We start from the raw sequence: 56,215 nt of genomic DNA, 5'->3' as shown, positions 1-56,215 counted from the left end.
GTCACCTGCCGGGGATCGTCGGGTTCGGCTGCGGGGACGTACGGGAGGAGGGTGGGGGACCGGGGGCCTCGGGCGCGGCGGGCGGTCCGGAGTACCCCTGCGTCCGCGCGGTGACGGCTGCGTCCGGCCCGAGGGAGGCGGACGGCGAGGCGGAGGCGTCCGGCGGGGCGGAGGCGTCCGGCGGGGCGGAGGCGTCCGGCGAGGTGGAGGGCTCGGTGGTCGCCGTCTGCGACGGCTCCGGCGCGGGCGGAAGGGGCTCCGCGGTCGCCTTCTGCGGTACACCGAGCACCTTGCCGTCCGGGCCGAGGAAGGCGGGGCCGCCGCCGGGCACCATGCCGAGTTCGCGGGCGCGCCGTTCCAGGGCGTCGGGGGCCGAGTGACGGTCCACGTCCCGCTGCAGCGCCTGCTGCTCGTCGGTGAGCTCGGTGGTCTTCCTCTTGAGCTCGCTGAGCTCGAATGAGCCCTGGCTGAGCGAGGAGTTCAGCAGCAGAAGCGTGATCAGCCCGCCGGACAGGATGAGCACGACCAGCAGGACGAAGGGTGCGCGGGCCGCGGTGCTCGGGCCCGACGGCATCAGCCGCGCGAGTTGCGCGGCCCTTCCCTTCAGCTGCTTGGCCGGTGTGCTCAAGGTGTCCTTCCCTTCACTGCTCCGTCGGCCGTGCGCCTCTCCTGGCCCGCTGCGGTCACGCCACGTCCTCCCGGATGCGCTGAGCCCCCCTCAGACGCGCCGGAGCCGCGCGGCGGTTCTGCGCGACCTCTTCCTCGGTGGGCAGCTCCGCTCCACGGGTCAGCAGTTTCAGCCTGGGCTGGTACTGCTCGGGGACGACGGGCAGTCCGGGCGGGGCGGTGTTCGCGGCACCGGCCGCGAACACGTGCTTGACCAGCCGGTCCTCGAGGGAGTGGTAGGACAGGACGGCGATCCGCCCGCCGACGGCGAGCGCCGAGACCGCGGCGGGAACGGCCCGCTCGAGCACGGACAGCTCGCCGTTCACCTCGATGCGCAGGGCCTGGAAGGTGCGCTTGGCCGGGTTCCCGCCGGTCCGTTTGGCGGCCTGGGGCAGTGCGTCACGGATGACCTCGACGAGCCGGGCACTGTTGGTGAAGGGCTCCTTGTCGCGCTCCCGCACGATGGCGGACACGATCCGCTTGGCCTGCTTCTCCTCGCCGTACGCGCGCAGGATCCGCACGAGTTCGCCGGCGGGGTAGGTGTTGAGGACCTCGGCGGCGCTGACGCCGGTGGTCTGGTCCATGCGCATGTCGAGCGGGGCGTCCTGGGCATAGGCGAAACCCCGGTCGGCCTCGTCGAGCTGCATGGAGGAGACGCCGAGGTCGAACAGCACCCCCTGGACGCGGGGGATGCCGAGGCGGGCGAGGACCTCGGGGAGCTCGTCGTACACGGCGTGCACCAGGGTCGCCCGCTCGGCGAACGGGGCGAGCCGCTCACGGGAGAGGCGCAGCGCCTCCTTGTCCCGGTCGAGCCCGACGAGCCGTGTCCCGGGGAAGCGTTCGAGCAGGGCCTCGCTGTGCCCGCCGAGGCCGAGGGTGCAGTCGACGACGACCCCACCCGGCTCCTGCAGCGCGGGGGCCAGCATGTCCAGGCACCGCTGGAGCATCACCGGGACGTGTCGGGTCTGGCTCATGCGCCCTCTCAGATCCGGCGCGGGCGGGTCATGGCCGGGCCGTGCGTACGCCGCACACGCGGGGAATTGTGCGGGAAACCACCGGTTGTGTGGGTGGTGTCCGTGAACTTCGCGTCACTTTAGTGCACTGGTCCGGCCGGTCAATCAACCGGCTGGCGCGTCGCACGGACCACCGTGTCAGGCTTGTGGGTTACCTCACAGCACGGGTCGTTGACGTTCTTTTGTCCCCCCTCACACCGGGCCGGGTCGATCGGTGACCGTTACCTTCGTTGCATGTCGACTTCTGCGCACCAGCCCGCCACAGCGACCGTACACACCGGTGGCACCGTCACTGATCGTCTCGTCGAAGCGAACCGGCAGTACGCCGCAGAATTCCAGGACCCTGGGATGGACGCCCGCCCGGTACTCAAGGTCGCCGTGGTGGCCTGCATGGACGCCCGGCTCGACCTGCACGCGGCGCTGGGGCTCGAGCTGGGTGACTGCCACACGATCCGCAACGCCGGCGGCGTGGTGACCGACGACGTGATCCGCTCCCTCACCATCAGCCAGCGGGCACTGGGCACCCGCAGCGTGATCCTCGTGCACCACACCGGCTGCGGCCTCGAGAGCCTCACCGAGGATTTCCGTATCGAACTGGAGGAGGAGGTCGGACAGCGGCCCGCGTGGGCGGTCGAGGCGTTCCGCGACGTCGACCAGGACGTGCGGCAGTCGATGCAGCGGGTGCGCACCTCGCCGTTCCTGCTGCACGCCGACGACGTCCGCGGCTTCGTCTTCGACGTCACCACGGGGCTGCTGAGGGAGATCGACCCCGCTCGGTGAGCTGGGCACCTGATGAAACGGCTCAACCCCGACATATCCCGCTCGGTTGTCCACAGGCAAGTGACACAACGCGGGAACGCGAACAAGAATGCGTGTGGGACGTGCTTCCGGACCTTCCGGAAGCACGTGTCCCGTGTTCCGGGGTGGGCCGTGCCTCTGTTGTGCACCGGCCCTATGAAAGGGCCGAGGAGGGCCGGGTGACGACCTATGACGATCGAGCGAGCCTCACGGATCTGACCACCACAGCGGATCGTGTCCGCAGGTCGGTCGAGAGCGTGATCGAGGGCAAGCCAGAGGTCGTACGGCTTTCGCTGACCGTGCTGCTCGCCGAGGGACATCTTCTCCTCGAGGATGTTCCCGGCGTGGGCAAGACGATGCTGGCCAAGGCGCTGGCGCGGTCCATCGACTGTTCCGTGCGGCGTATCCAGTTCACGCCGGACCTGCTGCCGTCCGATGTCACCGGTGTGTCGATCTTCGACCAGCAGCAGCGTGAGTTCGAGTTCAAACCGGGCGCGATCTTCGCCCAGATCGTGATCGGCGACGAGATCAACCGGGCGTCGCCCAAGACGCAGTCGGCGCTCCTGGAGTCGATGGAGGAGCGCCAGGTCACCATCGACGGGCACAGCTACGAACTGCCCAACCCCTTCATGGTGGTGGCCACCCAGAATCCGGTGGAGATGGAGGGCACCTACCCGCTGCCCGAGGCGCAGCGCGACCGTTTCATGGCGCGCGTCTCGATCGGCTACCCCAGCGCCGCCGCCGAGTTGCAGATGCTCGACGTCCACGGCGGCGTCTCCCCGCTGGACGATCTTCAACCCGTGGCGCACGCCCACGACATCGTGAAGCTGATCGAGGCCGTGCGCGCGGTGCACGTCGCGGAGTCCGTCCGCCGTTACGCGGTGGATCTCGTCTCCGCGACCCGCAGCCACCCGGACCTGAGACTCGGTGCCTCCCCGCGCGCCACGCTGCATCTGCTGCGTGCCGCGAAGGCGTCCGCCGCCCTCAGCGGCCGCGACTACGCCCTGCCGGACGACCTGCAGGCGCTCGCCGTGCAGGTGCTCGCGCACCGGCTGCTGCCCACGGCGCAGGCCCAGCTGAACCGCCGCACCGCCGAGCAGGTCGTGCTCGACATCGTCCAGCGCACGGCGGTGCCCACCACCGGCACCGCAGACGGCTCGTACGTCGGCGGCGGCCAGGACCGTCCGCCGCTCTACGGCCAGCAGCCCGGCGTCCGGCGGCTGTGATGACGTCTGAAGGGCCCGCCGCCTCGCCGGGTCCGGAAGGCAGGAACGGCGGCGGGCTGCGCTCGGCGCTCGGCGGGCTCACCACCCGCGGCCGCTCGTTCCTCGCCGCCGGTGTTGCGGCCGCGGTCTGCGCCTATGTCCTCGGCCAGAGCGACCTGCTGCGGGTCGGGCTGCTGCTCGCCGGGCTGCCGCTGATCTGCGTGGTCGTGCTGTACCGGACGCGCTACCGGGTCGCGGCCAGCCGGCGGCTCTCGCCCGGCCGGGTGCCCTCCGGCTCGGAGGCACGGGTCCATCTGCGCATGGACAACGTCTCGCGGATGCCGACGGGGCTGCTGATGCTCCAGGACCACGTGCCGTACGTGCTGGGCCCGCGGCCCCGGTTCGTGCTCGACCGGGTCGAGGCGGGCGGGCGGCGCGAGGTCTCCTACCGGGTCCGCTCGGATCTGCGGGGCCGTTATCCGCTGGGGCCGCTCCAGCTGCGGCTCACCGACCCGTTCGGCATGTGCGAACTCACCCGCTCCTTCAGCGCGTTCGACACCCTCACCGTCGTGCCGCGCACCGAGTCCCTGCCCGCGGTGCGGCTGGCCGGTGAGGCCTCCGGCTACGGCGACGGCCGCCGGCGCTCACTCGCCCTGGCCGGCGACGACGACATCATCCCGCGCGCCTACCGCTACGGCGACGACCTGCGCCGGGTGCACTGGCGCTCCACCGCGCGGTACGGGGAGCTGATGGTGCGGCGCGAGGAGCAGCCGCAGCGTCCCCGGTGCACCGTGCTGCTGGACACCCGGCGGGTGGCCTATCAAGGGGCGGGGCCCGACTCGGCGTTCGAGTGGGCGGTGTCCGGCGCGGCCTCCGCCCTGATGCACCTGATGGAGCAGGGCTTCACCGTGCGGCTACTGACGGACACCGGAAGTTCCGTGCCCGACCAGGGCACCGAGGGATTCGCCGGTTCCTCGCAGGAGTCCGCGGAGTCCGCCGGGCTGATGATGGACACGCTCTCCGTCGTGGACCACTCCGACGGAGCGGGTCTGTCCCGCTCGCACGACGTGCTGCGCGGCGGGAACGAAGGGCTGCTGATCGCCTTCCTCGGCGATCTCGACGACGAACAGACGGCTCTGGCGGCCCGGATGCGCCGGAGCACCGGTTCCGCGGTCGCCTTCGTACTCGACAGCGGTACGTGGCTGAGCGGCGGCTCGGTGCCCGCCCCGGTCGAAGAGCGGTTGCGGCAGCTGCGCGAGGCCGGCTGGACCGCGCTCGCCGTGGCGCCCGGCACGCGGCTCGCGGATCTGTGGGAGCAGGCGGCGCGGCAAGGCACCGAGTCACCCGGCGCCGGTGCGTACGGTTTCTCGGGAGGTTGGTCATGAGCGGTCGCGGAAGGCTTGCGGTGTGCGCCTTCGCTGCCACGCTGATGGCAGCGGGAGCCCTGCTGCCGCTGGTCGATCCTCCCAACTGGATGTTCCAGGCGGCGTTCCTCCTGGCGATCCAGACCGGTGTCGGCGCACTCGCCAGGCGGGTGCCGCTGGCCAGGCCGCTGACCGTGGCGGTGCAGGCGCTGGTCACCCTGCTGGCGCTCACCCTCGTCTTCGCCCGCGGTCAGGCGTTCCTCGGTGTGCTGCCGGGACCGGACTCGGTCGCCCGGTTGGGCGAGCTGCTACGGGCCGGCGCCGACGACGTGGGCAGATACGCGATCCCGGCCCCGGGGACCGACGGCATCAGACTGATGGTGGTCGGCGGCGTGCTGGTGATCGGTCTCGCGGTCGACGCGCTCGCGGTGACCTTCCGCAGCGCGGCCCCGGCCGGTCTGCCGCTGCTGGCGCTCTACTCGGTGGCCGCCGGGCTGTCCGGCGGTGGCGCCAGCCGGCTGTGGTTCCTGCTGGCGGCCTCCGGCTACCTGGTGCTGCTGCTCGCGGAGGGCCGTGACCGGCTGTCCCAGTGGGGCCGGGTGTTCGGCGGGGCCACGACGGCCCGCAAGCGTTCGGCGGGCGGCTTCGACCGTTCGGAAGGCCGGCCGCAGGCGCCGGTGCGCGCCGGCCGCAGGATCGGTGTGCTCGCGCTCGGCGTCGCCCTCGTGGTGCCGGCGGCGCTGCCCGCCCTGGACGGCGGACTGATCGGCGGCGTGGGCAACGGCCCAGGTGGCGGGATCGGCGGCGGTGGCGGCACGATCTCGGCCGTCAACCCCCTGGTATCGCTGCAGGACAATCTGAACCAGCCACAGAACCGTGAGGTGCTGCGGTACCGCAGCAACGCGCCCGGCAACCAGGACATGTATCTGCGGATTCTGGCTCTCGACCGGTTCGACGGCACCTCGTGGCGGTCCTCGGAGCGCAAGGTCACCAATGTGCCGGAGCGGCTGCCGGAGCCGACCGGGCTGAGCCCGGCGGTCCAGGTCACCGAGGTCAAGACCAATTTGTCCGCGGCCGGTTCGTACAAACAGAACTGGCTGCCGATGCCCTATCCGGCGACGACGGTGGCCATCGACGGCCGCTGGCGCTACGAGCCCGCGGGGCGGACGCTGGTCGGCGACCGCGACCAGACCACGGCCGGCGTGCAGTACTCGGTCAACAGCCTGATCGTGAAACCGACCCAGGAGCAGCTGGCCGCGGCGTCCCCGGCGCCCGCGGCGCTGCTGCACGAGTACACCAGGGTCCCCGAGGCGCTGCCGGACGACGTCAGGCAGACAGCGCTCACGGTGACCAAGGGCGCCGCCAACGACTACGAGCGGGCGAAGAAGCTCGAGGACTGGTTCTCGGTCGACGGCGGCTTCACGTACAACACCGACGTCCGGTCGGGCACGGGTGTGACCGCGATCAGCCGGTTCCTGAAGCAGAAGGAGGGCTTCTGCGTCCACTTCTCCTTCTCGATGGCCGCGATGGCCCGCACGCTGGGCATCCCGGCCCGGGTTGCGGTGGGCTTCCAGCCGGGTGCCACTCAGTCGGACGGCGCGGTGTCGGTCGGTCTGCGCGATGCCCATGCCTGGCCCGAGCTGTACTTCGAGGGCGTGGGGTGGACCCGTTTCGAACCGACACCGAGCCGTGGGTTCAGGCCCGAGTACACCCAGGAGCAGACGCCCGTCGGCGGTCCCTCGGATCCGGCGCAGCCGGAGGCGGGTGCTTCCGTCGCACCCGAGCAGTCGGAGCGGCCGCAGGACGCCTGTCCCCGGCAGGAAAGGCAACTGGGCCAGTGCGGCGCGGCCGAGCCGCGTGATGTGCAGCCGCCGCAGGCCGACGACTCCTCGGTGGGGACGGTACTTCTGACCGCCTTCGGCGTCGCGGCGGGACTGCTGCTGCTGTCGGTGCCGCTGCTGTGGCGGGTCGTGACCCGGACCCGGCGCCTGGCCGGGTCCGTGCGCGGGCCGGCGAAGGAGGAGCCGGGTCAGCCCCCTTCGGGCGCGGACTCCCCCGGCAGCGCTGCCGTGAACCTCGACGGGGCGGGCGCCGGGCGAACCACCGCGGCCGAGGCGGGTCGGACGCTGGCGGCGTGGCAGGAGGTCACCGACTCCGCGTGGGACGTCGGCATCCTGCCCGACGATTCGCTGACGCCGCGCAAGGCGGCTGCGCGCATCGTGCGGCTCGGCAAACTGCAGGACGAGCCGGCGGCGGCCGTGCACCGGATGGCCCGCTCCGTGGAGCAGGTCCTTTACGCACCCGTACCGCGTTCCGGCACAGGTCTCCGGGAGGACGCCCGGCGGATTCAGGCGGGGCTGATCGACGGTGTGGGCTTCTGGACCCGGATGCGGGCCCTTCTGCTGCCCCGCTCCTCGGTCCGGTTCGTGTGGGCCCTGACGGAGCGCTGGTCGGCCGTCACGGACCGGTGGAACGTGCGGCGGCTCCGGCTGGACCGCTGGGCGCAGACTCTGCGCCGTCCGTCGCGGCAGCGGGGCTGACACGCTCGGGAAGGCTCCTGGGCCGGGCGCGCCCCGGCCGGGGAGCCGTCGCTGCGGTCCAGGGCCCCGGAGCACCTCCGGAAGTACGCGTCAGAGCCGCCCGGGACCACTGGTGAACGCGACTATGCGTGAGGGGCGACGCTCGAAAGCGTCGCCCCTCACGCATAGTCGGGTTCTTGCCGGGTCGTGGCTTCGAACGGCTCAGTGGCCGCCCTGACCGCCCTGTTCGTCGCGGCGTCGCTGCCACCGCTCCTCGATCCGGTTCATCATCGATCTGTGCTGGTGCGACCTTCGACGTCCCTGCCCACCGGAGGCCTGTTGTTCGCCTGGCTTGGGCGCTTTGCGCCAGCCCGTGACCGCGAGAACCGCACAGCCGAGCATCACGAGGAAGCCCACCACACTGATCCAGATCTGCTGGGCGACCATTCCGGCCATGAGGAGCGCGATACCCACCAGGAAGCCTGCGACTGCCTGGTAGACCCGTCGCCGGGTGTACGTACGCAGCCCGCTTCCCTCAAGCGCTGTCGCGAACTTGGGATCTTCGGCGTACAGCGCTCGCTCCATCTGCTCGAGCATTCGCTGCTCGTGCTCCGAGAGCGGCACGGAGTCCTCCTCGTCGTCGGTCGCGGGGACGACCGGTTGCGGCCCTTTCAGGATAGGCAGGGATCCGCCCCCGTGAAACCCGCCCTCTCGCAAACGCCAGTCCGGGCCGCCATGCCCGATCGGGGTGCTGAGGCGTAGATTCCCCAACCTCCGATCCGTCATGCCGGATGGTGTCCCCCGATCATACGGTGCGAATGCCGCCGACGGAGGCTCTGTGGCCTACTCCATCTGCGGCTGCGCCGCTGATCAGCCGCGCTTCTCGCCCAGGACGTGCAGCTGGGTCGCGACGGAGCGGAAGGCCGGCAGTTCGGCGGCGGCCGCCTCCAGCCTCAGCAGCGCGTCCAGGGCACCGGGTTCGGTGTCCACCAGCACGCCCGGTACGAGGTCGGCGAAGACCCGCACGCCGTGCACCGCGCCGACCTCCACGCCGGCCGCGGTGACGGCCTCGGTGAGCTGCTCGGCCGTGAAGCGGCGGGGCACCGGGTCGCCCGTGCCCCAGCGGCCGGCGGGGTCGGTCAGCGCCTGCCTGGCCTCGTTGAAGTGGCCTGCCAGGGCGCGGGCCAGGACGGCGCCGCCGAGCCCGGCGGCGAGCAGGCTGAGCGCTCCGCCGGGGCGCAGCGCCGCCACCGCGTTGCGCACGCCCTCGGCGGGGTCGTCGACGTACTCCAGCACCCCGTGGCACAGGACTGCGTCATAGCCGCCGCGTTCGACGACGTCGAAGAGGCCGTGGATGTCGCCCTGGACGCCGCGCACACGGTCGGCGACCCCGGCCTCCGCGGCCCGGCGCTCGAGCGCGAACAGGGCGTTCGGGCTGGGGTCGACGACGGTGACCCGATGGCCGAGCCGGGCGGCGGGCACCGCGAAGTTGCCGGTGCCGCCGCCGGTGTCGAGGATGTCCAGGCATTCCGTCCCGGTCGCCTTGACCCGGCGGTCGAGGGCGTCCTGGAGGACCTCCCAGACCACGGCGGTGCGAAGGGAGGCGCGAGAGGGGCGCGGTGGGGTCTCCCCACCGGCGGAGGACGGTTCCGACACGGCAGTTGGCTCCTCGGGCGATGTTGCTGGGTTGGCCTGCGTCCACCCTATTGCCTCCGCCGTCCCGTCCGGCGCTCCGTCTCGTCCAGCTGCTCTCCGCGGCTCCCGCACCGCACGTCCCGCGCCCGTGCCGGTGTCCGTCCCCCGCTCACACCGCGGCATCCCCCCGTCCGTCCGGCGACGGTGTCTGCTCCCGGTGCCGGCTCCCGGGCTGGGGCAGCACCGGCTGCAGTACCAGCAGCCGCTCCACGAGCCGCAGGAACATGGCCGCGTCCCTGAGCAGGTCGTCGGCGTCGCGCTGACTGGCCGCGCCCCGTATGCCCGCCTCGGCACGGGCCCGGCGGTCGGCCCCGGAGGCGAACAGCAGGCTCCATTCGGACAGCTCCGGCGCTATCTCCGGCAGGACCTCCCAGGCGCTGCGGATGCGCTGTCTGCGGCGCGGGCCGGTCTCGGGACGGCCACGGGCGGCCAGCACCGCGGCGGCGGTGCGCAGGGCGGCCAGATGTGCCGTGGCATACCGCTCGTTCGGCTGATCGAGGGCTGCCGCCTCGTCGAGTCCCGAGCGGGCCTGGGCGAGCAGGTCGAGGGCGGCGGGCGGCGCGGTGGCCCGGCGCAGGACGGGGTGGACGTCGTGCGCCGGGCCGGTCGATGAGGGGGCGGGGCCGGTGGCGCGACGCCGGTGTGCGGCGGCTGCTGGGTAGCTGGCCATGACGAGCCTCCTGTCGTCGTGTGACGGCACTGTGGCCGCATGTGTCCATCGTGGGGCGACCCACTGACAATCCACGGTGACCTGCGCCTTTGCGTGGGCCCGTAGTTCGGAGGTAGTTTTTGAACTGACTGGTCAGTTCAAAAATGGAATCGGGGACGGGATGGAGATCGGGGTGGGGCATGTGGACGGCCCGCACGGCGCGGCCGTGAGCGCCGAGGGCTTCGGGCTGAAGGGCCCCCGCGGATGGGCGTTCCGCTCGGTGGACGTCGCGGCCGAACCCGGCGCGCTCGTCGCCATCGAGGGCCCCTCCGGCTCGGGGCGTACCTGCCTGCTGCTCGCGCTCTCCGGACGGATGAGGGCCACCGAGGGCAGCGCCGAGGTCGCGGGGCTGCCGCTGCCGCGCAAAATCGCCGCGGTGCGCCGGATCAGCGCGCTCGGTCCGGTACCGGGGGTCAGCGATCTCGATCCGGCGCTCACCGTGGCGGAGCATCTACGCGAACGGGCGCTGCTGCAGCGCCGTTTCGACGGCTCGCTGCGCGCCCTGCTGAGGCCGCGCGCTCAGAGGGCGGCCACGGCACGCGAGCGCGTCGAGGAGGCTCTCGCGGCCGCCGGGCTCGATCTCTCGACGCTGCCCAAGCAGGAACGCACGGCCGTGCGCGACCTCGAGCGGCTGGAGGAGCTGCGGCTCTCCGTGGCCCTCGCGCTGATCGGCCGCCCAAGGCTGCTCGCGGTCGACGACGCGGACCTGAAACTCTCCGACACCGAACGCGCCGAGGCCTGGGCCCTGCTGCGCTCGATCGCCGACGGCGGCACGACCGTACTCGCCGTGTGCAGCCAGGCCCCCGACGAGGCCGTCCTCGTGTCGACCCGGGCCGCCACGGCACCCGACACCGGAACCGACGCCGACGCCGACGACCCGGGCACCACGGACCCCGACCCGGACACCGACCTGGACGCCGGCACCGACCCCAACGCCGTCACCGACACCGACACCGAGACCGACACCGACGAGGAGGGCCCGGCCGATGCGATCACCGAAACTGGCCGCGCTTGAGCTGAGGCGCTTCGGCCGGGGCAAGCTGCCGGCCGCCGCGATCGTCGCCGTGCTGCTGCTGCCGCTGCTCTACGGCGCCCTGTACCTGTGGTCGTTCTGGGATCCGTACGGCCAGCTCGACAGGATTCCCGTCGCCCTCGTCAATGACGACAAGGGCGCCACCGCATCCGGAAAGAAGATCGCCGCGGGTGACGAGATCACCGAACGCCTGCGGGACAGCAATGTCTTCGAGTGGCACGAGGTCAGCGACGCCGCGGCCCGCAAAGGCGTCGAGGACGGCACCTACTACCTCTCGCTGACCGTGCCGGTGGACTTCAGCAGGCGCATCGCCTCAAGTTCCGGCGACTCCCCCGAGACCGGCGCCCTCCAGGTCCGCACGAACGACGCGAACAACTACATCGTCGGGCAGATCTCACGGACCGTCTTCTCCGAGGTGCGCACCGCCGCGTCGACCAACACCTCCCGGTCGTTCCTCGACCGCATCTTCATCTCGTTCTCCGACATCCACGAGGCGACCGAGAAGGCGGCGAAGGGGGCCGACAAGCTCAAGAGCGGTGCGGGTGAGGCCAAGAAGGGCTCGGAGAACCTCGCGAACGGCCTGAAGGACGCCAAGGAGGGCAGCGGCAAGCTCGCCGGAGGCATCAAGACGCTGCACAAGGGCGCCGGTGAGCTGGAGACCGGCTCGCGCCAAGTCGCAGAGGGCACCCAGGTGCTGGCGGACAAGGTCAACGGATACGCCGGACGGCTGCGCCCGTACCTCAAGGACAACGGGAAGTCGATCGGGGACTCGGCCCGGCTGGTGGCCGACTCCTCCCGTGCCGTCCAGGACAATCTGGACCGCCTGGTCGAACGGGCCCCTGCCGCCGCCCTCGTGGCCCACACGTCGGCCGACGCGCTGAGCGAGATCCACCGCACCCAGTGCGAGGAGGCAGTGCTCCCGGACCCCAAGGCGTGCCCCGAGCTGAAGCGCGCCAAGGTGGCCGCGGCCGATGTCGCCAGGATCGCGGACGACCTGAGCGCACTGGTCGGCAACAGCAACGGCGACCTGAAGACGCTGCGGAAGCACCTCGCCGACCTCGAGAAGAAGGCTGACGCCCTCGCCGGGCGCGCCCCGAAGCTGGACGAGGACCTCCAGTACGCGGTCGGCAAGATCAACGAGCTCAATACCGGTGCCCACAAGGTCGCCAAGGGCGCGGACCGGCTGCACACCGGCCTCACCACCGCCAAGGCTGGCTCCACCGACCTCGATGCGGGGGTGGGAAAGCTCAAGAAGGGCGCCGGCGAGCTGGACGGCGGGCTGTTCAAGCTCGCCGATGGCTCCTCCGAGCTGGCGGCCGGGCTGGGCGACGGCGTCCACAAGATCCCCGACTACGACAAGAAGCAGCGCGACCGCCGTACCGAGGTGATGGCCGACCCGGTCCAGTTGGCCGGCCGGTCCCTGCACTCGGCGCCCAACTACGGCACGGGTTTCGCCCCGTACTTCATCCCGCTGTCCCTCTGGGTGGGCTCGATGGTGGCGTACATGATCATCCAGCCGCTCAACCGCCGGGCCCTGGCCACCGGGGCGTCCGCATGGCGGATCGCACTGGCCGGCCTGCTCCCGGTGGCATCGATCGGTCTGGTCCAGGTCGCGGCCCTGATGTCCGTCCTGCACTGGGGCCTCGGGCTCGAGATGGCGAACGCGGCCGGCACCGTCGGATTCCTCGCTCTCGTCACCTGCTGCTTCGCGGCGATCATCCAGTGGCTCAACGCCCGCTTCGGCGCCGCCGGCCGGATCCTGGTCCTCGCCGTCCTGATGCTCCAGCTGACGTCGGCGGGCGGCACGTATCCGGTCCAGACGAGCCCCGGCTTCTTCAACGCCGTCCACCCGTTCCTGCCGATGACCTACGTCGTCGAGGCGCTGCGCAGGCTCATCACGGGCGGCGGCCCGGGCCCCGTGTGGCAGGCGTGCGCGGTGCTGCTCGCCTTCACCGCGGCTGCGCTGGCACTGACGGCCCTGTCCGCACGGCGCAAACAGGTATGGACACTCGACCGGCTCCACCCGGAGCTGAGTCTGTGACGGCGCCGGGACCTGTGAGAATCGACGTCATGGACAGCAGCAGCACCAGACGCCGGGCGACGCGCGCCAAGTTGTACGAGGCGGCCGTCACGCTCATCGCGGAGCAGGGCTTCTCGGCCACGACGGTCGACGAGATCGCCGAGCGCGCCGGCGTCGCCAAGGGCACGGTGTACTACAACTTCAAGAGCAAGACCGAGCTCTTCGAGGAGCTGCTGCGCTTCGGCGTCGGTCTCCTCACGGCCTCGCTGCAGGAGGCCGCCGACCATGCGGCGGAGCGCGGCGGCACCAAGGTCGAGGCGCTGGACGAGATGATCAGGGCAGGTCTGGTCTTCATCAACCGCTATCCGGCCTTCACCCAGCTGTACGTCGCGGAGCTGTGGCGTACCAACCGCGCCTGGCAGTCGACGCTCATGGTGGTGCGCCAACAGGTGGTGGCCGTGGTGGAGACGGTACTGCGGGACGGTGTGGAGGCGGGCGAACTGAGCGAGGAGATCGACATCCCGCTCACGGCCGCCGCGCTGGTCGGGATGGTGCTGGTGGCCGCACTGGACTGGCAGGCGTTCCAGCGGGAGCGGTCGCTGGACGATGTGCACGGGGCGCTGTCGCTTCTGCTGCACGGCCGGGTGAGCGGCCGCCGGGACTGAACACCGGAACACGGTCGGACACCACGGAACGCCGGTCGGGCTGGATCCCAGCCCGACCGGCGTTTCCCGGTCCCCGTTCCCCCCGCTTCCCCCGTGGTCCGAAGAGCCCGGTCCCCCGTTGTCCCCCGTGGTCATGGGCTCTTCGTCAACCCCCGTTCCGTCAGGGGTGCCGCGCCGTTCCGCCGCCCCGTGCCGGCGGTGCGGAGCCGCGCCCCTTCCGTGGTCCCCACTCTTCCGTCCGAGCAGGGCCGGCTCCATCCGCGCCGGTACTCATCTCGGCGCCTGGGTACGGATACTCAGCCGTCCGTGCTCGTCCCCATCCGCGGGCAGGCCGCCCTGGTTACGATCGCGTCCGTGTCCGTACTCCCCCTCGTCTTCACCAGCGGCTGGGCCAGCGGCATCAACGCCTATGCGGTCGTCCTGCTGTTCGGCGTCTTCGGCGCGACCGGCATCTCCGACGAGGTGCCGGAGTCGCTGCAGCGCACCGATGTCCTGATCGCCGCCGGTGTGCTCTTCCTCTGCGAGGCGGTGGCGGACAAGATCCCGTACGTCGACTCGATATGGGACTCGGTCCACACGGTGATCCGGCCCGTGGCCGGCGCGGTGGTCGCCGCGTTGCTGGCGGGCGAGAGCGGTTCGCTGCCCGAACTCGCGGCGGGTGCCGTGGGCGGGTCCACCGCGCTGATCAGCCATCTGGTCAAGGCGGGCACCCGCATGGCCGTCAACACCTCGCCCGAGCCGTTCAGCAACATCGGCGTGAGCCTGGCGGAGGACCTGGGGGTGGCCGGGATCGTCTCCTTCGCGGTCTTCAACCCCGTCGCCGCCGCGGCGATCGCGGGCACACTCCTCGTGCTCGGCATCGTCACGGTGCTGCTCCTCGCCACGAGGGTCCGCCGTTTCCTGCGGCGCAGAGCCCAGCGCGCGAGGAGAAACGCCTGGCGGGCACGGAGTGGTGACACCGCCCGGGTCCGGCGCTGTGGGCACGGGGTAATAAAGTCACGGACATGGCACGGATTGCGGTGATCGGCGCCGGGATGGGCGCCATGGCGGCTGCTGCCCGGCTGGCCACGGCAGGCCACCGGGTGACGGTGTACGAGCGCCTCTCGACACACGGTGGCTCGGTGGGCCGCTTCGAACGGGACGGGTTCGCCTTCGACTCCGGCCCCGGTCTGCTGCATCTCCCGGCGGTCTGGCGGGACCTGTTCGTCAAGACCGGCAAGGAGCCGCTGGAGCAGTGCGTCGAGCTGACACAGGTGGATCCGGCGAGCCGGCACGTCTTCGCCGACGGCACGGACCTCCTCCTGCCCAACGCGTCGCGGGCGGGGACCGTTTCGGCACTGGAGGCGGCGCTCGGGCCCGGCTCGGGCGAGCGCTGGGGTGAGTTCCTCGGCCGCGCCCGGGACACCTGGGAGCGTGCGCGCCGTCCGCTGTTGGAGGAGCCGCTGCCAGCCGACACGTCCCCTTTCGCGAGGGACCCTTATCCGGCGCTGCGCCAGGGGCTGTTGCGGCGGTCCGCCCGCACGCTCGGGGAGATCGGCACCCGCGAGCTGCGCGACCCGCGCCTCGCCGCGCTGCTCGGCAGCCATGCCATGGCGTACGGGCTGGACCCGCGCACCGCGCCCGCCGCGGCCGCGGTGCTGCCGTACATGGAGCAGACCTTCGGCTCCTGGTACGTGAAGGGCGGTCTGCGTGCCCTCGCCGACGCGGTGTACGAGCGGTGCCTGGCCAGGAAGGTGGAGTTCGTCCTCGGAACCACCGTGACGGGTGTGCTGGAGAAGGACGGCCGCGCAGTGGGTCTGGAGCTCGAGCACGGCGGGCCGGTCGAGGCGGACATGGTGGTGTCCGGAGCCCCGGTGCCCTCCCTGTTCGAGGACAACATCGTGGCCCGGGACCACCGGGAGGAGCGGCCGCACCGGCAGCCCGGGGCGACGACCGGGCGGGTGACGGTCCATCTGGCGCTGCGCGGCGGCCGGCGGGACGACGCCGTGCACCACACCGTGGTGCACGCCCCCGACCCGGCGGCCGAGTGGGACGCGATCGACGCCGGAAGGACCGGTCCGCGTCCGACGGTGGTCGTCATGCGCCCCGGCGACCCGCTGCTGCGGCCCGACGACGACCACGAGACAGTCACGCTCAGGGCGACCGTGTCGGCCGCGCTGCACGGCGGGCAGGCATGGGCCGATGCCGCCGGGCCGGTGGCGGACCGGATGGTGGAGGCGGCAGAGGCCGCGGTGCCTGGCCTGCGGGAGCGGATCCTGTGGCGCGAGGTGCGCACTCCGGACGACACCCGCCGCGACACTGCCTGGGCCGCCGTCCCTGCCCCGGCGCTCGCCGGCGGGGCAGGCGCGTTCCTGCCGGCGCCGAACGCCGGGCCGCTGTCTGATCTGTACTTCGCGGGCGGCTGGGCGCATCCCGGCGGCGGGCTGGCGCACGCGGGCATGTCGGGCGCGCTGGTGGCCGGACTCATCGTGGAGGGTGCCGGCTTCCGCGGCTCCCGGTGAACGGGCGCGGTCGCCGTCGGCGGCCGGGTCTCAGTAGCGGTACTGCTGCTCGTTGTAGCCGGCGTCGTAGTCGGCGGGAGGCTGCTCCTGGTCGCCCTCGCGCTGCTGCGGCACCCAGACCCCGCCGGGCGGGGTCTCGCTGTACCCCTCCTGCTGCCCGTAGCCGGCGTACTGCTGCTGATCGCCGTAGCCGCCGTACGCGTCGTAGGCGCTGTACTGCTGGCCCCCGCCGTAAGGGTCGGAGTAGGTGGCGTACTGCTGACCGCCGCCGTAGTCGTACTGGGCGGCGTAGCTCGGCTGCTCCGCGGGCTGCTGCGGGTAGTCGCCGTAGGCGTCGTAGGCGCCGTAACCCAAGCCGTACGAGATGTGGGAGGGGTCCTGCGCCTCGTGGGCACCTTGGTGTCCGGGCTGTTGCGCACCCTGCCGGGAGGCGAACGCGTCCTCGGTGTAGACGCCGTACTGCCCCGTGTCGTCGGGCATCGGCTGCGGCTCGTAGACCGCGGGGCCCTCTGAGGCCGCCCCCGGGCCCGGTTCCGCCGTGTCGTAGGAGAGGTCGGTGACCTCGAGCGTGGGCTCGCGTATCGCTTCCGGGTCCGCGCCGGACCTGCGCCGCCGGCTCGCACCGGGCTTGCCGCCCAGTGCCCAGCCGGTGGAGAAGCCGCGCCGGAAGGAGAGCGTCACATACGTCTGGCCGACCGCGAACGCCATGGCGCCCAGCGCGATCACCACCACGGAGGGCAGCAGCACACCTATGACGACGCCGAGGAAGCCGCAGAACGCGAGCACCCTCCAGCGCAGCCGCGCCTTGTACTGCAGCAGCACCTCACCGAGCAGCCACAGCGCCACGATGCCGAACGCGACGTAGAGGACCGTCCAGCCCATGTCCGCCCCTCTCCTGCGGCCGCCGCCCCGGGGCGGGGCGGGTACGGCCGGTCACGACTGCTCGTGCAGTCCGAGATTCTCGTAGATTTCGAGCGTCGCGGTGGAGTTGTTGAGCGTGATGAAGTGCAGCCCCGGGACACCCTCGGCGAGCAACCTCGCGCAGAACTCCGTCGCGAACTCGATGCCAATGGAGCGTACAGCCGCCGGATCGTCCTTGACGGCGAGGATCCGCATCTGCAGCTCCGCCGGGAAGTGCGCGTTGCTGAGGGTGGCGAACCGCTCGATCTGTTTGACGCTGGTGACGGGCATGATCTCGGGGATGATCGGGGTTTCGCAACCCGCTGCACCGACCCGGTCGCGAAGCCGCAGATAGTCCTCGGGCCGGAAGAACATCTGCGTGATCGCGTAGTCGGCACCGGCGCGGCACTTGTCCACGAAGTGCCGGATGTCCTCGTCCCAGCCACTGGAGCGCGGGTGCATCTCCGGGAAGGCGGCCACGCCGACGCAGAAGTCACCGGACTCCTTGATGAGCCGGACCAGGTCGGCCGCGTACTGCACCCCTTCGGGGTGCTTGACCCACTCGCCCATCGGGTCGCCGGGCGGGTCGCCCCGGACGGCGAGGATGTTGCGGATGCCCGCGTCCGCGTACTGGCCGATCATGTTGCGCAGCTCGGCGACGGAGTGGTTCACCGCGGTGAGGTGGGCGACGGGGGTGAGGGTGGTGTCGGCGGCGATCTGCTGGGTGGCCTTGACCGTGCCGGCCCGGGTGGAGCCGCCCGCGCCGTAGGTCACGGAGACGAAGTTGGGAGCGACCGCTTCGACCCTGCGCAGTGCGTTCCACAGGTTCCGCTCGCCCTTTTCGGTCTTGGGCGCCCAGAACTCGAACGAGTACGACGTCTTGCCCGTCGCAAGCAGGTCGCGCACCGTTCGTGCGCGATCCGTTCTGGTGGAAGCAGTACCGAGGGCCATACGGGCAGGTTAGCCAGACGTCAGCGGCCACCCAACCGAATCAGGGAAATTTGTCTTCTTTGTCCATCTCCTGTCCACCCCTTGGACAGAAAACGGACGATCAACCGCCGGATGACCACCGCAGCCGCCGGCAGCCGGAGGTCAGGACGAGCGGGCCCTGATCCGCTGCGCCAGACCGGCCGCGGCCGCGCCCGGGTCGTCGGCCTCGGTGACCGCCCGTACGACGACGATCCTGCGTGCCCCGGCGTCCAGCACCTCGTCCAGATTGCTCGCGTCGATGCCCCCGATGGCGAACCACGGCCTGTCGCCGCCAAGTCCCGCCGCGTACCGCACCAGGTCCAGGCCGGGGGCGTGCCGGCCGGGCTTGGTGGGGGTGGGCCAGCACGGGCCGGTGCAGAAGTAGTCCACGCCCGGCTCGGCCCTGGCGGCCGCGGCCTCGGACTCGGAGTGCGTCGAGCGGCCGATCAGCACGCCGTCGCCGAGGATCGCGCGTGCGGCGGGCACCGGCAGGTCGCCCTGGCCCAGGTGCAGCACGTCGGCGCCGATGGCGTGCGCCACGTCGGCGCGGTCGTTCACCGCGAGGAGCTTGCGGTGCCTGCGGCAGGCGTCGGCGAACACCTGGAGGTGCTCCAGCTCCTCACCGGCCTCCATGCCCTTGTCGCGCAGCTGCACGATGTCCACGCCGGACGCCAGCACGGCGTCGAGGAACTCGGGCAGGTCACCCTGCCGCTTGCGGGCGTCCGTGCACAGATAGAGCCGGGCGTCGGACAGCAGCGCGCGAGCCGTGGGCATGAGGCGATCCCCCCGTCGGGCGGCCGGATGTACGGGCCGGGCGGCCCGGCCCGTACATCCGGCCGTGATGATGTTTTCCGATGCGTCAGACGGCGAGCGCCTGAGCCCGGCGCTTCACCTCCGTACCGCGATTCTCGCTGAGCGCCTGCGCGGGCGTGCCCGGCAGGCTCGGGTCGGGAGTGAAGAGCCACTCCAGCATCTCTTCGTCGGTGAAGCCGTCGTCCTTCAGGAGCGTCAGGGTGCCGGAGAGGCCCTTGACCACCTTGTTGCCGTCGATGAAGGCGGCAGGCACCTGGAGCGTCCGGTTCTCACCACGGCGCACGGCGATCAGCTGGCCCTCCTTGACCAGCTGCCGCACGCGCGTCACCTCGACGTCGAGCATTTCCGCGATGTCCGGCAGGTGGAGCCAGGCGGGGACGAGAGCATCGATATTTGCGTCAATCTCGGTCACGGGACAAGCCTGCCATCCAGGACCGACAGTCGGTAGCCGGGACCTACTGTGCCGCCGCCTTCAGAGGGACGGACGGGTCGGCGGCCCGATCCGGGTCCAGCACCGCCCCGGACATGATCAGCTTGCGCCCCTGCGCCAGGTCCCGCGGTATGCCGACGGCCAGCAGGGCCACCAGGGCGCCGTCGCGCAGCCACAGCACCGACCAGGAGTCCTCCGCAGGGTCGCCGCGCCGCAGCAGGGTGTCCGCGGCGCCGTGATGGCCCGCGTACTGGACGAAACGGCCGAACTGCTCTGACCAGAAGTACGGCACCGGGTCGTACGGCTCGAGGTCCTCGTCGCCGCCGACGATGTTCGCCGCCACCGTGCGCGGCCCTTGGAGCGCGTTGTCCCAGTGGTGGACGAGCAGCCGCTCCCCGTAGCGGTCGGACGGGTACGAGGCGCAGTCCCCGACGGCGTACACATCGGGGGCGGAGGCGCGCAGATACCGGTCGGCGACGACCTCTCCCTCGGGACCCAGCTCGATGCCGGAGCCCGCGAGCAGGCCGGTGGCGGGCCGGGCGCCGATGCCGACGACGACGGCGCCGGCGGGGACTTTGCGGCCGCCTGCCAGGACGACGGCGCCCGGCTCGATGCCGGCGACCCGGGCGCCGGTGAGCAGTTCGGCCCCGTACTGCGCGTACCAGGCGGCCATCGGGGCGGCGACCTCCGCGGGCATGGTGCCGGCGAGCGGGCGGTCGGCGGCCTCGACGACGGTGACGGCACAGCCGGCCTGGCGTGCCGCGGTCGCGAATTCCGCGCCGATCCACCCTGCGCCGACCACGACGATGTCGTGTTTCTCGGCGAGGAGGGGCCGCAGTCGCGCGGCGTCGTCCAGCGTGCGCAGCAGATGGACGCCCGGGACACCGACGGAGCCCGGCAGGGTGACCGGCTCCGCGCCGGTGGCCAGCACCAGCGCGTCGTACGGTACGGGGCCGGCCGCGGTGTCCACCTCATGGGCGTCCGTACGCACCCGGGTCACCTCGACGCCGAGACGCAGTTCGATGTCGAGGGCCTCGAAGTCGATGTCGAAGGCGGATCCCTCCGCCGTCCCGAGCAGGACGGCCTTCGACAGCGGGGGCCGGTCGTACGGCTGGTGCGGTTCCGCGCCGATCACGGTGACCGGGCCGTCGAATCCCCGGTCACGAAGTGCGACCGCGGTCCGGACACCGGCCATTCCCGCGCCGACGATCACCACGCGCCGCCGCCCTGCTGTCTGCTGCTGCCGTTCGTCCACCTGGACACCTTACGTATGTGACGGCAGGTCAGGAAGGCAGTTCCTCCACCACGCTCGTCCCGCTTCCCTCCTGGGACTCCCACTCCCAGGTCTCATCCAGCCGCACCCGCCCGTCCGGCAGCTCCACGACCGTGGACACACAGTGGCCGCCGGAGGTGCCGCCGTCGGTCTTCAGCTGGACATAACGGAAGTCCAGCCGGTCGCCTTCCCGCGTCCCCACGAGGTGGCCCCGTACCACGTCGCCGCCCTCGTACTCGGCCCAGATCCGGCCCTGCTCCTCGTGGTACGTGAACCGGGTCCTGGTGCCGACCTGGCCCGGAGCCTGGTCCGCGACCGGTGAGAGAACGAGTCCGTCGAGGGTCTTCGCCACTGCTGCGGCTCCCTTACTGCGCGTCGGGGCGGGAGGCTAGGGTGGCCACCGTAAGGCACTCGCGGGAGCCCGGACGCACCGGGCTGAGAGGGAGGCTGGCCGGCCTCCGACCGTACGAACCTGATCCGGGTCATGCCGGCGAAGGGAGGGGCTGGACGCCCATGTCGTCCCATTCACCACACATCCCCGACGTCCTTGTCGTGGGAGGCGGAATCATCGGCCTGGTCACGGCCTGGCGCGCCGCGCAGCAGGGACTGCGGGTCGCCGTCACCGACCCGGCGCCGGGCGGTGGCGCCGCACAGGTCGCGGCCGGCATGCTGGCCGCCGTCACCGAACTCCACTACGGCGAGCACACGCTGCTCGGCCTCAACCTCGAATCCGCGCGCCGCTATCCGGCCTTCGTCGCCGAACTGGAGGAGGCGAGCGGACAGCAGGTGGGCTACCGCTCCTGCGGCACGCTCGCCGTCGCACTCGACGCCGACGACCGCGCGCATCTGCGTGAACTGCACGCGCTGCAGCGCCGGTCGGGGCTCGAGTCCGAGTGGCTCTCCGGCCGCGAGTGCCGCCGCCTCGAACCGATGCTCGCGCCCGGCGTACGCGGCGGGCTGCGGGTGGACGGCGACCATCAGGTCGACCCGCGGCGGCTCGCGGCGGCACTGGTCGTGGCCTGTGAGCGGGCCGGGGTCGACCTCCGCCGCACCTGGGCGGAGCGGCTGGTCGTCGAAGGCGACCGGGCGACCGGGGCGGTGCTCGCCGACGGCGGTGAACTGTCCGCCGGTCAGGTCGTGTTGGCGGGCGGCAGCCTGAGCGGAAGGCTGGAAGGCGTACCGGCGGACGTGCTCGTGCCCGTACGGCCGGTGAAGGGCCAGGTCCTGCGGCTGACCGTGCCGCGCCCCTACGCACCGTTCCTCTCCCGCACGGTGCGTGCGGTGGTGCGCGGCAGCCATGTCTACCTCGTGCCGCGCGAGGACGGCGAGCTGGTCGTCGGCGCGACCAGCGAGGAGCTGGGCTGGGACACGACCGTAACCGCCGGCGGGGTGTACGAGCTGCTGCGCGACGCGCACGAACTCGTTCCCGGCATCACCGAGCTGCCCCTGGTGGAGACCCGGGCCGGACTGCGGCCGGGCTCGCCGGACAACGCGCCGCTGCTGGGCTTCACCGAGCTGCCGGGGCTGCTGCTGGCCACGGGCCACTACCGCAACGGGGTGCTGCTGACGCCCGTGACCGGCGATGTGCTGGCGGAGGCACTGGTCAGCGGTGAACTGCCCGAGATCGCACGGGCCTTCTCGCCGGGCCGGTTCTCGTCCCCCATGGTCCAGCGGGTCGCTTCTTACGAGCCCGTCCTTCGGGAGACCCGCCTTCAGGAGCAGTCCGTATGAACATCTCCGTCAACGGCGAGGCTCGTGTGCTCGCCGCAGGGACCACGCTGGACGTGGTCGTCACGGAGCTCACCGCGGCGCCGTCGGGAGTGGCCGCGGCCGTCAACGAGACCGTCGTCCCGCGCAGCCAGTGGCCCGGCACCCGGCTCGGCGACGGCGACCGCGTCGAGATCCTCACCGCAGTGCAGGGAGGCTGAGCCGGCATGGCAGACGACCGTTTCACCATCGGCGGGACGACGTTCGACTCCCGCCTGATCATGGGTACGGGCGGGGCGCCCAGCCTCGACGTGCTCGAACGCTCCCTGGTCGCGAGCGGGACGGAACTCACCACCGTCGCGATGCGCCGCCTCGATCCGACCGTCCAGGGGTCCGTGCTGTCCGTACTGAACCGGCTCGGCATCCGGGTCCTGCCGAACACGGCGGGCTGCTTCACCGCGGGCGAGGCCGTCCTCACCGCGCGTCTGGCACGGGAGGCCCTGGGCACCGACTGGATCAAGCTCGAGGTCGTCGCGGACGAGCGGACGCTGCTGCCGGACGCGGTGGAACTGCTGGACGCGGCGGAGGCGCTGGTCGACGACGGCTTCACCGTCCTTCCGTACACGAACGACGACCCGGTGCTCGCACGGAAACTGGAGGACGTGGGCTGCGCCGCGATCATGCCGCTCGGTTCGCCCATCGGTTCCGGCCTCGGCATCCGCAACCCCCACAACTTCCAGCTGATCGTCGAGCAGGCGGGCGTGCCGGTGGTCCTGGACGCCGGCGCCGGCACGGCCTCGGACGCGGCACTGGCGATGGAGCTGGGCTGCGCGGCGGTGATGCTGGCGTCGGCGGTGACGCGGGCGCAGGAGCCGGTGCTGATGGCGGAGGCGATGCGGCACGCGGTGGAGGCGGGACGGCTGGCGTACCGGGCGGGCCGGATCCCACGACGGCACTTCGCGGAGGCGTCGTCGCCGGTGACGGGGCGGGCGCTCCTGGACCCGGAGCGGCCGGCCTTCTGACCGGGCGCGGCCGCTGGTGGGCTATGGCCGCGGGTGCGGGCGCGCCGCGGGTGCGGTACCACCCCCACCCCGCCGGCGGCGTGGGGGTGGTACCGCCATCCCGGAACCGGGGCTCCGCCGCGGACACCGGTACCGCGCTTCGCACGGTGTCCGAGGTCACCGGACGGACCCGCTTTCGCTCCACCAAATCAGCCGGCCCACGGGGAGAAGCCCCGTAGAACGGATCGTGGGGTCCCTTGCGCCGCCAGGCGTGGGGGAGGACGGCGGGGCCCGTGGCAGGCGGAGGCATGCGTCACAGGTCGGCTGCAGTCGCGCCCCGCCCCCGCACGACCGTCCGCCCCGTCCGACCCTGCTCGTAGAATCGGCGCGTGGATACGACCCTCCAGGACCCCCTCGTCGGGCAGGTGCTCGACGGCCGCTACCGAGTCGATGAGCGCATCGCCGTCGGCGGCATGGCCACGGTCTACCGGGCCGTCGACACCCGGCTCGACCGGGTGCTCGCCCTCAAGGTGATGCACCCCGACCTCGCCAGGGACGCCACGTTCGTGGAGCGCTTCATCCGCGAGGCCAAGTCCGTCGCCCGGCTCGCCCATCCCAACGTGGTGGGCGTCTTCGACCAGGGCGCTCAGGGCGCGTACGTCTACCTGGCGATGGAGTACGTCGAGGGATGCACGCTCCGTGACGTGCTGCGCGAGCGCGGCGCGCTGCAGCCGCGGGCCGCGCTCGACATCCTGGAGCCCGTATTGGCGGCGCTCGGCGCCGCGCACAGGGCCGGGTTCGTGCACCGGGACATGAAGCCGGAGAACGTGCTGATAGGGGACGACGGCCGGGTCAAGGTCGCCGACTTCGGTCTCGTACGGGCGGTCGGTTCCGTCACCAACACGTCCGGCACCGTCCTCGGCACCGTTTCCTACCTGGCGCCGGAGCAGATCGAGTACGGCACCGCCGACACCCGCGCCGATGTGTACGCGTGCGGGGTGGTCCTCTACGAGATGCTGACCGGTGGGAAGCCGCACGGGGGCGACACCCCGGCGCAGGTGCTCTTCCGGCATCTGAACGCCGATGTGCCGGCGCCGTCCGCTCTCTTCCCGGGGCTCGCCGTCGAGCTCGACGAGCTGGTCGCGAGCGCGACCGCCCGCAATCCCGACGTCCGCCCCCACGACGCGGTGGAACTTCTGGCTCGGACGCGCGAGGTCCGGGCGGCTCTGTGCGCCGAGCAGCTGGACGCGGCGCCGCCGCAGGCCCGTACGGAGCACCGGGCGGCCGACGCCTCGTCCGAGGAGGACCGCACGGATGTGATCCCAAGGGCCCTTCCCCGCGAGGAGCCCGGCGTGCACCACACGGCCCGGCTGATCCTGCCGCCTGAGGAGCGGCCGGAGCAGGAGCCGGTCCGCTCGGCCGGCCGGGGCGTCCCGCTGTCCCGCCGTGGTCTGCTCGCACTGCTGCTCGCGGTGGTCGCCGTTCTCGGGGTCGGTGCCGGAGTCTGGTACATCAACTCGGGCCAGTTCACCCGAGTCCCGGCTCTGATCGGCAAGAGCGAGACGGAGGCCCGGCAGGCGCTCGACAAGGCCGGACTCGAGGTGAAGTCGGTCCGCCACGACTTCAGCGACACCGTCGCACGCGGCACCGTCATCAAGACCGACCCGGGGACGAACGAACGGATACGGGGCAACGGCTCCGTGACGATCACCCTCTCGCGCGGTCCGGAGATCGTGGAGGTCCCGGACGTGGTGAACAAGCCGTTGGCACGGGCCCAGCGCGAGCTCCGCAAGGCGGGACTCGCACCGGGCGTGGTGACCAGGGAATTCGACGAGAGCGTCGCGCAGGGCTCGGTGATCCGCACCGACCCGGCCGCGGGCAGCAGCCGCAGCCCTGACACCGCGGTGTCGCTCGTGGTCAGCAAGGGCGCCCCGATCGACGTCCCCGATGTGACGGGCGATGCCGTCGAGGACGCGACCGCCGAGCTCGAGGAGGCGGGCCTGAAGGTCGAGGTCGCGGACGAGCGGATCCACTCGGCCGAGGAGGCCGGTTCGGTCGCCCGGCAGTCGGCGGCAGAGGGCACCAGGCTGGCCCGCGGCGACACGGTCACACTCACGGTCTCCAAGGGGCCGCGGATGGTCGACGTCCCCGACGTCGTCGGCGACAACGTCGACGACGCCACGGCCGAGCTGGAGGCGGCCGGCTTCGTGGTACAGGTCGAGAAGAACTTCCCCTTCCTCGGCGACGAGGTCGAGAGCCAGTCCGTCGAGGGCGGCGGCCAGGCACCCGAGGGCAGCACGATCACCATCAAGACCAAGGGGCTCTAGTTCTGATGCGCAATCCTGTCGGCGGCCACGTCCCCGTGGCCGGCGGCCTCGCCACGACCGGGCTCGGCTATGCGAGGGAGCTGGGTGCGGAGACCGTCCAGGTCTTCGTGGCCAATCCACGAGGCTGGGCCACGCCCAAGGGCAACCCGGCCCAGGACGAGAAGTTCCGGGCCGAGTGCGCCGCCGAGTCCATCTCGGCCTGGGTGCATGCCCCGTATCTGATCAACTTCGGCTCCCACACCGAGGCGACGGTCGAGCAGTCCGTCCTCTCCCTGCGTCACTCGCTGCGCAGGGCGCGGGAGATCGGCGCGCTCGGCGTGGTGGTGCACACCGGTTCCGCGACGGGAGGCCGGGCCCGTGAGGTGGCGCTGGCGCAGGTGCGGGAGCGGATGCTGCCGCTGCTGGACGAGCTGACGCACGACGACGACCCGTTCCTGCTCCTCGAGTCGACGGCCGGGCAGGGCTCCTCGCTCTGTTCCCGGACCTGGGACTTCGGTCCGTATTTCGAGGCGCTCGACGCGCATCCCAAGCTGGGCGTCTGCCTGGACACCTGCCACATCTTCGCCGCCGGGCACGATCTGGCGGCCCCGGGTGGGGTGCGGCAGACACTGGACCTGCTGGTGGGGACGGTGGGTGAGGGCCGGCTGAAGCTGATCCACGCGAATGACTCGAAAGATGTGGCCGGGGCACACAAGGACCGTCACGAGAACATTGGCTCGGGACACATCGGCGAAGAGCCGTTCCGTGAGCTCATGGCGCATCCCGCCACGCAAGGTGTGCCGTTGATCATCGAGACCCCGGGTGGCAAGGAGGGGCACGCCGCCGACGTGGCGCGGCTGAAGAGACTCCGCCGAGCATGACAGTAATACCCCTGGGGGGTAAATAACCGGCGCACACGCATCACGGCCACGGCCCTCGCCATAGTGCCGGCCTGTACCACCACTGGGACCAAGGGGCGGGCCCGCCGGCCCGGGGCTCAGAGCTCCGGGCCGTCCCCCGGCTCCTCCTGGTAGGAGTAGCGCTGCTCCCGCCAGGGGTCACCGACATTGTGATAGCCCCGCTCCTCCCAGAAGCCGCGGCGGTCGGCCGTCATGTACTCGACGCCGCGGACCCATTTGGGCCCCTTCCAGGCGTACAGATGCGGCACCACCAGACGCAGTGGAAAGCCGTGCTCGGCGGTGAGCAGCTCACCGTCCTTGTGGGTGGCGAAGATCGTACGGTCCGCCAAGAAGTCCGAGAGACGCAGATTGGCGCTGAACCCGTACTCCGCCCAGACCATCACATGACTGACGGCGGACGAGGGCGGCGCGAGCTCCACGACCGTACGGGCGGACACCCCACCCCATTCGGCCCCCAGCATGCTGAACTTCGTCACGCAGTGCAGATCGGCCACGACGGTCGAGAAGGGCAGCGCGGAGAACTCCTCGTGGTTCCAGCAGTGCTTCTCGCCGTCGGCGGTGGCGCCGAAGACCCTGAACTCCCAGCGGTCCGGCTTGAACTTGGGCACGGGCCCGTAGTGGGTGACAGGCCAGCCTCGCTGCAGTCGCTGCCCCGGCGGAAGCTCGGACTCCTCTTGTGCGCGGTAATCCCGGCTCTCCGGCTGACCCATGCCTTCAATGGTGACAGACCGGGAGGGGTGGTCATGACCAGGTCTGGCCCGATTCGGGCAACTCCTACTAAGCGTGCACTTACTGGACGCCCCGTTGTCACGGTGCAAGGATGCGCGAACCTGCCCAGTCACACGCGCGGAAGGAGCCTCTGCGATGCAGGGCGACCCCGAGGTCATCGAGTTCCTCAATGAGCAGCTGACTGCCGAGTTGACCGCGATCAACCAGTACTTCCTGCACGCGAAGATGCAGGAGAACTTCGGCTGGACGAAGCTCGCCAAGTACACCCGTGCCGAGTCCTTCGACGAGATGAAGCACGCGGAGGTGCTCACCGACCGGATCCTCTTCCTGGACGGCCTGCCCAATTACCAGCGGCTGTTCCATGTGCGGGTCGGCCAGACGGTCACCGAGATGTTCCAGGCCGACCGGCAGGTCGAGGTCGAGGCGATCGACCGCCTCAGGCGAGGCATCGAGGTCATGCGGGCGAAGGGGGACATCACCTCGGCGAACATCTTCGAGTCGATCCTCGCCGACGAGGAACACCACATCGACTACCTCGACACCCAGCTGGACCTGGTCGACAAGCTCGGTGAGGCGCTGTACATCGCCCAGCTGATCGAGCAGCCGGAGAGCTAGCGAACGCCGGAGGGCAGGCGGCCGGAAGGCTGCTACGCGGCTTCGTCCAGCACCGGACGGGTGCCCTCGGGGTCCGCGGCCAGCACGGACGCGCCCCTGCCCTGCTCGAGCAGTTCACGGCGGGGGCAGGCACCGCGGCCGAGAATTCCCTGGATGCGCCGCACACACGAACCGCAGTCCGTGCCGGCCTTGGAGACGGACGCAATCTGGCGGGGAGTGCAGGCACCGGCCGCCGCGTGTTCCTCGACCTGCTTCTCCGTGATGCCGAAGCATGAGCAGACGTACACGCGGTTCACCTCCCGACGGGATCGATTGATGTCGCCGTCCCGACTGATCGGTGAGGCTAACCTAACCTTACCCGCCGTACGGGGAGGACAAAAGTCCCGCATATGACGGTGGGGCGTGGATCACATCGATCCACGCCCCACCGTCATCGGTCCCTCACTACTGGTCGCGGTACATCTCCGCCACCAGGAACGCCAGGTCCAGGGACTGGCTGCGGTTCAGCCGCGGGTCGCAGGCCGTCTCGTAGCGCTGGTGCAGATCGTCGACGAAGATCTCGTCGCCACCGCCCACGCACTCGGTCACGTCGTCACCGGTGAGCTCGACATGGATGCCGCCCGGGTGGGTGCCGAGCGCCTTGTGGACCTCGAAGAAGCCCTTGACCTCGTCGAGCACGTCGTCGAAGCGGCGGGTCTTGTGTCCGGACGCCGCCTCGAAGGTGTTGCCGTGCATCGGGTCGGTCACCCAGGCGACCGTCGCACCCGAGGCCGTGACCTTCTCGACGAGCTCGGGGAGCTTGTCGCGGACCTTGTCGGCCCCCATGCGGACGATGAAGGTCAGCCGGCCGGGCTCGCGATCGGGGTCGAGGCGGTCGATGTAGGTCAGCGCCTCGTCCACCGTCGTCGTCGGCCCCAGCTTGATGCCGATCGGGTTGCGGATCTCGGATGCGAACTCGATGTGCGCGCCGTCGAGCTGGCGGGTGCGCTCACCGATCCAGACCATGTGGCCCGAGGTGTTGTACAGCCGGCCGGTGCGGGAGTCGGTACGGGTCAGGGCCGACTCGTAGTCCAGCAGCAGGGCCTCGTGCGAGGCGTAGAACTCGACCGTGCGGAACTCCGCCGGGTCGGTGCCGCACGCCTTCATGAAGTTGAGCGCGTTGTCGATTTCGCGCGCGAGCTGCTCGTAGCGCTGACCGGACGGCGACGACTTCACGAAGTCCTGGTTCCAGGCGTGCACCTGACGCAGGTCGGCGTAGCCGCCGGTGGTGAAGGCGCGCACCAGGTTGAGCGTCGACGCGGAGGCGTGGTACATCCGCTTGAGGCGCTCGGGGTCCGGGACGCGGGCCGCCTCGGTGAAGTCGAAGCCGTTGACGGAGTCGCCGCGGTAGGTCGGCAGAGTCACGCCGTCGCGGGTCTCGGTCGGCTTGGAGCGCGGCTTCGAGTACTGGCCGGCGATCCGGCCGACCTTCACCACGGGCACGGACGCGGCGTAGGTGAGGACCGCGCCCATCTGGAGCAGCGTCTTCAGCTTGTTGCGGATGTGGTCGGCGGAGACGGCGTCGAAGGCCTCGGCACAGTCGCCGCCCTGGAGCAGGAACGCCTCGCCCTTGGCGACTGCTCCCATCCGGGCGCGCAGCTGGTCGCACTCGCCCGCGAAGACGAGCGGCGGATACGACTCGAGGTCCGCGACTACTTCGCGCAGAGCCTCGGCATCGGGGTACTCAGGCTGCTGCGCCGCGGGCAGGTTTCGCCAGGTGTTGCCACCAGCGGAGGTGGTCTTAGCGTTCACGGTCACGCTGTCAACATTACGGGGTCCCTGAGGACGTCCACGCCCCCGCTCACCAAGTGAGACGTCCCGCACACGTCCGCCCGCCCCGAGACGTCGCTGCGGCGCCGTGGGCGCGGATGCGTTATGGTCGGCGGCATGTTGGCGCAGCAGGCACAGAGCTGGTGGTGGACCGCACATTCGGCGGCCCACTGAATCATCGCGCGCAACATCCGATCGCGAAGGCCGCCCGAGGGGCGGCCTTCAGTCTTTCCCGCGGTCCGCGGGGGCCGGCCGTTCCTCCCACCCGGAAGGAACCGACCGCATGATCATCAGCAGACTGCTCGAGGACGACTGCCCTCCCTTCGCCCTGCTGCGCCGGCGCACGCCCGGCCATGACCACGACACCGTCGAGGTGCTGATCGGGGAGGTGTGTGAGGTGGAGCGGCTGGCCGGCATCCCGGTGGGCGAGGGGCCCTCGCTCGCCCTCGTCCCGTTCCGGCAGATCGCGGAGCGCGGCTTCGACGTCACCGACGACGGGACGCCGCTGTCGGTGCTGGTCGCCGACGAGTTCCACCGCCTTCCGCTCGCCGAGGTGCTGTCCGCGCTCCCTCGCCGTCCCGTGCGGGTCGAGGACGGGCGGTTCGACGTCGGCGACGAGGACTACGCGGACATCGTCCGGCGCGTGGTGGAGGACGAGATCGGCCGCGGGGAGGGCGCGAACTTCGTCGTCCGCCGCACCTTCACCGGGAAGATCCCCGGCTTCGGCCGCGCCGACGCGCTCGCACTGTTCCGGCGGCTGCTGACCGGCGAGCGGGGCGCGTACTGGACCTTCGTCGTGCACACCGGCGAGCGCACGCTGGTCGGCGCGAGCCCGGAGGTGCATGTGCGTATGAGGGGCGGCACCGTCGTGATGAATCCGATCAGCGGGACCTTCCGCTATCCGCCGGAGGGGCCGACGGCGGAGGCGCTGCTCGGTTTCCTGGACGACCGCAAGGAGCGCGAGGAGCTCTCCATGGTGGTCGACGAGGAGCTGAAGATGATGTGCACCGTCGGCGACATGGGCGGTGTCGTCGTCGGCCCCCGGCTCAAGGAGATGTCCCATCTGGCGCACACGGAGTACGAGTTGCGGGGGCGTTCCTCCCTCGATGTGCGCGAGGTGCTGAAGGAGACCATGTTCGCGGCCACCGTCACCGGGTCGCCGGTGCAGAACGCCTGCCGGGTCATCCGGCGCCACGAGGTGGGCGGGCGCGGCTACTACGCCGGGGCCCTGGCGCTGATCGGGCAGGACGCGGGCGGCGCACAGACGCTGGACTCGCCGATCCTGATCCGCACCGCCGACATCGACGCCACCGGAACGCTACGGGTGCCGGTCGGGGCGACGCTGGTGCGGCACTCGGACCCGGCCGGCGAGGTCGCGGAGACACACGCCAAGGCGGCCGGTGTGCTGGCCGCGCTGGGAGTGATCGCGGGCCGGCCGCATGCCGAGGAGCCGGCCCCGCGGCTGGCGGAGGACCCGAGGGTGCGGGCCGCGCTGGATGCCCGGCGGGCCGACCTGGCACCGTTCTGGCTGCGGATGCAGGAGCGCACGGCCGAGTTGTCGGGGCACGCCCTGGTCGTCGACGGCGAGGACACGTTCACCGCGATGCTGGCGCATCTGCTGCGCTCGACCGGTCTGGAGGTGACGGTCCTGCGGTACGACGAGCCGGGGCTGCGCGAGCGGGTGCTCACCCATCAAGGACCTGTGGTGCTCGGGCCGGGCCCCGGTGACCCGGTCGACACCGCGGATCCGAAGATGCGCCTCCTGCGGGCCCTCGCGTCCGATCTGCTGAAGGAACACCGCCACGGTTTGCTGGGCGTGTGCCTGGGACACGAGCTGCTGGCGGCGGAGCTGGGCCTGGAGATCGTCCGCAAGGACGAGCCGTACCAGGGTGCGCAGGAGCGGATCGACTTCTTCGGCCGCCCCGAGAGGGTCGGCTTCTACAACAGCTTCACGGCCCGCTGCGACGAGGCCACCGCCGCGGAGCTCGCCATGCACCGGATCGAGCTGAGCCGGGACGAGGCCACCGGGGACGTGCACGCGCTGCGCGGCAGCGGCTTCGCGGGCGTGCAGTTCCACCCCGAGTCGGTACTCACCACGGGCGGCGCGGCGCTGACGGCGTCGCTGCTGGCGGGGGTGGTGGTCGGCCGGTAGGGCTTGACCAGGTGCCCGGCCGCGTGGCGAAGCCCTACCGGGTGGGGGGTGCGGCGGGGACGAGCACGTTCTCGCTGCGCCGGCCCGCCAGGTAGTCGTCGATGTTGCGGGCAGTGGTCTCCACGATCTGGGTGACCGCGTCCACGGTGTAGTACGCCTGGTGGGAGGTGACGAGCACGTTGGGGAAGGTCACCAGCCGGGCGAGGGTGTCGTCGTCGACCGCTTCCATGGATCTGTCGAGGTAGAACAGGCCCGCCTCGGCCTCGTACACGTCGAGCCCGACCCCGGCGAAGCGGCCCTTGCGCAGCTCGTCGACGAGGGCGTCGCTGTCGATCAGGCCGCCTCTGCTGGAGTTCACCAGGATCGCGTCGTCCTTCATGGCCCGCAGTTCGGCCGCGCCGATCAGGTGCTCGGTGGCGGGCAGCAGCGGTACGTGCAGGCTGACCAGATCGGCGGCGGCGAGCAGTTCGTCCTTGTCGACGTACTTCATGCCCAGTTCGACGCAGGCCGGGTTGGCGGTGAGGTCCCAGCCGAGCAGCTGCGTGCCGTAGCCGTGGGCGATCCTGGCGAACGCCTCACCGATCTTGCCGGTGCCGATCACTCCGACGGTGCGGCCTCGTATGTCGCGGCCCATCAGCCCGTCGAGCCGGAAGTCGAAGTCGCGGGTGCGCATCGAGGCACGCACGATACGGCGGTTGACGGCCATGGCCAGTGTCCAGGCGAACTCGGCGACGGAGTACGGCGAGTAGTACGACACCCGCGCGACGGTCAGTCCGAGCCGCCCGGCCACCTCGAGGTCGATGTTGTTGAAGCCGGTGGAGCGCTGGGCGATCATCGCCGTGCCGCCGGCGGCGAGGGTCTCCAGCACCTGGGCGTCCAGTTGGGCGTTGACGCTGGTGGAGATCACCTCGTGGCCCGCGGCGATGGCGGCGGTGTCCGCGTTGAGGAACACGTCCAGACAGCGGACCTCGTGGTTCCCCGCGAAGGCCTTCTCGATCAGCGGCTTCTCGTCGGCCTGGACACCGAAGGCGAGGATTTCCACGAATTCTCCCGGTTTACAAGCAGTGGGCCGGATATCGCGAATATACGGCCCACAGCCCGTCGCGTCAGTGGAAGAACGTCGAACCGGCCGCGTCCGGCCGTCGCCTCAGCCGAAGAAGACGCCGACCTCCTTGTAAAGCTTGGGGTCGACGGTCTTGAGCTTGGCGGTCGCCTCGGCGATCGGAACCCGCACGATGCCGGTGCCCTGCAGCGCGACCATCTTGCCGAAGTCCCCGTCCCGCACCGCGTCGATGGCGTGCAGCCCGAAGCGGGTCGCCAGCCAGCGGTCGAAGGCACTCGGGGTGCCACCGCGCTGGACATGGCCCAGAACGGTGGTGCGGGCCTCCTTGCCCGTACGGCTCTCGATCTCCTTGGCCAGCCACTCGCCCACACCCGAGAGCCGGACATGGCCGAACGAGTCGAGCGAGCCGTCCTTGAGGACCGCCTCGCCGTCCTTGGGCATCGCACCCTCCGCGATGACCACGATCGGGGCGTAGCTCGCCTTGAAACGGGAGGTGACCCAGGCACAGACCTGGTCGACGTCGAAGCGCTGCTCGGGGATGAGGATGACGTTGGCGCCGCCCGCGAGGCCCGAGTGCAGGGCGATCCAGCCGGCGTGACGCCCCATCACCTCGACGACCAAGACGCGCATATGGGACTCGGCGGTGGTGTGCAGCCGGTCGATCGCCTCGGTGGCGATGCCGACCGCCGTGTCGAAACCGAAGGTGTAGTCGGTGGCGGACAGGTCGTTGTCGATGGTCTTGGGCACGCCGACGCAGGGGACGCCGTACTCGTCGTACAGCCGCGCCGCGACGCCGAGGGTGTCCTCGCCGCCGATCGCGACCAGTGCGTCGACCTCGTGCTTGGCGAGGTTCTCCTTGATCCGGCGGATGCCGTCCGCTTCGTTCAGCGGATTGGTGCGGGAGGAGCCGAGGATCGTGCCGCCGCGGGGCAGGATGCCGCGGACGGCCGGGATGTCGAGCGGGACGGTGTCGCCTTCGAGCGGTCCGCGCCAGCCGTCGCGGTAGCCGGTGAACTCGTAGCCGTACTCCTGCACACCCTTGCGGACGAGGCCGCGGATGACCGCATTGAGGCCGGGGCAGTCGCCGCCCCCGGTCAGTACTCCGACGCGCATGGAAAACTTCCCTTCGCCTGGTGAGCCCTATGACGGTCACGCTAATGGTGACGCAGGTCACTCAGGGATGGGCCGAACGGTCAATTCCCTTGGAATGCAGGGTCATTGACCGAACGCCGTTCACTCGTACGGGTAGACCTCGAAGGCGGACGTCCCCGATCAGGCGTCGTCGAGACCGCGCTCGATCGCGTACCGCACCAGCTCGACGCGGTTGTGCAGTTGGAGCTTGCCCAGGGTGTTCTGCACATGGTTCTGGACGGTGCGGTGCGAGATGACCAGCCGCTCGGCGATCTGCTTGTACGACAGGCCCTTGGCGACCAGCCGCAGCACCTCGGTCTCCCGCTCGGTCAGCTGCGGCGCCTTCGGCTCGTCCGTACCGGCGGCCGGCGCGGGCTCGGAGGCGAGGCGCCGGTACTCGCCGAGGACCAGACCAGCGAGGCCCGGAGTGAAGACGGGGTCGCCGACGGCCGTGCGGCGCACGGCGTCCGTCAGCTCCTCTGTGCTGGCCGACTTCAGCAGATAGCCGGTGGCGCCCGACTTCACCGCCTCCAGGACGTCGGCGTGCTCACCGCTGGCGGACAGCACCAGCACCCGCAGCCCGGTCAGCGTCCCCACGAGCTCCTTGCACACCTGCACACCGGGCAGCTCGGGCAGATTGAGGTCCAGGACGAGCACATCGGGCGCGGCGGCCTTCGCCCGGCGGACCGCCTGTGCGCCGTCGCCGGCGGTGGCGACGACCTCGAACCCCGCGGCGGTCAGGTCGCGGGCGACCGCGTCCCGCCACATCGGGTGGTCGTCGACCACCATCACCTTGATCGTCTGCTGCTCGGTCATCGTCCTGCCTTCCCCCGTGGGATCTTCAGCTCTACTTCCGTGCCCTGGCCCGGGACCGAGGTCAGCTCGGCCGTCCCGCCGAGATCCCGCAGCCGCCCGCGGATGGACTGGGCTACTCCGAGCCGCCCCTCCCCCTCCGCCTGCGCGAGCCTGCCCTCGGCGATGCCCGGCCCGTCGTCCCTGACCGTCACGATCACCGCGTCCGGCCAGTCCTCGACCAGGATCCAGGCCTGGGCATCCTCCCCCGCGTGCCTGCGCACGTTGTCCAGGGCGGCGCCGACGGCGGCCGCGAGCTCATGCGCCGCTACCCCGTCCACCAGCACGGGGGCACCCGGCTCCGACAGCGTCACCCGCGACCCGGCGTGCGGGGTGAGCAGCGTCCGCAGATCGCAGGGCCGGCCCGGTCCGTCGTCGTCCGGTACGTCCACGATCCGCACGACCGCACCCTGCGACTCGTCCTCGGACACCCGGGAGGCGGGAACCAGGCCACCGGCGACCAGACTGCGCAGCGCGACCTCCTGATCGCCGGCCATCCGGCCGAGTTCCGCGGCCTCGCCGCCGAGCGCAGTACCGCGCCGCTGCACCATCGCCAGTACCTGAAGCACGCTGTCGTGGATGTCGCGCGCCAGGCGCTCGCGCTCGCGAGTCGCCGCCTCGATCTCCAGGGCGCGGGCGAGGGTGCGTTCGGAGGCGCGGGCCACCTCGACGACGTAACCGATCGCTATGGAGGCGACCCACACCAGCAGGACGTTGTGGAAGGTGTCCCGGCTGGGCTCGCCCCGTTCGACGATGTTGGCGACGGCGACGAAGGAGGAGGCGACCCCGGCCCAGCGCCAGCCGCCCTTGATGGCGAAGGCGAGCACCGAACCCGCCGTCCAGATCGACGGGAGGGTGGGGCCGTCCTGCGTCTGGGCGTTCGCGTCGGCCAGCGGGGTGAGGAGGATGCCGGTCAGCGCGATGGTCAGGTCCGCCAGCAGGAAGCCCCTGGTGCAGCGCGCCGCATTGGCGACCTTGGGGAGAGTGGCGAGGGTCCACACGACCAGCACCGCGAGGAAGCCGACGGCGACCAGGGGACGCTCGAAGTTCTGCCGGGTGAAGACGAAGAGCAGTACCGCGTAGACCATGGTCAGCACGCGGTAGGCGGTCAGCGCACGCCACAGCGGCAGCTCGACCGACATCCGCACGACACGCTCGCGCTTGGCCATCTCCCCCACCCCGTAGCAGTCCCAGGCCGGCTAGGCGGCCGGCCGCTGCGACTTCTTCTGCGCCTTCTCGGCCTCGGCGCGTGCAGCCTTCTCGGCCTTCTCCGCCTCCGCGCGTGCAGCCTTCTCGGCCTTCTCCGCATCGGCGATCTGGCGCTTCGCGGCCGTCGCGTAGATGTCGACGTACTCCTGGCCGGACAGCTTCATGATCTCGTACATGACCTCGTCGGTCACCGACCGCAGGATGAAGCGGTCGCCCCCCATGCCGTGGTAGCGGCTGAAGTCCAGTGGCTTGCCGATCCGGATGCCCGGGCGCATCAGCTTGGGGATCACCTTGCCGGGCGGCTGGATCTTCTCGGTGTCGATCATCGCGACGGGGATCACCGGTGCGCCGGTGGCCAGCGCCACGCGCGCGAGTCCGCCCGGCTTGCCACGGTAGAGCCGGCCGTCGGGGGAGCGGGTGCCCTCCGGGTAGATGCCGAACAGACCACCGGACTCGATCACGTCGATACCGGCCTTGATCGCCGCCTCACCCGCGCCGCGCGCGCCCGAGCGGTCCACGGGCAGCTGGCCCACGCCCTTGAAGAACGCGGCCGTCAGCCTGCCCTTGACACCGGGTGAGGTGAAGTACTCGGCCTTCGCGATGAAGGTCACCTTGCGGTCCAGCATCGCGGGCAGGAAGAACGAGTCGGAGAACGACAGATGGTTGCTCGCGAGGATCGCGGGACCCTCGGCCGGAATGTTCTCCAGCCCCTCCACCCAGGGCCTGAAGGCAAGCTTGAGCGAGCCTCCGATGGAGAACTTCATGGCGCCGTAGATCAACTCGAATGCCTCCTGTTGCTGTCGAACAGACCATAACCCGAGGCCCGCCCCTGCTCCCCGCGCCGGGGGGCGTCATCTCCCGCCCGACGTGTGCGGAACGGCCCTGGTCGGGTGTCGGTCCGGTCGCGTACCGTGAAGTACACCCTCGATCCTCCCCCGTACATCCACGTACGCCTCACGAACAGGAGACCCCGGTGCCGGTCCTTCCTGGAGCCGAGCCCTACCGCCACGAAGGCGGCGAGGTCGGCGTCCTTCTCTGTCATGGATTCACCGGCTCCCCGCAGTCGCTGCGGCCCTGGGCCGAATACCTGGCGGAGCGGGGCCTCACGGTCTCCTTGCCGCTGCTGCCCGGACACGGCACTCGCTGGCAGGACATGCAGGTCACCGGCTGGCAGGACTGGTACGCGGAGGTGGACCGCGAGCTGCGGGCCCTGAAGGAGCGGTGCCGGGTGGTCTTCGTCTTCGGTCTCTCCATGGGCGGCGCGCTGACGCTGCGGCTCGCCGCCAGGCACGGGGACGCGGTGCGGGGCGTCGTCGTGGTCAACCCGGCGAACAAGGTGCACGGCGCGATGGCGTCCCTGCTGCCGGTCGTCCGCCACCTGGTGCCCTCCACGAAGGGGCTGACCAGCGACATCGCCAAGGAAGGCGTCGAGGAGCTGGGCTACGACCGGGTGCCGCTGCACGCCGCGCACTCGGTGCGGCAGTTCTTCAGGCTGGTCGACGGGGAGCTGCCGCAGGTCACACAGCCGATGCTGCTGCTGCACAGCCCCGAGGACCATGTGGTGCCGGCCGCCGACTCCGCCCGGATCCTCAGCCGCGTCTCCTCCACGGACGTCACCGAGATCCTGCTGGAACAGAGCTACCACGTCGCGACGTTGGACCACGATGCGGAGCGGATCTTCGAGGAGAGTTATGCGTTCATCGGCCGGCTCGCTCCGGGTGCGGGGACGACCGGGTCCTCCGCTCCGGAAGCCTTGGGAGGGAGCACGACCGGTGTCTGACCAGCACGACGCGGACCGCGAGCCGCAGCCGATCGACGAGGACGCCGCCTGGGCGGCCATCGTCGCCGGCTACGGCGAGGAGCCGGCCGACCCGCCGGGTGTGAAGCCGTTCAAGTCGGTGGAGGACCTGGCGCTGCTCGAGGGCGACGTCAACGAGACACCGGAGCAGGTGGGGCGCACCGAGGAGGAGAAGCCCGCGCTGGGCAGCTCGATCACCTTCGCACCGGGAGTGGGCGGGCCGCGCGACTACGAGGTCGCGGAGCCGTCCGACGACGACTTCGACGACACCGACGAGGGTCACTTCGTCCCGCCGGAACCGCCGCCGCTGCCGGAGGCCGACGTGACGGCCAGGTTCGCGTGGCTGGCCGTGATCGGCGGGCCGGTGCTGATGCTGGTCGCGGTGGTGCTGCGGTGGGACATGACCTGGTGGCTGACGACGCTGTGCATCGGCGGCTTTCTGGGTGGGTTCGCGACGCTGGTCGCGCGGATGTCGCACGGCGACGACGACGACCCGGACGAGCCGGGGCGGGGCGCGGTGGTGTGACGGGCCCTCGTGGGCGGGGAGCGTGTTCGTCTGCGAAGGGTTGTCGCACTCCCTGCCCCTTCCCGAAATCGGTGCACCCCCCGGCGCCCGCTTTCGTCGGCTCCGCCCCCTACCCCCGCGCCTCGAACGCCGTCGAGGCCGGATTCGCTGCCGCCCCGTCCCGCGACCCCGGACGCCGCGCGCAGCACAGTCGGGTGCGGGCGTGGCCCCGGTCCGGGTCGGGGCGGAGCCCGGTTTCGGGAAGGGGCGGGAGGGGCGAGCCCCGCCAACGGGGAACCCGCTCCCTAGCCGGTCGCCACAAGCCGGAGTGCCCCCAGCACCGGCAAGTGGTCCGATGCCGCGCGCAGGTCCGCCGTGGAGACGCCGGGCAGGTCCCGCGGGACACCGCAGCCCAGCACCTCCACACCCTCCGTCGCGAACACCGCGTCGATCCGCTGGTGCGGATCCAGCGCCGTCGACGTGTGCTCTCCGCCCCACGGGGCCACCGCCCAGCAGTCCTGGAGCTCCGCCGCCAGGCGGCCGAAACTCGGGCCGCCCGGTCTTTCGTTGATGTCGCCCGCGACGACCGCCTGCGGCACGTCCATCGCCTTCAGCCGGTCCAGCAGCATCCCCGCCTGCGCGTGACGCTCGTCGCTCTGCAGGCTCAGGTGGCAGCTCACCACCCCGACCCGCGTGGCCGCGAACCGGACGACCGCCGTGGCGAAGCCCCTCCGGTGGAGGCCGGGGCGGAGCGGCAGCAACAGGTCCTCGGTCCGCTCGACCGTGGCCCGCAGCGAGCACAGGAGCAGCGGCCCGGCCGCCGTCGCGCCCCCGGAGAGCATCACCAGATCGGTGTTGGCGGCGAGCCGTGCCGCGTGCTTGCGCCACCGGAAGAAGCGCGGCGCCTCCTGCACGAACACCAGGTCGGGTTCGCACGCCCGGATCACCCGGGTCAGCGCCGCCTCGTCGTCGCGCAGGGAGCGGATGTTGTAGCTCAGGACCCGGATCACGGCCGAACCGTCCGGCTCGGTACGGGACTTGGGCAGTACGTTGCTCGGGGTGATCGGCATGGGAGCAAGATACGACGGTGCCCGCCACGCTTCCTGAAGGACGCGGCGGGCACCTTCCCCACGAAGTGCGGCGGGTCAGCCCTGACGTGCCAGGTCCGCCGCGCCCACCAGCCCCGCCTTGCCGCCCAGTTGCGCGGCGAGCACCTGGGCGTGCGGGCGCCACTGGCCGCCGATCAGCCAGCGCCGGAAGGACTTGCGGATCGGGTCGAGGACGAGGTCGCCCTCGTCGGAGACGCCGCCGCCCACGATGAACGCGGACGGGTCGAAGAGGGAGGCCAGGTCCGCGAGACCGGCCCCGGCCCAGCGCGCCAGCTCACGGAAGGAGTCGACGGCGACCGGGCAGCCCTGCCGGGCGGCCTGGCTGATGTGCTTGCCCTGGATGCCCTCGACCGTGCCGTCACCGAGGCCGAGCAGGATCGTCGCGTTCTCCGGCGTGGCGTTGGCGCGCTGCTTGGCGTAGCGGACGAGGGCGCGGCCGGATGCGTACTGCTCCCAGCAGCCCTGGCTGCCGCAGCCGCAGAGGAGACCGTCCGGCACGACCCGGATGTGCCCGAACTCCGCGGCGACGCCGAACCGTCCGCGGCGCAGCTTGTTGCCGATGATGATGCCGCCGCCGAGGCCGGTGCCGAGCGTGATGCAGATGACGTCCTCGTGGCCCTGGCCGGCGCCGAAGCGGTATTCGCCCCAGGCGGCGGCGTTGGCGTCGTTCTCGACGACGACGGGCAGGCCGACGCGCTGTTCCACCTTGTCCTTGAGCGGCTCGTGACGCCAGTCGATGTTCGGCGCGAAGAGGACCGTGGCGCGCTTGTCGTCGACGTAACCGGCGGCTCCGATACCGACGGCCTCGATGTCGTGCCCCGAGCCCGCGCCCGCGACGGCCGAGCAGATCGCGTCGACGATGCCTTCGGGAGTCGACGGGGTCGGCACGGTGTGCGTCTCGAGAATGGCGCCGTCTTCGTCGACCACTCCCGCCGCGATCTTCGTGCCGCCGATGTCGACGCCGATGGTGAGTCCCATATGTCCCTCAGTATTCGGTCGAGCCCCGCTAAGCCCAACCGTACCCGAGCGTGGGCACGCCCTGGTCAGTCCAGGTCGATGTGCTCGCTGCCTTCGGGGCCTTCGTCGCGCGGATCATCGGCCTTCCCGGCGTCCCCGGAGGCCGGTGTTCCCCGGGTCCAGCGCCGCTCCTGGCCCTCGACGGCGGACCGGTAGGCGGCGAGCAGCTCGCCGCCCGCGGCGGCGAGATGGTCGAAGACCTGCGGGTTTCGTTCGATGACCGGCATGGCGGCGGCCTTCGCCTGGTCGACGAACTGCTGGACGGCGCTCTGCGCGGCCATGCCCGGCAGGGACGACTGGAAGGAGGTGACCTTGTCCGCGACGACGTCGAAGAGTTTGCGCAGTTCCTCCGCGGCCGAACCGGGGGGCGTGCCGTGCTGGGCGCGGCGCCGGGCCTGCTCCTCCTGGAGGTCCTCCTCGCAGGCGGCGGCCCAGGCGTCGGCGTCGGGGCGCTCGGTCGCTTCGCTCATGACGTACTCCTGGGTGTGCCGCGTCGAGGGTCGTGTGCTTCCGACGTTACCCGAACGGTGGTACGGCGTTCAGGTCGTCCGCGGCCACAGACCGGGGTCCGGCGTGAAGCGGACCTTCAGCACACCGTCCGTGAGGCCCGCGCCGGCGACGGTGCAGCGGCGCAGCGCCGCCGGCAACGGCAGGTTCCTGCGGAACGGCCCCGCGCCGATCAGGAGTTCATCCCCGCGGCGTACGAGGGAGAGCGTCTCCTTGACGGCGCCGGGCAGCTCCAGTTCCCAGACGAAGAGGGCGTCCGCGTCCTCCGCCGGCCGGCCGGCCGGCGACGGCCCCGTGACAAGACCGATGTCGCCGCGCGGTTCCTCCCGGCCCCGGTCCGGTCCGGCGGAGAGTCCGCCGCCTTCGCCGGCGCCGCTGCGGACCGCCCCGGTGTGGAGCAGAGCGAGGTCGTCCGGGCCCTGCGGGTCGCGGCCGAGGTGGGGCACCTCGCATATGGATGGGCCGCCGGACAGCCGGCTGCTGTGCCACTCCTGCAGGCACTTCTCCTGCTGGCCGGCCAGGCCCGCGATCCAGGGGTCCGCGGATACCTGGGGCAGTCTCCGGTTCGCGACGAGCATCTCGACATCCAACCCGTGCAGGGCGATCCCGGTGCGGGCCTCGACGAGGGCCGTGGCGGCCTTGGGGCCGGGTTCCGCGACGATGCGGAGGGTGGTGTGCGAGGAGTCCAGCACCGACTGGACGCCGGCGAGCTCCGAGTCCCAGCGTTCGGCGGTCGCGTACAGCCACTGCGCGGGCATCGGCACGCCCGCGAGCTGGGCGAGCATCGGGCGCAGGGCGCGGGCCGCCTGGCGTTCGGGCGGCAGCAGGCGGCGCAGATAGCGCCGCAGCTCCCCCGGCAGGGCCAGCAGCGCGATCGTGTCGCGCAGCGGCGGCATGTCGACCACGACCACGTCCCAGCCGCCGCGCGAGGCCGCGGTGAGCGCACGCAGCAGCGCGAACTCGTCGCTGCCGGGCAGCCGCGTCAGCTCCGCGTCCTCGAGATGGGCGGCGCCCAGCAGGTCGAGTGCCCCTGAGGCGCGCTCCTGGAGTTCGAGGAACTCGGCGCGGAAGTCCGCGCCCGCGTCGACTCGGGCGGCCCACAGGTCGTCGTGGACCCGGGCCGGTTCGTCGGGGCCCGCGGTGACCGGGGCGCCGAGGACGTCGCCCGGGTCGGCCGACAGGAAGAGTGTGCGGCTGCCGTGTCCGGCCGAGGCGAGCGCCGTGGCGGCGGCGACGGTGGTGCGGCCCGCGCCGCCGAGGCCGGTGACGAGGACCCTGCGCATCAGGCGCCGGCGCCGCTCTCGACGCGCTTCTTCAGACCGGCCAGGGCGCGGTCGATGATGACCTTCTCGGCCTTGCGCTTGATCATGCCGAGCATCGGGATCTTGACGTCGACGGTGAGCTGGTACGTGACCTCGGTACGGTCGCCGCCGCCGACGGGGGCGAGGCTGTACGAGCCGTCGAGGGCACGCAGCATCTGGGACTTCACCAGGGTCCAGCTGACCTCGTCGGCGCCGTGCCAGGTGTAGGCGAGCGTGTGGTCGTCCTTGATGGCGCCCGCGTCCAGCACCAGACGCACCTGCTCGGCCCGGCCCTCGGTGTCGGTGGCGAGCACTTCCGCCCACTTCACCTCACCGGTCCACTCGGGGTACCGGGCGAAGTCGGAGATGACGCCCATGACCTCGGCCGGAGCCGCATCGATCGTGATGCTCGAGCTGGTGTGTTCCGCCATCTCTGCGGCTCCCTCAACGTGCGGTACGGACCGGGCTGGTGTACGGGGTGCAGGCTATCGCGATCGCACCACGGACCGGCGCGTGGCCCGGGACAACGCCGTCGGGTCACCAGGCCAGCGAGAAGGGGCGGCCGCGTGCCGCGAAGTGCCCGACGTTCACGCATTCTGTCGCACCGATGCGCATCCGGCGGACGAGCGGCTGGTGGACATGGCCGAAGAGTGCGTACCGGGGGCGGGTGCGGCGAACAGCGTCCAGCAGGGCACGGCTGCCGCGTTCGAAGCGGCGCGCCACGGTGTCGTACGTCAACTCGGGGACGTCGGGCGGGATGTGCGAGCAGAGCACGTCGACCTTGCCGATCGCCTCGACCTTGGCGGCGTACTCCTCGTCGGAGATCTCGTAGGGCGTACGCATCGGGGTGCGCAGTCCGCCGCCGACGAAGCCGAACACCAGGCCCCCGATCTCGACGCGTTCGCCGTCGAGGACGGTGGTGCCGGGGCGGGCGTACTCGTGCCAGAGGGCCGGAATGTCGACATTGCCGTAGGTCGCGTACGTCGGGGTGGGGAAGGCGGCGAACATCTCGGCGTACTGGCGCCGCACCGCGGATTCGATGGCGGTCTCGCGGTCCACGCCGAGCTCCGCCCAGAGCCTGCGCCCGAGGTCGCGGGCGTCCTCGAAGCGCCGGGCGGTACGCAACTCCACGATCAGGTCGGCGTTCTCCACGCCGAAGAGGTCGGGGAAGATGCCGCGCGAATGGTCGGCGTAGTCCAGGAAGAGCACCAGATCACCGAGGCAGACAAGGGCGTCGGCGCCATCGCCGGCGATGGCGAGATCTTTTGCATTCCCGTGCACGTCGCTGACCACGTTGACTCGCATGCCTCGCATGACGATCACCCTAGAGCTCCCCATGAGCGCCTGGGTAGAGGGACCTACCTGCGGTTACTTGGGCTCTACAGGGCAGTGGAATACTCTGCGCGAAGTACAGCCATCAACATGTGACGCACAGAACATTGGCCTGGAACCCCTATCGGGAACTGAGTACTGGTGGGTAACGTCCGGGCAGTCCAGTCGTGCTCACCCCCACCGAGCACCTGCCCGATCTTGGACCGCATCCGGTGCATCACACAGAGCCGTGGCGCCGGCGCCCGATGAGGAGCAGCAGTCTTGCGCGAGTTCAGCCTTCCGGCCCTGTACGAGGTCCCCACGGACGGCAACCTGACGGATCTCATCCGCCGCAATGCCGCGCAGCACCCGGATGTGGCGGTGATGGGCCGCAAGGTCGCCGGCGCATGGACCGACGTCACCGCCACCCAGTTCCTGGCCGAGGTGCGGGCCACCGCCAAGGGCCTGATCGCCGCCGGCATCCGCCCCGGCGACCGGGTCGCCCTGGTGTCCCGGACCCGCTACGAGTGGGTCCGGCTCGACTTCGCCATCTGGAGCGCCGGCGCGGTGACCGTGCCGGTCTACGAGACCAGCTCCGCCGAGCAGGTGCAGTGGATCCTCGGTGACTCGGGCGCCGCCGCGGTGATCGTCGAGAACGACGGACACGCCGCCGCTGTGGAGTCGGTACGCGAATCGCTGCCGTCCCTGCGCAACGTCTGGCAGATCGAGAAGGGCGCAGTCGACGAACTCACCGCCGCCGGCGCCGAGATCCCCGACGCCACCGTCGACGAGCGCAGCGCCACGGCCAAGGCCGACGACCCGGCGACGATCGTCTACACCTCCGGCACCACCGGCCGTCCCAAGGGCTGTGTCCTCACCCACCGCGCCTTCTTCGCGGAGTGCGGCAACCTGGTCGAGCGTCTGAAGCCGCTGTTCCGTACGGGCGAGAGCTCGGTGCTGCTGTTCCTCCCCGCCGCGCACGTCTTCGGCCGCATGGTCGAGCTCGCGGCCGTCATGGCGCCCATCAAGCTCGGATGTGTGCCGGACATCAAGAACCTGACCGACGAGCTGGCCTCCTTCCGGCCGACGCTGATCCTCGGTGTGCCGCGCGTCTTCGAGAAGGTCTACAACTCGGCGCGGGCCAAGGCCCAGGCGGACGGCAAGGGCAAGATCTTCGACAAGGCCGCGAACACGGCGATCGCCTACAGCCGCGCCATCGGCAGCCCGCAGGGCGTGCCGATCGGCCTGAAGCTCAAGCACAAGGTCTTCGACAGGCTCGTCTACAGCAAGCTCCGCGCCGTGCTGGGCGGGCGGGGCGAGTACGCGGTCTCCGGCGGCGCACCGCTCGGCGAGCGGCTCGGCCACTTCTTCCGCGGCATCGGCTTCACCGTCCTCGAGGGTTACGGGCTCACCGAGTCGTGTGCGGCGACCGCGTTCAACCCCTGGGACCGGCAGAAGATCGGCACGGTCGGCCAGCCGCTGCCCGGTTCCGTGGTGCGCATCGCCGACGACGGCGAGGTGCTGCTGCACGGCGAGCACATCTTCGCCGGCTACTGGAACAACGAACCCGCGACGGCGGAGGCCCTGGCCGACGGCTGGTTCCACACCGGCGACATCGGCACCCTCGACGAGGACGGCTACCTCGCGATCACGGGCCGCAAGAAGGAGATCCTGGTCACCGCGGGCGGCAAGAACGTCGCCCCCGCCGTGATCGAGGACCGCATCCGGGGGCACGCCCTGGTCGCCGAATGCATGGTCGTCGGCGACGGCCGCCCGTTCGTGGGCGCGCTCGTCACCCTCGACGAGGAGTTCCTCGCCCGCTGGGCCGCGGACCACGGCAGGCCGGCCGGCTCGACGGCGGCGTCGCTTCGCGACGACACGGAGCTGCAGGCCGAGATCCAGAAGGCGATCGACGACGGCAACGCGGCGGTCTCCAAGGCGGAGTCCGTGCGGAAGTTCCGCATCCTGCCGACGCAGTTCACGGAGGAGGCGGGGCACATCACGCCGTCGCTGAAGCTGAAGCGAAACGTGGTGGCGAAGGACTTCGCGGACGAGATCGAAGCGATCTACCGGGCGTAGCGGGGGTTGCGCGCAGCGGGCGGGGCGGCGCCTGCGGCGGGCTTGTTCCCTCAACCCCGCCGCACCCGAACCCGGGGCTCCGCCCCCTGACTCCTTCGCCTCGGACGCTCCCTACGGGGGGCCGCGTGGGGCGCTGGAGTACCCCCCCCATCGGGGTACTTCCAGCGGGGCCGAAGTTCGCTGAGCGAAAGACGAGCCCGTCCGGCGCCCCCGGGCACTGCGCCGAGCGCGGTAGGGGATCCGGGGCCTGCCCGCCACGCGGCGCAGCCTCAGTTCTGTACAGCGGGAAGGGGCCGGGGCGGCCCCGCGCCTCGGACGCTCCCTACGGGGTGGAGTGCCTCCCACGCCGCCAGGCGTAGGGGAGTTACCCCCGGCGGGTCCTCTTGAGCGAGAACCGGCCGTCCGGCGCCCCTGACCCGGCGCGAAGCGCCGTCCGCGGCCCCGGGCCTGCCCGTCACGCGGAGAGGGGACCGAGCTCCGCGCAGCGGCCCGGCGCCCGCCCTGTGCTCACAGCAGTGCGACCAGCCGCTCCGCGAGCAGGTCCCAGCGCCAGCGTTCCTCGACCCAGGCGCGGCCCCGCTCCCCCATCCGCCGCCGCAGTTCCGGGTCCTGAAGCAGCGTGACGATGCGCTCGGCCGACTCCTCGGGCGAGCCGCCGCGCACCACCCAGCCGGTCTCGCCGTCGAGCACGGCGTCGGGCGCGCCGCCGGAGTCGCCGGCCACGACCGGCAGGCCGGTCGCCGACGCCTCGAGGTAGACGATGCCGAGGCCCTCGACGTCCAGTCCGCCCCGGCGGGTACGGCACGGCATGGCGAAGACGTCGCCCGCGCCGTAGTGCGCCGGAAGCTCCGACCACGGCACAGAGCCGGTGAAGCGCACCGACCCTTCGACGCCCGTGTCGGCGGCGAGTCCGCGCAACTCGTTCTCGTACGGCCCACCGCCGACGATGAGCAGGACCGAGTCCGGCACCGCGGCGAGGATCGCGGGCATGGCGCGGATCAGCGTGTCCTGGCCCTTGCGCGGCACGAGCCGCGAGACGCACACCACGACCGGCCGGTCGCTCAGTCCGAGGCGGTGGCGAACGAGGTCCCCGCCGGAGTCGGGGTGGAAGGTCTTCTCGTCGACGCCCGGCGGCAGTTGGACCATCCGCGCCGCCGCCTCCGGTGTCAGCGCCGTGGCGATGCGGGAACGCGTGTACTCACCCAGATAGGTGATCGTGTCCGTGCCCTCGCCGATCCGGCGCAGCAGCTGCCGGGACGCGGGCAGTTGCGCCCACCCTGCCTCGTGGCCGTGCGTGGTGGCCACCAGCCGTCGTGCGCCCGCCTTGCGGAGCGCCGGAGCCATCAGTCCGAGGGGTGCGGCCGCCCCGAACCACACGGACTCACAACCGTGTTCGCGCAGCAGTTGCGCCGCCCTGCGCGTGACGCGCGGGGTCGGCAGCAGCATCGTCGTACGGTCACGGACGACGGTGAAGGGCTGTTCGGCGTCGAACGCCGCGGTGGCCTCCACCCCCTCCCGGCTCCGCTTCCAGGTCGACGCGTAGACGACGAGCTGCGCGGGGTCCAGCCGTAGCGCCATGTTGTGCAGGAACGCCTGGATGCCGCCGGGCCTGGGCGGGAAGTCGTTGGTCACGATCAAGGTCTTGTGCATCGCCGCCGACAGTACCGAACGGCCCCGCCCCTGACTCCGGCACGGCCCCGCCTCGTGCCCGGGCATCGGCCCGCCCGGCATCATGAGGAGGCCCGTTCCCGCATGAAAGGGGCAAGCCGGTCATGGTGGTGGCGAGCGTCGCCCGGCATCCCGTCACGGTGTGGGTCCTGACGAGGGCGGGCCTGCTGCTCTGTGTGCTGGAGGTCCTCCCCTACCCCGGACCCGACGTCACGACCGACGTCTCGGTGATCTACCAGGGCTGGCACGAGGTGCTGCGGACCGGCACCTATCCGCTCGACGACGTCGCCTGGCAGTACCCGCCGGGCGCCGCGCTCGCGATCCTCGCCCCCGGGCTGCTGCCGGGCCTCGGCTACACCCTCGCGTTCTTCGTCCTCACCCTGCTGTGCGACCTGCTGGTCCTCGCAGGACTGCTGCGCACCGAGCGCCACGGCGCCGCGCGGCGCGGCACCTGGGTTTGGGTGGCGGGCGTTCCGCTGCTCGGCCCCACGGTCTACGCCCGGTACGACCTGATGGTGACCGCTGTCGCCGTCGCCGCCCTCCTGGCGGGGGTACGCTGGCCCCGGGTGATGGGCGCGCTCGCGGGTCTGGGCGCGCTGCTGAAGGTGTGGCCGCTGCTGGTGCTCCTCGGCACGCCGCGTGGCCGGGTCACCCGCCGGTCCTGGTCCGCCGCGGCGGTCACGGTGACGGTGCCGGCGCTGGTGCTGGCCGCCACGGTGCCGGGCGCCCTGGCCTTCCTGACCTTCCAGCGCGACCGGGGCACCGAGATCGAGTCGTTGGGCGCCCTCGTCTTCCACGTCTGGCGCCACTTCGGCTGGCAGGGCCAGGTGCTGCTCAACTACGGCTCCGTCGAGTTCCTCGGTCCCTACGTCCCGCTGGTCAGCGGCCTGGCCCTGGTGCTGTCGCTCGCCGCGCTCGGCTGGCTGGCGGTATGGCGGGCGCGGGCCCGGGAGTTCGCCGCCGCCACACCGTGCGACGCGGCCTTCGCGGCCGTGCTGCTGTTCACCACCACGAGCCGGGTGATCAGCCCGCAGTACATGGTGTGGCTGGTCGGCCTGGCCGCCGTGTGCCTGGGGCACCGGGCGAGCCGGATGCTCCGGCCGGCCGTGCTGGTCCTCGCGGCGACCGGGGTGACGCTGCTGGAGTTCCCGGTGTGGTTCTCGCACGTGGTGGCGAGCGACCCGCTGGGGGTCGCGCTGCTCGTCGTGCGCAACGGGCTGCTGGCGGCGGCGACGGTCGACGCCTGCCGGAAGCTGTGGGCGGCGGACGACCACGGCGGCGCCGGGGCCGGAGACGGCCGTCAGCGCAGGGCCGCGGTCAGATAGTCCCGCCACATCGCGGTGAAACCGGCCGTCGTGGTGCCGAGTTCCTCGCCCAGCGCGCGTTCCACCGCGCCGGCGCGGTGCCGGCCCTCGCCGACGGTCCGGTAGAACGCCGTGAGCTTCTCCTCGCCCCAGCGCTCGGCGATCATCTCGCAGGCCAGCCGGCCGGCCTCGTAGGCCCGTGCGAGAGCGCCCGGATCCCCGCCGAACGAGAAGTCCCGGTCCGCGGGCAGGTCGGCCGGAACGTCCCCGGCTCGTACTGCCTCCTGCATCTCCGGGGCGATCTCGGCGGCGGTACGGCCCGTGCCGCGGTACGCGACCCAGTCCGCGAAGCCCTCGGACAGCCACATCGGGGTCGCGGCGGAGGTGTGTGCGCGGGTCGCCACATGGGTGGCCTCGTGCGTGAGCACCACCCCCTGGCCGAAGTCGCCGAGCAGCCCGTAGGCCTCCGGGTTGACCACCACCCGGTCCGCCGGCCGCGTGGCCTCGAGATCCGTCTCACCGGTGGTGACGGCCGCGATGCCCCGGTACCCGGCCGCCGGGGCGCCCAGCAGCCTGCCCATCTCCTCCACGGACGCCGGCACGAGCACGACGATGCGGCCCGCCCACCTGGACGGCCAGGCGTCGGACACGGCGGGCACCGCACGGTCGGCGGCCGCCGCGAGGTCACGCAGCCGCGCCTCGTCCTGGCCGACGCCGAGGACGAGGCTGCGGCTGCCCCGCACGACGTCCACGTCGCCCTGCTGCCACAGCTGCTGAGGGGTCCCGGTGCCCGCACGGTCGGCGGTCACGTACCAGCGGCCGTCGCGCTCGGCCAGCTCCAGCGTGCGCGAGGCGGTCACTGGTGCGGCGTCGTAGCCGGCGATGCGGTAGTGCAGCTCGGTGTCCGCGACGACCGTCGTGCCCTGGTGGCGCACGCGCTCGATCCGGTACTTCCAGGAGTGCAGCGGCACCTCCGCGAGGTTGTCGAACTCCGTCCCCTGCGCCGCCCGCAGCACGGCGGCGCCGGGCTCGAGCGACGCGAGGTAGGCGACGCGGTCGTGCTCGAGCAGGGCGGTGGCACGGGCGTCCAGCGTCTGCTGGATCTCCTGGACGGTGGGGTCGACGGGCCGGTCGCCTGCGCCACCGCACCCTGCGAGCAGCGCGAGCAGCACGAGCAGGGCGGCGGCGGTGCTCGCGGTGCGCTGTGGGTGGGCATGGCCGGCCATCCTGCGATGGTACGGAACCGCGGCACCGCGGCGCGGGCTCGTTCCGCGCGCAGCGGCCTACACCCGCGTCACCGCGTGCACCGGCATCATGCCCACCGGGTCGTACCGCACGGACGCCCCCGGATACGGAGCATGCACCACCTGTCCGTTCCCCACGTACATGCCCACATGGCTGGCATCGCTCCGGTACGTCACGATGTCCCCCGGCCGCGCCTGCGACAGCGGTACGCGGCGGCCCGCGTGCGCCTGGGCCTGGGAGGTGCGGGGAAGGCCGACGCCCGCCTGGGCGTAGGACCACTGGACGAGGCCGGAGCAGTCGAAGCCGGAAGGACCGTTGGCACCCCAGACATAGGGACGGCCGACCGCGCTGCGCGCCGCCGTCGTCGCGGCCGCCGCGTACGGGGAGCCCGCGGCGAGGCCGGAGAGTTCGGGGAGCGCGCCGCGGCCGGGGCGCGAGGGGCGCCCGTACCCCTCACGCTCCTCGGCGGGCAGGGCGGCCAGCACCCGGCGCGCCTCGCCGAGCTTGCGCTCGACGGTGCTCTTGTGGCGGGACACGGCGCTCCGGCTGCGTTCCAGTTCTGCGAGGTCCCTCGAGGACTCCGCGCGTTCCTGGCCGAGGTGTCGCTGCTCGCGGCGGAGGTCGCTCAGCGCTGCGGAGTGGAGTTCGCTGATGCGGTCGAGCCCGGCCGCGGCCTCGAGGTAACCGTCGGGGTCCTGCGAGAGCAGCAGGGCGAGCGCCGGGTCCATCCCGCCGGAGCGGTACTGCGCACCGGCCACGGACCCGAGCCCCTCGCGCATCCGGTTGATGCGTTCCTGGGTGCGGGCGACCCGGTCCTGCGCGTGTGCCACCCGGTCCTTGAGGTGCTCGACCCGCTCGCCGGCCTCGTTGAACCGCTCCGTGGCACGCTCGGCCTCCTCGTAGAGCCGGTCGACCTTGGCCCGTGTCGCCTCCGCTCCCGTCCCCGGCTCGGCGCCCGCGGGCGCGGCGCCCGCTCCGAGGGCGGCGGCCGCCGTTGCCGCCGCGACGGACAGGACAGTGCCGCGAGCACTCCGTGTGAGGCCGGGCTGTGAGGATCGGCGGTGGGAAACCACGTGCCGCGCTCCCTTCCGCAGGACGTCCGGGTAACCGGGGTTCGGTGCGCGGCAGAGAGTAGCCGGGTGAACACGCAGTGACCAAAGACCCGACCGGGCATACAAAGTGACGCCCCGCCGGAGACCACAGGTCACCGGCAGGGCGCAGCGTCAGCGAGTTGTGACGGAATTCCCCCGTTCGGGCGGGTGAGAGAGCCCGCCCGAACGCTCCATCAGGGTCGCAAGCAGGGGTCAGACGCGCACACCGAACATGTACGGCATGTTGTTGATCGACTCGTAGCGCACGCTGGCACCCGGCTTGGGCGCGTGCAGCACCTGGCCATTGCCGGCGTAGAAGCCGACGTGGTGCAGGTCGCCGTAGAAGAAGACCAGGTCGCCCTGCTGGAGCTGGCTCTGCGAGGAGATGCGCGTACCGGAGCTGGCCTGTGCCTGCGAGGTGCGCGGTATGGAGACACCGGCCTGCGCGTACGCCCAGGAGGTGAGGCCGGAGCAGTCGAAGGAGCTCGGGCCGGAGGCGCCGTAGACGTACGGCGAACCGATCTTGGACTGGGCGGCCGAGAACGCGGCGGCGGCACGCTGCGATGCGGGGACGGCGTTGCCCAGGTCGGCGCGCGAGCTCGCGCGGGTGGCGCGTGACTCGTCCTCGGCGAGCGCGGCGCGCTCGGCGGCGGTGAGGGTGTTGAGCAGCTTCTGCGCGGCGGCGAGCTTGCCCTGGACTTCCTTCTTCTTCTCGCCGAGTTCCTCACGGGTCTCGGCCAGGTCCTTCAGCTTGCCCTGGGCCTCCTGGCGCTGCTGCGCGAGGGTGCGCTGTTTGGCCTGGATCTCCTGGATCGCCTCGGTCTGCTTGGCGCCGAGCTGGTCCAGCGCGGAGGCCTTGTCGAGGTAGGTGTCCGGGTCGCCGGAGAGGAAGAGCTGCACGGAGGGGTCGATACCACCGGTCCGGTACTGGGCGCTCGCGACCGAACCCAGGCTGTCCCGCAGGGTGTTGAGCTCCTCCTGCCCGCGGGCGACCTTGTCCTGCAGCACGTCGATCTGCTCGTCGAGCTTCTCCTGCCGCTCCTTGGCCCCGTTGTACTTCTCGGTGGCGTGCTCCGCCTCTTCGTACAGCTTGTCGACCTTCTCCTTGACCTCGCTCTTGCTCGGCTTCGGCTCGGCCTGGGCGGTCTGGGCGGTCAGGGCGACGGCGGCTGCGGCGGTCGCGGTGAGCACGGTCACGCGGGTGCGGCTCGGCTGCTTGGGACGACGGTGGGACGCCACGAAGGCGAGCTCCTTCTTCCTCGAGCCGCCTACCGGGCAGTGGGGGGACGTGGATCCCCGGCGTCCGCGCATCGGGGCCCTGGGGGAAATGGGGTCGAACTGCACGAACTCGGCGGTTCCTTCGCTGTCACCCCGGGTGGGCGATCAACCGCGCGAAGGTTCGAGGCCTGACCTTAGTGACCTTCTTGTGATCAGTTCAAATCCCCACGGGAAAAATCTTACCCGGCGAGGTCATTCTTTACTCTCATCACACGCGTAGTAATGGCCACTTGACGCAACGTTCCGTCCGGGACGACCTCAAATCGGGCATATGCCGCCAGAGTTACGAGGAGCCTACGAGACGCGCGAAAGCCGCTTCAGCAACAAGGCGGACGCGACCGGTCTGGCACCGGCTTTGGCGACACCGTCGGCCACTTCCCTGTCGGTCGAGACGACCACCACGGGCCTGCCCGCCGGCTCGGCCCGCACCAGCTGACGGATGAGCTCGTCCGCCGTCACTCCCGGCTTGGAGAAGAGCACCCGCACTCCGCGCGGCGGCGCCAGCAGCACCGGCGCGGCCAGTTCGGCCCCGTCGAACACGCAGGTGATCTCGGCCCCGGAGCGGGCGGCGAGCACCGAGAGTCCGCCCAGCAGCCGCAGCCGCTGCTTCTCCAGCGGCATCGTCGGATAGCCGGTCTTGGTGACGTTGTAGCCGTCGACGACCAGATGAGCCTGCGGCAGCGCCAGCAGCTGGTCGAGCAGGGCGGGGTCCGTCTCGGACAGCGCCCGTGCCGCGATGTCCTTCGGCGACATACGGCCGGGCTCCACGGCGTCCACCATGTCGGCCGGATGCATGCCCGCCGGCGGCAGCGCCAACTCGCGGCGCAGCCCCTGGGCCGCGTCGAGCACCGTGTCCAGAAGCAGCCGCAGCCGCATGTCCTCGACGGAACGGCCCTCGCGGGCGGCCCTGCGGCCCGCCTCCACCGCCGCCTCCGCCTCCGCCAGGCGCGCCTTGAGCCGCCGGGTCTCGCTCTCGGCGGCCGACACCTGGGCGGCGGCCTGGGAGCGGACGCCGTCGAGCTCCACGTCCTTGCGGCGCAGCGCCGCCTCGCCGCGCTTGACGTCGGCCTGTGCGCTGCGCAGCTTGCGGTGGAGCGATTCGCTCTCCTTGCGGGCGGCGTCCAACTCGGCACGGAGCCGCTCGGTGTCCGACCTGATCTGGCCGCGCGCCTGCGCCAGTTCCTCACGCAACCGGTCCAGCTCACGCCGGCCCGCCTCGTCGGCCCGCTCGGCGTCCGCCCGCTGGGCCTCCTCCCCCGCGGCGGCGACCATCTTGACCCAGCCGGCGGGGCGCAGCACATAGGCCGCCGCCGCCACGTCCACGGGATCGACGGCGGCGGGCGGTGATCCGGACTCGAGCGCCTTGGCCAGCTCGGGCTGCGTCTTGCCGAGCCGTTCGCCGATGCGCTGACGGAAGAGGGGGTCCCCCTCCAGCGCGGCGGCCATCGCGTTCCCGGCGAACTTGGCGCGCCGGGAAGGGGTGAAACGGGCGTACTGACGCAGCTGGGCGGGCAGTTCGGCGACCGTCAACCCGCCGAACGCGTCCGAGACGAGGGCGACGACCCGTCGCCGTACGCCTTCGGGCAGCGGGCGGTCGAGAGCCTCGGCGGCGTCACCGGCCGCACCGGCCGGCTCGGCGCCGTTCTCAGGCTGCTCCACGATCCGTTCACCCCTACCACCCGTGGGGCCGCTCCGCTCAGGAACCGGCGCCCGGCCTGTCCACCAGTTCGATCTGGTCCACCGCGTTGCACCAGCGGCAGCGGACCGACTCGATGGTCTCACTGACGACCTCGCGCTCCTCCACACTCGGCTCGCCGGCCAGGTCCAGATGGACGTACTCGACGACCTTGGAGGAGCGGGTGACGTCGAAGCGTGTGAGGTTGCCGCAGAGCGTGCAGCGCCACCTGGTATCAGCGGTCGGCGAGGGAACCGTCGTCATCGTGCCGTCCTCTTTGTCTCATGCGGATGCGGGTACCGCGGTGCGCCGTCGAACTGCGGATGTACTGCCTGTAACCCTACGGCCTCGCGGGTACCCCGTGTCGCGGCGAGGCACTCTGTACCGTTCGGTCCCGCTACGCCATCCTCTGTCCATGATCAGTCGGTGGGGCACGGCCAGGAAAGCGGTCAGGAACGCGGTGACGGGGCCGGCGGTGACGTACGGCCTGATCGCCATCTGTTGCGCGATCTTCGTCATCAGCCCGGTCTCGGGCCTGAACCCGGCGTACGGCCTCGGCGACCGGCTGCTCGTGGCCCAGGCCGGGTACTTCGAACGCTGGGGCGTGATCCCCGCGGAGCTGATGGGCAACTCCCTGGCCGCCCTGCTCACCCCGCTCACGGCTCTGTTCGTGCACGGCAGTTGGCTGCACCTGCTGGGCAACATGCTCTTCCTCTTCGTCTTCGGCGCGATGGCGGAGGAGCGGATGGGGCAGTTGCATTTCGTGCTCTTCTACATCGGGGCCGGCTATCTCGCGCTGCTCGTCTACGCGGCGGTCAACGCCCACTCCGAGCAGACGCTGGTGGGGGCGTCCGGGGCGATCTCCGCCGTGCTCGGAGCATTCCTCTTCCTCTTCCCGAAGGCCCGGGTCACCAGCCTCTTCCCCTTCCTCTTCTTCCTGCCGCTGCGCTTCCCCGCCTGGGCGGTGCTGATCTTCTGGTTCGTGCTGCAGTGGCTGGCGGCCAGGGGCGCGGACAGCGGTCCTGGCGTCGCCTACCTGGCGCATCTGGTGGGGTTCGGGGTGGGCTTCGTCTACGCGTGGGGCCGCTTCGGGCGTGGGACTAGAGTGAACGCATCTTCAGCGACCGAGGGAGAAAGCCAGCCATGATCACCGCGATCGTGCTCATCAAGACCAGCGTGGACCGTATCCCCGAGATCGCCGAGTCGATCGCCGCGCTGGACAGCGTCAGCGAGGTCTTCTCCGTCACCGGTACCTACGACCTGGTCGCCATGGTGCGTGTCGCCCGGCACGACGACCTGGCGGACGTGATCCCCGGCCGCATCAGCAAGATCCCGGGCGTCGAGGGCACCGACACGCATGTCGCCTTCCGCACCTACTCCCAGCACGACCTGGAGGCCGCGTTCGCCATCGGCCTGGACGCGTAGCCCCTGGGGGTACCTCCCATGCCCGAAGGGCTGTGGGGGAAGGCGGCGGACCGGCTCACCTCAGGCGGTGACCGGCGGCCCACCGGTCGCCGCCCGCCCCGGTGACGGCCCACCGGTCGCCGCCGGAGCCGGGACCGGTCACCGGACCACGGCGGTCGCTGCCGCAGAGCACTCAGGTCCGCCGCCCGCGAGGACCGCAGGATGAAGAAATCCTCATGCCCGCCTCATCCGAGCCTCCTGCGCTGCCCCGAGGATGAGAGGCTGCTTCGCCCTGATGCTGCTGGACCTCGGCCTGCCGGGACGGGACGGCTTTACGCTGCTGCGCGAGGCGCGTGTGACACGGCGGTGAGGGTACGGCGGAGGCACCGGCTGCCGCGACCGGCGGCCGACTCGTGCCGCGCGTCGCGACCGGCCCCTCGGCAGCCCTGTGCACATGCATTTCGCGCTGCTGGGCGACGGCGCGGCGGTCGTCGAGGTGGCCGCCGTCGCCCGGCTCGCCCTGGTGCCTGCGGGCCGCCGCGACCCGTGTGTGACCACCAGGTACGGGGTGGGCGAGCTGATCCGGGCCGGGGTGGACGCCGGTGCGCGAAGGATCCTGGTCGGCTGCGGCAACTTGGGCACGTCGGACGGTGCGGTATGCGCGCTTCAGGCCCTCGGCGTCCGGCTCCTGGACACCGAGGGGGTCGAGTTGGCCACGGAGGGCGGGAGTTGAAGCGCCTGGCATGGATCGAACCCACCGGCCTCGATCCACGTGTCACCGAGGCCGAACCCCTTGTGGCCTACAACCCCTGCACCCGGCCGACGGCGTGAGCCGCCCTCAGCCCCGGTCGGGGAC

General features: G+C 71.5%; 52 protein-coding genes, 3 pseudogenes and 1 riboswitch (1 of these 56 cut by a window edge). Of the genes and pseudogenes, 23 read left to right on the top strand and 32 right to left on the bottom strand.

Translation table 11 applies throughout. The features are described 5' to 3' along the window. Window position 1: 1 nt before the first annotated feature. Together ftsL and rsmH are read right to left on the bottom strand one after the other, a co-directional pair. Window positions 2-628, bottom strand: coding sequence for a cell division protein FtsL (ftsL, locus tag IE198_RS07875; protein WP_189884145.1), 627 nt, complete (start codon window positions 626-628; stop codon window positions 2-4). 55 nt (window positions 629-683) lie between these two features. Beyond that, window positions 684-1,640, bottom strand: coding sequence for a 16S rRNA (cytosine(1402)-N(4))-methyltransferase RsmH (gene rsmH, locus IE198_RS07870; protein WP_189884143.1), 957 nt, complete (start codon window positions 1,638-1,640; stop codon window positions 684-686). 273 nt (window positions 1,641-1,913) lie between these two features. On the opposite strand from rsmH, the gene IE198_RS07865 reads away from it, so the two are divergent. The 4 genes from IE198_RS07865 (at window position 1,914) to IE198_RS07850 (ending at window position 7,586) form a co-directional block, all read left to right on the top strand. Beyond that, the gene (locus IE198_RS07865; RefSeq protein ID WP_189884141.1) at window positions 1,914-2,459 is read left to right on the top strand and encodes a beta-class carbonic anhydrase; all 546 of its coding nucleotides are present in this window, start codon (window positions 1,914-1,916) and stop codon (window positions 2,457-2,459) included. Window positions 2,460-2,656: 197 nt separating this feature from the next. Next, a complete protein-coding gene (locus IE198_RS07860) occupies window positions 2,657-3,703 on the top strand; it encodes an AAA family ATPase (RefSeq protein WP_189884139.1) in 1,047 nt (348 codons plus the stop codon). Further along, window positions 3,703-5,067, top strand: coding sequence for a DUF58 domain-containing protein (locus IE198_RS07855; protein ID WP_189884137.1), 1,365 nt, complete (start codon window positions 3,703-3,705; stop codon window positions 5,065-5,067). The genes IE198_RS07860 and IE198_RS07855 overlap by 1 nt, the downstream gene beginning before the upstream one ends. After that, window positions 5,064-7,586, top strand: a complete 2,523-nt coding sequence (locus tag IE198_RS07850; protein ID WP_189884135.1) for a transglutaminase TgpA family protein — start codon at window positions 5,064-5,066, stop codon at window positions 7,584-7,586. Before IE198_RS07855 ends, IE198_RS07850 begins: the two co-directional genes overlap by 4 nt. A 201-nt stretch (window positions 7,587-7,787) precedes the next feature. Here IE198_RS07850 and IE198_RS07845 read toward each other — a convergent pair whose 3' ends face one another. The 3 genes from IE198_RS07845 to IE198_RS07835 form a co-directional block, all read right to left on the bottom strand. Then, window positions 7,788-8,189 (bottom strand): SCO2097 family morphological protein, encoded by a 402-nt coding sequence (locus tag IE198_RS07845; RefSeq protein WP_100106702.1) that lies wholly within the window; start codon window positions 8,187-8,189, stop codon window positions 7,788-7,790. 246 nt (window positions 8,190-8,435) lie between these two features. Next, the gene (locus IE198_RS07840; RefSeq protein WP_189884399.1) at window positions 8,436-9,152 is read right to left on the bottom strand and encodes a class I SAM-dependent methyltransferase; all 717 of its coding nucleotides are present in this window, start codon (window positions 9,150-9,152) and stop codon (window positions 8,436-8,438) included. A 217-nt stretch (window positions 9,153-9,369) separates the two neighbouring features. After that, complete coding sequence (locus IE198_RS07835; RefSeq protein ID WP_189884133.1) at window positions 9,370-9,930, bottom strand: SAV_6107 family HEPN domain-containing protein; 561 nt, start codon at window positions 9,928-9,930, stop codon at window positions 9,370-9,372. A gap of 181 nt (window positions 9,931-10,111) precedes the next feature. On the opposite strand from IE198_RS07835, the gene IE198_RS07830 reads away from it, so the two are divergent. From IE198_RS07830 to IE198_RS07810, 5 genes and pseudogenes are all read left to right on the top strand, one after another. Next, on the top strand, window positions 10,112-10,984 hold the full coding sequence (locus IE198_RS07830) for an ATP-binding cassette domain-containing protein (RefSeq protein ID WP_189884397.1): 873 nt from the start codon (window positions 10,112-10,114) through the stop codon (window positions 10,982-10,984). Further along, window positions 10,956-13,043 carry a YhgE/Pip family protein gene (locus IE198_RS07825; protein WP_189884131.1) on the top strand — a complete coding sequence of 696 codons (2,088 nt, stop codon included), beginning with the start codon at window positions 10,956-10,958 and terminating at the stop codon, window positions 13,041-13,043. Before IE198_RS07830 ends, IE198_RS07825 begins: the two co-directional genes overlap by 29 nt. A 29-nt stretch (window positions 13,044-13,072) precedes the next feature. Continuing rightward, window positions 13,073-13,687, top strand: a complete 615-nt coding sequence (locus IE198_RS07820) for a TetR/AcrR family transcriptional regulator (protein WP_189884129.1) — start codon at window positions 13,073-13,075, stop codon at window positions 13,685-13,687. Window positions 13,688-14,041: 354 nt separating this feature from the next. Then, window positions 14,042-14,643: pseudogene (locus IE198_RS07815) on the top strand (DUF4126 domain-containing protein). A 48-nt stretch (window positions 14,644-14,691) separates the two neighbouring features. Then, entirely contained in the window at window positions 14,692-16,188 is a 1,497-nt protein-coding gene (locus IE198_RS07810) for a phytoene desaturase family protein (protein ID WP_189884125.1), read from the top strand. A gap of 30 nt (window positions 16,189-16,218) precedes the next feature. On the opposite strand, the gene IE198_RS07805 is transcribed toward IE198_RS07810, so the two are convergent. The 6 genes from IE198_RS07805 to IE198_RS07780 form a co-directional block, all read right to left on the bottom strand. Next, window positions 16,219-17,070, bottom strand: coding sequence for a hypothetical protein (locus IE198_RS07805; protein ID WP_189884123.1), 852 nt, complete (start codon window positions 17,068-17,070; stop codon window positions 16,219-16,221). Between the two features lie 51 nt (window positions 17,071-17,121). Then, the gene (gene metF / locus IE198_RS07800) at window positions 17,122-18,039 is read right to left on the bottom strand and encodes a methylenetetrahydrofolate reductase [NAD(P)H] (RefSeq protein WP_189884120.1); all 918 of its coding nucleotides are present in this window, start codon (window positions 18,037-18,039) and stop codon (window positions 17,122-17,124) included. A 141-nt stretch (window positions 18,040-18,180) separates the two neighbouring features. Continuing rightward, window positions 18,181-18,831 carry a thiamine phosphate synthase gene (gene thiE / locus IE198_RS07795; protein WP_189884118.1) on the bottom strand — a complete coding sequence of 217 codons (651 nt, stop codon included), beginning with the start codon at window positions 18,829-18,831 and terminating at the stop codon, window positions 18,181-18,183. Between the two features lie 85 nt (window positions 18,832-18,916). Beyond that, window positions 18,917-19,282, bottom strand: coding sequence for an Rv2175c family DNA-binding protein (locus IE198_RS07790; RefSeq protein WP_189884117.1), 366 nt, complete (start codon window positions 19,280-19,282; stop codon window positions 18,917-18,919). A gap of 43 nt (window positions 19,283-19,325) precedes the next feature. Further along, window positions 19,326-20,555 (bottom strand): NAD(P)/FAD-dependent oxidoreductase, encoded by a 1,230-nt coding sequence (locus IE198_RS07785; RefSeq protein ID WP_189884115.1) that lies wholly within the window; start codon window positions 20,553-20,555, stop codon window positions 19,326-19,328. Window positions 20,556-20,583: 28 nt separating this feature from the next. After that, window positions 20,584-20,925, bottom strand: coding sequence for an avidin-fold protein (locus IE198_RS07780; protein ID WP_189884114.1), 342 nt, complete (start codon window positions 20,923-20,925; stop codon window positions 20,584-20,586). A 51-nt stretch (window positions 20,926-20,976) separates the two neighbouring features. Beyond that, a riboswitch (TPP riboswitch) is annotated at window positions 20,977-21,089 on the top strand. Here IE198_RS07780 and thiO point away from each other — a divergent pair. From thiO to IE198_RS07755, 5 genes are all read left to right on the top strand, one after another. Then, window positions 21,087-22,304, top strand: coding sequence for a glycine oxidase ThiO (thiO, locus tag IE198_RS07775; protein ID WP_189884112.1), 1,218 nt, complete (start codon window positions 21,087-21,089; stop codon window positions 22,302-22,304). It overlaps the preceding riboswitch by 3 nt. Further along, the gene (gene thiS, locus IE198_RS07770; RefSeq protein ID WP_189884110.1) at window positions 22,301-22,501 is read left to right on the top strand and encodes a sulfur carrier protein ThiS; all 201 of its coding nucleotides are present in this window, start codon (window positions 22,301-22,303) and stop codon (window positions 22,499-22,501) included. Before thiO ends, thiS begins: the two co-directional genes overlap by 4 nt. A 6-nt stretch (window positions 22,502-22,507) precedes the next feature. Then, complete coding sequence (locus IE198_RS07765) at window positions 22,508-23,302, top strand: thiazole synthase (protein WP_189884107.1); 795 nt, start codon at window positions 22,508-22,510, stop codon at window positions 23,300-23,302. A 368-nt stretch (window positions 23,303-23,670) separates the two neighbouring features. Beyond that, on the top strand, window positions 23,671-25,608 hold the full coding sequence (gene pknB / locus IE198_RS07760) for a Stk1 family PASTA domain-containing Ser/Thr kinase (RefSeq protein ID WP_189884105.1): 1,938 nt from the start codon (window positions 23,671-23,673) through the stop codon (window positions 25,606-25,608). Window positions 25,609-25,613: 5 nt separating this feature from the next. Next, window positions 25,614-26,468 carry a deoxyribonuclease IV gene (locus IE198_RS07755; protein ID WP_189884103.1) on the top strand — a complete coding sequence of 285 codons (855 nt, stop codon included), beginning with the start codon at window positions 25,614-25,616 and terminating at the stop codon, window positions 26,466-26,468. A gap of 116 nt (window positions 26,469-26,584) precedes the next feature. Here IE198_RS07755 and IE198_RS07750 read toward each other — a convergent pair whose 3' ends face one another. Further along, window positions 26,585-27,217, bottom strand: coding sequence for a sulfite oxidase-like oxidoreductase (locus IE198_RS07750; RefSeq protein WP_189884101.1), 633 nt, complete (start codon window positions 27,215-27,217; stop codon window positions 26,585-26,587). Between the two features lie 154 nt (window positions 27,218-27,371). Between IE198_RS07750 and bfr the strand changes: the two genes are divergently transcribed. Then, entirely contained in the window at window positions 27,372-27,851 is a 480-nt protein-coding gene (gene bfr, locus IE198_RS07745) for a bacterioferritin (protein WP_100106715.1), read from the top strand. Between the two features lie 32 nt (window positions 27,852-27,883). On the opposite strand, the gene IE198_RS07740 is transcribed toward bfr, so the two are convergent. Then, entirely contained in the window at window positions 27,884-28,147 is a 264-nt protein-coding gene (locus tag IE198_RS07740) for a (2Fe-2S)-binding protein (RefSeq protein ID WP_189884100.1), read from the bottom strand. Window positions 28,148-28,295: 148 nt separating this feature from the next. Then, window positions 28,296-29,648, bottom strand: coding sequence for a class II 3-deoxy-7-phosphoheptulonate synthase (locus tag IE198_RS07735; protein ID WP_189884099.1), 1,353 nt, complete (start codon window positions 29,646-29,648; stop codon window positions 28,296-28,298). 295 nt (window positions 29,649-29,943) lie between these two features. Here IE198_RS07735 and IE198_RS07725 point away from each other — a divergent pair, with 295 nt between their 5' ends. After that, window positions 29,944-31,812, top strand: a complete 1,869-nt coding sequence (locus IE198_RS07725; protein WP_189884097.1) for an anthranilate synthase family protein — start codon at window positions 29,944-29,946, stop codon at window positions 31,810-31,812. 34 nt (window positions 31,813-31,846) lie between these two features. Here the strand turns inward: IE198_RS07725 and IE198_RS07720 are convergent, their stop codons facing one another. The 5 genes from IE198_RS07720 to IE198_RS07700 all read right to left on the bottom strand — a co-directional run bounded on the left by IE198_RS07720 (window position 31,847) and on the right by IE198_RS07700 (window position 36,831). Then, complete coding sequence (locus IE198_RS07720; RefSeq protein ID WP_189884095.1) at window positions 31,847-32,854, bottom strand: 2-hydroxyacid dehydrogenase; 1,008 nt, start codon at window positions 32,852-32,854, stop codon at window positions 31,847-31,849. A gap of 105 nt (window positions 32,855-32,959) precedes the next feature. Further along, entirely contained in the window at window positions 32,960-33,988 is a 1,029-nt protein-coding gene (locus IE198_RS07715; RefSeq protein WP_189884093.1) for a 6-phosphofructokinase, read from the bottom strand. A 159-nt stretch (window positions 33,989-34,147) separates the two neighbouring features. Further along, window positions 34,148-34,822 (bottom strand): response regulator, encoded by a 675-nt coding sequence (locus IE198_RS07710; protein ID WP_189884091.1) that lies wholly within the window; start codon window positions 34,820-34,822, stop codon window positions 34,148-34,150. Then, window positions 34,819-36,027: a MacS family sensor histidine kinase gene (macS, locus tag IE198_RS07705; RefSeq protein WP_189884089.1), complete on the bottom strand. Its 1,209-nt coding sequence runs from the start codon at window positions 36,025-36,027 to the stop codon at window positions 34,819-34,821. The genes IE198_RS07710 and macS overlap by 4 nt, the downstream gene beginning before the upstream one ends. Window positions 36,028-36,057: 30 nt before the next feature. Beyond that, entirely contained in the window at window positions 36,058-36,831 is a 774-nt protein-coding gene (locus IE198_RS07700) for a lysophospholipid acyltransferase family protein (RefSeq protein ID WP_189884087.1), read from the bottom strand. Window positions 36,832-37,040: 209 nt separating this feature from the next. Here IE198_RS07700 and IE198_RS07695 point away from each other — a divergent pair, with 209 nt between their 5' ends. Together IE198_RS07695 and IE198_RS07690 are read left to right on the top strand one after the other, a co-directional pair. Next, a complete protein-coding gene (locus tag IE198_RS07695; protein WP_189884085.1) occupies window positions 37,041-37,847 on the top strand; it encodes an alpha/beta hydrolase in 807 nt (268 codons plus the stop codon). Further along, window positions 37,840-38,391 (top strand): hypothetical protein, encoded by a 552-nt coding sequence (locus IE198_RS07690; RefSeq protein ID WP_189884083.1) that lies wholly within the window; start codon window positions 37,840-37,842, stop codon window positions 38,389-38,391. The genes IE198_RS07695 and IE198_RS07690 overlap by 8 nt, the downstream gene beginning before the upstream one ends. A gap of 284 nt (window positions 38,392-38,675) precedes the next feature. On the opposite strand, the gene IE198_RS07685 is transcribed toward IE198_RS07690, so the two are convergent. From IE198_RS07685 to IE198_RS07660, 6 genes are all read right to left on the bottom strand, one after another. Continuing rightward, on the bottom strand, window positions 38,676-39,440 hold the full coding sequence (locus tag IE198_RS07685; protein ID WP_189884081.1) for an endonuclease/exonuclease/phosphatase family protein: 765 nt from the start codon (window positions 39,438-39,440) through the stop codon (window positions 38,676-38,678). Window positions 39,441-39,515: 75 nt separating this feature from the next. Next, complete coding sequence (locus IE198_RS07680; protein WP_189884079.1) at window positions 39,516-40,457, bottom strand: ROK family glucokinase; 942 nt, start codon at window positions 40,455-40,457, stop codon at window positions 39,516-39,518. A 65-nt stretch (window positions 40,458-40,522) separates the two neighbouring features. Then, on the bottom strand, window positions 40,523-40,966 hold the full coding sequence (locus IE198_RS07675) for a DUF5304 domain-containing protein (RefSeq protein WP_229833789.1): 444 nt from the start codon (window positions 40,964-40,966) through the stop codon (window positions 40,523-40,525). Window positions 40,967-41,035: 69 nt separating this feature from the next. After that, window positions 41,036-42,286, bottom strand: a complete 1,251-nt coding sequence (locus IE198_RS07670; protein ID WP_189884076.1) for an ArsA family ATPase — start codon at window positions 42,284-42,286, stop codon at window positions 41,036-41,038. After that, window positions 42,286-42,735: an SRPBCC family protein gene (locus tag IE198_RS07665; protein ID WP_100106727.1), complete on the bottom strand. Its 450-nt coding sequence runs from the start codon at window positions 42,733-42,735 to the stop codon at window positions 42,286-42,288. The genes IE198_RS07670 and IE198_RS07665 overlap by 1 nt, the downstream gene beginning before the upstream one ends. Window positions 42,736-42,841: 106 nt before the next feature. Then, complete coding sequence (locus IE198_RS07660) at window positions 42,842-43,609, bottom strand: metallophosphoesterase family protein (RefSeq protein ID WP_189884395.1); 768 nt, start codon at window positions 43,607-43,609, stop codon at window positions 42,842-42,844. 288 nt (window positions 43,610-43,897) lie between these two features. Between IE198_RS07660 and IE198_RS07655 the strand changes: the two genes are divergently transcribed. Further along, window positions 43,898-45,694 (top strand): AMP-dependent synthetase/ligase, encoded by a 1,797-nt coding sequence (locus IE198_RS07655; protein ID WP_189884074.1) that lies wholly within the window; start codon window positions 43,898-43,900, stop codon window positions 45,692-45,694. A 507-nt stretch (window positions 45,695-46,201) separates the two neighbouring features. Here the strand turns inward: IE198_RS07655 and IE198_RS07650 are convergent. Then, window positions 46,202-47,344, bottom strand: coding sequence for a glycosyltransferase family 4 protein (locus tag IE198_RS07650; protein WP_189884072.1), 1,143 nt, complete (start codon window positions 47,342-47,344; stop codon window positions 46,202-46,204). Window positions 47,345-47,466: 122 nt separating this feature from the next. Here IE198_RS07650 and IE198_RS07645 point away from each other — a divergent pair. Next, window positions 47,467-48,684 (top strand): annotated as a pseudogene (locus tag IE198_RS07645) (glycosyltransferase 87 family protein); the annotation flags it as partial. Here the strand turns inward: IE198_RS07645 and IE198_RS07640 are convergent. The 5 genes from IE198_RS07640 to IE198_RS07620 form a co-directional block, all read right to left on the bottom strand. Further along, window positions 48,663-49,892, bottom strand: coding sequence for a hypothetical protein (locus IE198_RS07640; RefSeq protein WP_189884068.1), 1,230 nt, complete (start codon window positions 49,890-49,892; stop codon window positions 48,663-48,665). The pseudogene IE198_RS07645 and the gene IE198_RS07640 overlap by 22 nt on opposite strands. Before the next feature lie 57 nt (window positions 49,893-49,949). Then, window positions 49,950-50,984 (bottom strand): C40 family peptidase, encoded by a 1,035-nt coding sequence (locus tag IE198_RS07635; protein WP_189884066.1) that lies wholly within the window; start codon window positions 50,982-50,984, stop codon window positions 49,950-49,952. 231 nt (window positions 50,985-51,215) lie between these two features. Further along, window positions 51,216-52,241 (bottom strand): C40 family peptidase, encoded by a 1,026-nt coding sequence (locus IE198_RS07630; RefSeq protein ID WP_189884064.1) that lies wholly within the window; start codon window positions 52,239-52,241, stop codon window positions 51,216-51,218. A gap of 333 nt (window positions 52,242-52,574) precedes the next feature. Beyond that, the gene (locus IE198_RS07625; protein WP_189884062.1) at window positions 52,575-53,939 is read right to left on the bottom strand and encodes an NYN domain-containing protein; all 1,365 of its coding nucleotides are present in this window, start codon (window positions 53,937-53,939) and stop codon (window positions 52,575-52,577) included. Between the two features lie 37 nt (window positions 53,940-53,976). Next, window positions 53,977-54,219: a hypothetical protein gene (locus IE198_RS07620; protein ID WP_100106735.1), complete on the bottom strand. Its 243-nt coding sequence runs from the start codon at window positions 54,217-54,219 to the stop codon at window positions 53,977-53,979. A 151-nt stretch (window positions 54,220-54,370) separates the two neighbouring features. On the opposite strand from IE198_RS07620, the gene IE198_RS07615 reads away from it, so the two are divergent. From IE198_RS07615 to IE198_RS07605, 3 genes and pseudogenes are all read left to right on the top strand, one after another. Continuing rightward, complete coding sequence (locus tag IE198_RS07615) at window positions 54,371-55,102, top strand: rhomboid family intramembrane serine protease (RefSeq protein WP_189884060.1); 732 nt, start codon at window positions 54,371-54,373, stop codon at window positions 55,100-55,102. Next, window positions 55,099-55,380, top strand: a complete 282-nt coding sequence (locus IE198_RS07610) for an Lrp/AsnC family transcriptional regulator (protein WP_189884059.1) — start codon at window positions 55,099-55,101, stop codon at window positions 55,378-55,380. Before IE198_RS07615 ends, IE198_RS07610 begins: the two co-directional genes overlap by 4 nt. Before the next feature lie 341 nt (window positions 55,381-55,721). After that, window positions 55,722-56,169: pseudogene (locus tag IE198_RS07605) on the top strand (glycerate kinase); the annotation flags it as partial. 28 nt (window positions 56,170-56,197) lie between these two features. On the opposite strand, the gene IE198_RS07600 reads toward IE198_RS07605, so the two are convergent. Then, window positions 56,198-56,215, bottom strand: partial view of an aminotransferase class V-fold PLP-dependent enzyme gene (locus IE198_RS07600; RefSeq protein ID WP_189884057.1) — the 3' end only. Its footprint extends 1,374 nt past the window's final position; only the last 18 of its 1,392 coding nucleotides appear in the window; its start codon lies beyond the right edge, outside the window; the stop codon is at window positions 56,198-56,200.

The sequence above is a fragment of the Streptomyces xantholiticus genome, assembly GCF_014651015.1.
Taxonomy (GTDB): domain Bacteria; phylum Actinomycetota; class Actinomycetes; order Streptomycetales; family Streptomycetaceae; genus Streptomyces; species Streptomyces xantholiticus.
Note: the sequence above shows the minus strand (reverse complement) of the source record. Positions and strands in the feature narration are given on the sequence as shown.

What these genes read in the sequence shown, in the direction of transcription:
- metF (WP_189884120.1), bottom strand. Translation starts at nt 18,039, where the DNA reads ATGGCCCTCGGTACTGCTTCCACCAGAACGGATCGCGCACGAACGGTG.
- bfr (WP_100106715.1), top strand. Translation starts at nt 27,372, where the DNA reads ATGCAGGGCGACCCCGAGGTCATCGAGTTCCTCAATGAGCAGCTGACT.
- IE198_RS07675 (WP_229833789.1), bottom strand. Translation starts at nt 40,966, where the DNA reads ATGAGCGAAGCGACCGAGCGCCCCGACGCCGACGCCTGGGCCGCCGCC.
- IE198_RS07660 (WP_189884395.1), bottom strand. Translation starts at nt 43,609, where the DNA reads ATGCGAGTCAACGTGGTCAGCGACGTGCACGGGAATGCAAAAGATCTC.
- IE198_RS07710 (WP_189884091.1), bottom strand. Translation starts at nt 34,822, where the DNA reads ATGACCGAGCAGCAGACGATCAAGGTGATGGTGGTCGACGACCACCCG.
- IE198_RS07650 (WP_189884072.1), bottom strand. Translation starts at nt 47,344, where the DNA reads ATGCACAAGACCTTGATCGTGACCAACGACTTCCCGCCCAGGCCCGGC.
- IE198_RS07810 (WP_189884125.1), top strand. Translation starts at nt 14,692, where the DNA reads ATGGCACGGATTGCGGTGATCGGCGCCGGGATGGGCGCCATGGCGGCT.
- IE198_RS07755 (WP_189884103.1), top strand. Translation starts at nt 25,614, where the DNA reads ATGCGCAATCCTGTCGGCGGCCACGTCCCCGTGGCCGGCGGCCTCGCC.
- thiS (WP_189884110.1), top strand. Translation starts at nt 22,301, where the DNA reads ATGAACATCTCCGTCAACGGCGAGGCTCGTGTGCTCGCCGCAGGGACC.
- IE198_RS07665 (WP_100106727.1), bottom strand. Translation starts at nt 42,735, where the DNA reads ATGGCGGAACACACCAGCTCGAGCATCACGATCGATGCGGCTCCGGCC.
- IE198_RS07610 (WP_189884059.1), top strand. Translation starts at nt 55,099, where the DNA reads ATGATCACCGCGATCGTGCTCATCAAGACCAGCGTGGACCGTATCCCC.
- IE198_RS07670 (WP_189884076.1), bottom strand. Translation starts at nt 42,286, where the DNA reads ATGCGCAGGGTCCTCGTCACCGGCCTCGGCGGCGCGGGCCGCACCACC.
- IE198_RS07850 (WP_189884135.1), top strand. Translation starts at nt 5,064, where the DNA reads ATGAGCGGTCGCGGAAGGCTTGCGGTGTGCGCCTTCGCTGCCACGCTG.
- IE198_RS07700 (WP_189884087.1), bottom strand. Translation starts at nt 36,831, where the DNA reads ATGAAGTTCTCCATCGGAGGCTCGCTCAAGCTTGCCTTCAGGCCCTGG.
- IE198_RS07750 (WP_189884101.1), bottom strand. Translation starts at nt 27,217, where the DNA reads ATGGGTCAGCCGGAGAGCCGGGATTACCGCGCACAAGAGGAGTCCGAG.
- IE198_RS07640 (WP_189884068.1), bottom strand. Translation starts at nt 49,892, where the DNA reads ATGGCCGGCCATGCCCACCCACAGCGCACCGCGAGCACCGCCGCCGCC.
- IE198_RS07825 (WP_189884131.1), top strand. Translation starts at nt 10,956, where the DNA reads ATGCGATCACCGAAACTGGCCGCGCTTGAGCTGAGGCGCTTCGGCCGG.
- IE198_RS07685 (WP_189884081.1), bottom strand. Translation starts at nt 39,440, where the DNA reads ATGCCGATCACCCCGAGCAACGTACTGCCCAAGTCCCGTACCGAGCCG.
- IE198_RS07680 (WP_189884079.1), bottom strand. Translation starts at nt 40,457, where the DNA reads ATGGGACTCACCATCGGCGTCGACATCGGCGGCACGAAGATCGCGGCG.
- IE198_RS07805 (WP_189884123.1), bottom strand. Translation starts at nt 17,070, where the DNA reads ATGGGCTGGACGGTCCTCTACGTCGCGTTCGGCATCGTGGCGCTGTGG.
- IE198_RS07765 (WP_189884107.1), top strand. Translation starts at nt 22,508, where the DNA reads ATGGCAGACGACCGTTTCACCATCGGCGGGACGACGTTCGACTCCCGC.
- IE198_RS07835 (WP_189884133.1), bottom strand. Translation starts at nt 9,930, where the DNA reads ATGGCCAGCTACCCAGCAGCCGCCGCACACCGGCGTCGCGCCACCGGC.
- IE198_RS07725 (WP_189884097.1), top strand. Translation starts at nt 29,944, where the DNA reads ATGATCATCAGCAGACTGCTCGAGGACGACTGCCCTCCCTTCGCCCTG.
- IE198_RS07865 (WP_189884141.1), top strand. Translation starts at nt 1,914, where the DNA reads ATGTCGACTTCTGCGCACCAGCCCGCCACAGCGACCGTACACACCGGT.
- IE198_RS07620 (WP_100106735.1), bottom strand. Translation starts at nt 54,219, where the DNA reads ATGACGACGGTTCCCTCGCCGACCGCTGATACCAGGTGGCGCTGCACG.
- thiE (WP_189884118.1), bottom strand. Translation starts at nt 18,831, where the DNA reads ATGCCCACGGCTCGCGCGCTGCTGTCCGACGCCCGGCTCTATCTGTGC.
- IE198_RS07715 (WP_189884093.1), bottom strand. Translation starts at nt 33,988, where the DNA reads ATGCGCGTCGGAGTACTGACCGGGGGCGGCGACTGCCCCGGCCTCAAT.
- IE198_RS07615 (WP_189884060.1), top strand. Translation starts at nt 54,371, where the DNA reads ATGATCAGTCGGTGGGGCACGGCCAGGAAAGCGGTCAGGAACGCGGTG.
- IE198_RS07820 (WP_189884129.1), top strand. Translation starts at nt 13,073, where the DNA reads ATGGACAGCAGCAGCACCAGACGCCGGGCGACGCGCGCCAAGTTGTAC.
- IE198_RS07855 (WP_189884137.1), top strand. Translation starts at nt 3,703, where the DNA reads ATGACGTCTGAAGGGCCCGCCGCCTCGCCGGGTCCGGAAGGCAGGAAC.
- rsmH (WP_189884143.1), bottom strand. Translation starts at nt 1,640, where the DNA reads ATGAGCCAGACCCGACACGTCCCGGTGATGCTCCAGCGGTGCCTGGAC.
- thiO (WP_189884112.1), top strand. Translation starts at nt 21,087, where the DNA reads ATGTCGTCCCATTCACCACACATCCCCGACGTCCTTGTCGTGGGAGGC.
- macS (WP_189884089.1), bottom strand. Translation starts at nt 36,027, where the DNA reads ATGGCCAAGCGCGAGCGTGTCGTGCGGATGTCGGTCGAGCTGCCGCTG.